The organism is Paenibacillus sp. sgz302148 (assembly GCF_056120465.1).
On the sequence record NZ_JBVYOJ010000019.1, the window covers coordinates 57,672 to 115,342 of the forward strand.

53 protein-coding genes and 1 pseudogene (2 of these 54 cut by a window edge) are annotated in these 57,671 nt (G+C 48.3%); 35 read left to right on the plus strand and 19 right to left on the minus strand.

Annotated features, from left to right (window positions below; translation table 11 throughout):
• A protein-coding gene (locus AC0LWM_RS24790) for a CxxH/CxxC protein (protein WP_474677689.1) crosses the window boundary here: on the plus strand, positions 1-90 show its 3' portion. 78 nt of this gene lie to the left of the window's left edge; 90 of the gene's 168 nt are visible here — the last part of the coding sequence; the start codon falls outside the window, past its left edge; the stop codon is at positions 88-90.
• A gap of 260 nt (positions 91-350) precedes the next feature.
• On the plus strand, positions 351-830 hold the full coding sequence (rlmH, locus tag AC0LWM_RS24795) for a 23S rRNA (pseudouridine(1915)-N(3))-methyltransferase RlmH (protein ID WP_474677690.1): 480 nt from the start codon (positions 351-353) through the stop codon (positions 828-830).
• A 634-nt stretch (positions 831-1,464) separates the two neighbouring features.
• On the opposite strand, the gene AC0LWM_RS24800 is transcribed toward rlmH, so the two are convergent.
• Together AC0LWM_RS24800 and AC0LWM_RS24805 are read right to left on the minus strand one after the other, a co-directional pair.
• Positions 1,465-3,174 carry a copper amine oxidase N-terminal domain-containing protein gene (locus AC0LWM_RS24800; protein ID WP_474677691.1) on the minus strand — a complete coding sequence of 570 codons (1,710 nt, stop codon included), beginning with the start codon at positions 3,172-3,174 and terminating at the stop codon, positions 1,465-1,467.
• 87 nt (positions 3,175-3,261) lie between these two features.
• Positions 3,262-3,417: a hypothetical protein gene (locus AC0LWM_RS24805; protein ID WP_474677692.1), complete on the minus strand. Its 156-nt coding sequence runs from the start codon at positions 3,415-3,417 to the stop codon at positions 3,262-3,264.
• Positions 3,418-3,560: 143 nt separating this feature from the next.
• On the opposite strand from AC0LWM_RS24805, the gene AC0LWM_RS24810 reads away from it, so the two are divergent.
• Complete coding sequence (locus tag AC0LWM_RS24810; protein ID WP_474677693.1) at positions 3,561-4,442, plus strand: phosphotransferase family protein; 882 nt, start codon at positions 3,561-3,563, stop codon at positions 4,440-4,442.
• 80 nt (positions 4,443-4,522) lie between these two features.
• On the opposite strand, the gene AC0LWM_RS24815 is transcribed toward AC0LWM_RS24810, so the two are convergent.
• The 3 genes from AC0LWM_RS24815 to AC0LWM_RS24825 all read right to left on the minus strand — a co-directional run bounded on the left by AC0LWM_RS24815 (position 4,523) and on the right by AC0LWM_RS24825 (position 7,201).
• Entirely contained in the window at positions 4,523-5,146 is a 624-nt protein-coding gene (locus tag AC0LWM_RS24815; protein WP_474677694.1) for a DJ-1/PfpI family protein, read from the minus strand.
• Between the two features lie 21 nt (positions 5,147-5,167).
• Positions 5,168-6,286: an epoxide hydrolase family protein gene (locus AC0LWM_RS24820; protein ID WP_474677695.1), complete on the minus strand. Its 1,119-nt coding sequence runs from the start codon at positions 6,284-6,286 to the stop codon at positions 5,168-5,170.
• Positions 6,287-6,385: 99 nt separating this feature from the next.
• A complete protein-coding gene (locus tag AC0LWM_RS24825) occupies positions 6,386-7,201 on the minus strand; it encodes a DUF6597 domain-containing transcriptional factor (protein ID WP_474677696.1) in 816 nt (271 codons plus the stop codon).
• Positions 7,202-7,398: 197 nt separating this feature from the next.
• On the opposite strand from AC0LWM_RS24825, the gene AC0LWM_RS24830 reads away from it, so the two are divergent.
• Positions 7,399-8,697: a protoporphyrinogen/coproporphyrinogen oxidase gene (locus AC0LWM_RS24830; RefSeq protein ID WP_474677697.1), complete on the plus strand. Its 1,299-nt coding sequence runs from the start codon at positions 7,399-7,401 to the stop codon at positions 8,695-8,697.
• Entirely contained in the window at positions 8,675-9,538 is an 864-nt protein-coding gene (gene sigJ / locus AC0LWM_RS24835; RefSeq protein ID WP_474677698.1) for an RNA polymerase sigma factor SigJ, read from the plus strand. The genes AC0LWM_RS24830 and sigJ overlap by 23 nt, the downstream gene beginning before the upstream one ends.
• Positions 9,539-9,637: 99 nt before the next feature.
• On the opposite strand, the gene AC0LWM_RS24840 is transcribed toward sigJ, so the two are convergent.
• Positions 9,638-10,603: a helix-turn-helix transcriptional regulator gene (locus tag AC0LWM_RS24840; RefSeq protein ID WP_474677699.1), complete on the minus strand. Its 966-nt coding sequence runs from the start codon at positions 10,601-10,603 to the stop codon at positions 9,638-9,640.
• 191 nt (positions 10,604-10,794) lie between these two features.
• Between AC0LWM_RS24840 and AC0LWM_RS24845 the strand changes: the two genes are divergently transcribed.
• The 3 genes from AC0LWM_RS24845 (at position 10,795) to AC0LWM_RS24855 (ending at position 12,394) form a co-directional block, all read left to right on the plus strand.
• On the plus strand, positions 10,795-11,217 hold the full coding sequence (locus AC0LWM_RS24845; protein ID WP_474677700.1) for a DoxX family protein: 423 nt from the start codon (positions 10,795-10,797) through the stop codon (positions 11,215-11,217).
• A 205-nt stretch (positions 11,218-11,422) separates the two neighbouring features.
• The gene (locus AC0LWM_RS24850) at positions 11,423-11,902 is read left to right on the plus strand and encodes a GyrI-like domain-containing protein (RefSeq protein WP_474677701.1); all 480 of its coding nucleotides are present in this window, start codon (positions 11,423-11,425) and stop codon (positions 11,900-11,902) included.
• Positions 11,903-11,926: 24 nt separating this feature from the next.
• Entirely contained in the window at positions 11,927-12,394 is a 468-nt protein-coding gene (locus AC0LWM_RS24855) for a phage tail protein (RefSeq protein ID WP_474677702.1), read from the plus strand.
• A 140-nt stretch (positions 12,395-12,534) separates the two neighbouring features.
• On the opposite strand, the gene AC0LWM_RS24860 is transcribed toward AC0LWM_RS24855, so the two are convergent.
• Positions 12,535-13,485: a DsbA family protein gene (locus AC0LWM_RS24860; RefSeq protein ID WP_474677703.1), complete on the minus strand. Its 951-nt coding sequence runs from the start codon at positions 13,483-13,485 to the stop codon at positions 12,535-12,537.
• A gap of 164 nt (positions 13,486-13,649) precedes the next feature.
• On the opposite strand from AC0LWM_RS24860, the gene AC0LWM_RS24865 reads away from it, so the two are divergent.
• On the plus strand, positions 13,650-14,255 hold the full coding sequence (locus AC0LWM_RS24865; protein ID WP_474677704.1) for a TetR/AcrR family transcriptional regulator: 606 nt from the start codon (positions 13,650-13,652) through the stop codon (positions 14,253-14,255).
• Positions 14,256-14,403: 148 nt separating this feature from the next.
• On the opposite strand, the gene AC0LWM_RS24870 is transcribed toward AC0LWM_RS24865, so the two are convergent.
• The 5 genes from AC0LWM_RS24870 to AC0LWM_RS24890 form a co-directional block, all read right to left on the minus strand.
• A complete protein-coding gene (locus AC0LWM_RS24870; protein ID WP_474677774.1) occupies positions 14,404-15,015 on the minus strand; it encodes a flavin reductase family protein in 612 nt (203 codons plus the stop codon).
• Entirely contained in the window at positions 15,012-15,629 is a 618-nt protein-coding gene (locus AC0LWM_RS24875) for an alpha/beta hydrolase (protein ID WP_474677705.1), read from the minus strand. Before AC0LWM_RS24875 ends, AC0LWM_RS24870 begins: the two co-directional genes overlap by 4 nt.
• Positions 15,626-16,576 (minus strand): ring-cleaving dioxygenase, encoded by a 951-nt coding sequence (locus tag AC0LWM_RS24880; RefSeq protein WP_474677706.1) that lies wholly within the window; start codon positions 16,574-16,576, stop codon positions 15,626-15,628. Before AC0LWM_RS24880 ends, AC0LWM_RS24875 begins: the two co-directional genes overlap by 4 nt.
• 27 nt (positions 16,577-16,603) lie before the next feature.
• Positions 16,604-17,233, minus strand: coding sequence for a nitroreductase family protein (locus tag AC0LWM_RS24885; RefSeq protein ID WP_474677707.1), 630 nt, complete (start codon positions 17,231-17,233; stop codon positions 16,604-16,606).
• An 82-nt stretch (positions 17,234-17,315) separates the two neighbouring features.
• Positions 17,316-17,762: a MarR family winged helix-turn-helix transcriptional regulator gene (locus tag AC0LWM_RS24890; RefSeq protein WP_474677708.1), complete on the minus strand. Its 447-nt coding sequence runs from the start codon at positions 17,760-17,762 to the stop codon at positions 17,316-17,318.
• 266 nt (positions 17,763-18,028) lie between these two features.
• Between AC0LWM_RS24890 and AC0LWM_RS24895 the strand changes: the two genes are divergently transcribed.
• The gene (locus AC0LWM_RS24895) at positions 18,029-19,144 is read left to right on the plus strand and encodes a phosphotransferase enzyme family protein (protein WP_474677709.1); all 1,116 of its coding nucleotides are present in this window, start codon (positions 18,029-18,031) and stop codon (positions 19,142-19,144) included.
• A gap of 501 nt (positions 19,145-19,645) precedes the next feature.
• Positions 19,646-21,556, plus strand: coding sequence for a stalk domain-containing protein (locus AC0LWM_RS24900; RefSeq protein ID WP_474677710.1), 1,911 nt, complete (start codon positions 19,646-19,648; stop codon positions 21,554-21,556).
• 136 nt (positions 21,557-21,692) lie between these two features.
• On the opposite strand, the gene AC0LWM_RS24905 is transcribed toward AC0LWM_RS24900, so the two are convergent.
• Entirely contained in the window at positions 21,693-21,965 is a 273-nt protein-coding gene (locus AC0LWM_RS24905; protein WP_474677711.1) for a GNAT family N-acetyltransferase, read from the minus strand.
• 175 nt (positions 21,966-22,140) lie between these two features.
• Between AC0LWM_RS24905 and AC0LWM_RS24910 the strand changes: the two genes are divergently transcribed.
• The 6 genes and pseudogenes from AC0LWM_RS24910 (at position 22,141) to AC0LWM_RS24935 (ending at position 28,513) form a co-directional block, all read left to right on the plus strand.
• The gene (locus tag AC0LWM_RS24910) at positions 22,141-22,680 is read left to right on the plus strand and encodes a pirin family protein (RefSeq protein ID WP_474677712.1); all 540 of its coding nucleotides are present in this window, start codon (positions 22,141-22,143) and stop codon (positions 22,678-22,680) included.
• Between the two features lie 292 nt (positions 22,681-22,972).
• Positions 22,973-23,122, plus strand: a pseudogene (locus tag AC0LWM_RS24915) (thioredoxin family protein); the annotation flags it as partial.
• A gap of 142 nt (positions 23,123-23,264) precedes the next feature.
• Positions 23,265-24,821, plus strand: a complete 1,557-nt coding sequence (locus AC0LWM_RS24920) for a tetratricopeptide repeat protein (protein WP_474677713.1) — start codon at positions 23,265-23,267, stop codon at positions 24,819-24,821.
• Positions 24,822-25,049: 228 nt separating this feature from the next.
• Entirely contained in the window at positions 25,050-26,621 is a 1,572-nt protein-coding gene (locus tag AC0LWM_RS24925) for an extracellular solute-binding protein (protein WP_474677714.1), read from the plus strand.
• 85 nt (positions 26,622-26,706) lie between these two features.
• The gene (locus AC0LWM_RS24930) at positions 26,707-27,633 is read left to right on the plus strand and encodes an ABC transporter permease (RefSeq protein WP_474677715.1); all 927 of its coding nucleotides are present in this window, start codon (positions 26,707-26,709) and stop codon (positions 27,631-27,633) included.
• Positions 27,634-27,649: 16 nt separating this feature from the next.
• Positions 27,650-28,513, plus strand: a complete 864-nt coding sequence (locus tag AC0LWM_RS24935) for a carbohydrate ABC transporter permease (RefSeq protein WP_474677716.1) — start codon at positions 27,650-27,652, stop codon at positions 28,511-28,513.
• 10 nt (positions 28,514-28,523) lie between these two features.
• On the opposite strand, the gene AC0LWM_RS24940 is transcribed toward AC0LWM_RS24935, so the two are convergent.
• On the minus strand, positions 28,524-30,803 hold the full coding sequence (locus AC0LWM_RS24940; protein WP_474677717.1) for a helix-turn-helix domain-containing protein: 2,280 nt from the start codon (positions 30,801-30,803) through the stop codon (positions 28,524-28,526).
• 178 nt (positions 30,804-30,981) lie between these two features.
• Between AC0LWM_RS24940 and AC0LWM_RS24945 the strand changes: the two genes are divergently transcribed.
• On the plus strand, positions 30,982-31,773 hold the full coding sequence (locus AC0LWM_RS24945; protein ID WP_474677718.1) for a sugar phosphate isomerase/epimerase family protein: 792 nt from the start codon (positions 30,982-30,984) through the stop codon (positions 31,771-31,773).
• Between the two features lie 41 nt (positions 31,774-31,814).
• Positions 31,815-32,915 (plus strand): zinc-binding dehydrogenase, encoded by a 1,101-nt coding sequence (locus tag AC0LWM_RS24950; RefSeq protein WP_474677719.1) that lies wholly within the window; start codon positions 31,815-31,817, stop codon positions 32,913-32,915.
• Positions 32,916-33,045: 130 nt separating this feature from the next.
• Here AC0LWM_RS24950 and AC0LWM_RS24955 read toward each other — a convergent pair whose 3' ends face one another.
• Positions 33,046-36,627, minus strand: a complete 3,582-nt coding sequence (locus AC0LWM_RS24955; protein WP_474677720.1) for a family 10 glycosylhydrolase — start codon at positions 36,625-36,627, stop codon at positions 33,046-33,048.
• A gap of 295 nt (positions 36,628-36,922) precedes the next feature.
• Here AC0LWM_RS24955 and AC0LWM_RS24960 point away from each other — a divergent pair, with 295 nt between their 5' ends.
• The 6 genes from AC0LWM_RS24960 to AC0LWM_RS24985 all read left to right on the plus strand — a co-directional run bounded on the left by AC0LWM_RS24960 (position 36,923) and on the right by AC0LWM_RS24985 (position 42,557).
• Entirely contained in the window at positions 36,923-37,552 is a 630-nt protein-coding gene (locus tag AC0LWM_RS24960; protein WP_474677721.1) for a DUF1796 family putative cysteine peptidase, read from the plus strand.
• Positions 37,553-37,711: 159 nt separating this feature from the next.
• Positions 37,712-38,335 (plus strand): TetR/AcrR family transcriptional regulator, encoded by a 624-nt coding sequence (locus AC0LWM_RS24965; protein WP_474677722.1) that lies wholly within the window; start codon positions 37,712-37,714, stop codon positions 38,333-38,335.
• Positions 38,332-39,225 carry an alpha/beta fold hydrolase gene (locus AC0LWM_RS24970; RefSeq protein WP_474677723.1) on the plus strand — a complete coding sequence of 298 codons (894 nt, stop codon included), beginning with the start codon at positions 38,332-38,334 and terminating at the stop codon, positions 39,223-39,225. The genes AC0LWM_RS24965 and AC0LWM_RS24970 overlap by 4 nt, the downstream gene beginning before the upstream one ends.
• 260 nt (positions 39,226-39,485) lie before the next feature.
• Positions 39,486-41,273 carry an RNA polymerase sigma factor gene (locus AC0LWM_RS24975; protein ID WP_474677724.1) on the plus strand — a complete coding sequence of 596 codons (1,788 nt, stop codon included), beginning with the start codon at positions 39,486-39,488 and terminating at the stop codon, positions 41,271-41,273.
• 161 nt (positions 41,274-41,434) lie between these two features.
• Positions 41,435-42,013 carry a TMEM175 family protein gene (locus AC0LWM_RS24980; protein WP_474677775.1) on the plus strand — a complete coding sequence of 193 codons (579 nt, stop codon included), beginning with the start codon at positions 41,435-41,437 and terminating at the stop codon, positions 42,011-42,013.
• 187 nt (positions 42,014-42,200) lie between these two features.
• On the plus strand, positions 42,201-42,557 hold the full coding sequence (locus AC0LWM_RS24985) for a VOC family protein (RefSeq protein ID WP_474677725.1): 357 nt from the start codon (positions 42,201-42,203) through the stop codon (positions 42,555-42,557).
• A gap of 31 nt (positions 42,558-42,588) precedes the next feature.
• Here AC0LWM_RS24985 and AC0LWM_RS24990 read toward each other — a convergent pair whose 3' ends face one another.
• Positions 42,589-43,794, minus strand: a complete 1,206-nt coding sequence (locus tag AC0LWM_RS24990; protein WP_474677726.1) for a COG4705 family protein — start codon at positions 43,792-43,794, stop codon at positions 42,589-42,591.
• Between the two features lie 175 nt (positions 43,795-43,969).
• Positions 43,970-44,458: an SRPBCC family protein gene (locus AC0LWM_RS24995; RefSeq protein WP_474677727.1), complete on the minus strand. Its 489-nt coding sequence runs from the start codon at positions 44,456-44,458 to the stop codon at positions 43,970-43,972.
• 106 nt (positions 44,459-44,564) lie between these two features.
• Between AC0LWM_RS24995 and AC0LWM_RS25000 the strand changes: the two genes are divergently transcribed.
• Positions 44,565-44,987 (plus strand): winged helix-turn-helix transcriptional regulator, encoded by a 423-nt coding sequence (locus AC0LWM_RS25000; protein ID WP_474677728.1) that lies wholly within the window; start codon positions 44,565-44,567, stop codon positions 44,985-44,987.
• Positions 44,988-45,019: 32 nt separating this feature from the next.
• Here the strand turns inward: AC0LWM_RS25000 and AC0LWM_RS25005 are convergent, their stop codons facing one another.
• Positions 45,020-46,273, minus strand: a complete 1,254-nt coding sequence (locus AC0LWM_RS25005) for an MDR family MFS transporter (protein ID WP_474677729.1) — start codon at positions 46,271-46,273, stop codon at positions 45,020-45,022.
• Positions 46,274-46,662: 389 nt separating this feature from the next.
• Here AC0LWM_RS25005 and AC0LWM_RS25010 point away from each other — a divergent pair, with 389 nt between their 5' ends.
• The 6 genes from AC0LWM_RS25010 (at position 46,663) to AC0LWM_RS25035 (ending at position 53,574) form a co-directional block, all read left to right on the plus strand.
• Positions 46,663-48,048: an amino acid permease gene (locus AC0LWM_RS25010; RefSeq protein WP_474677730.1), complete on the plus strand. Its 1,386-nt coding sequence runs from the start codon at positions 46,663-46,665 to the stop codon at positions 48,046-48,048.
• A gap of 144 nt (positions 48,049-48,192) precedes the next feature.
• Entirely contained in the window at positions 48,193-48,696 is a 504-nt protein-coding gene (locus tag AC0LWM_RS25015; RefSeq protein ID WP_474677731.1) for a MerR family transcriptional regulator, read from the plus strand.
• Entirely contained in the window at positions 48,693-49,136 is a 444-nt protein-coding gene (locus AC0LWM_RS25020; RefSeq protein ID WP_474677732.1) for an SRPBCC family protein, read from the plus strand. The genes AC0LWM_RS25015 and AC0LWM_RS25020 overlap by 4 nt, the downstream gene beginning before the upstream one ends.
• A 2-nt stretch (positions 49,137-49,138) precedes the next feature.
• Complete coding sequence (locus AC0LWM_RS25025; RefSeq protein WP_474677733.1) at positions 49,139-49,582, plus strand: SRPBCC family protein; 444 nt, start codon at positions 49,139-49,141, stop codon at positions 49,580-49,582.
• Positions 49,583-49,786: 204 nt separating this feature from the next.
• The gene (locus AC0LWM_RS25030) at positions 49,787-51,526 is read left to right on the plus strand and encodes an Imm51 family immunity protein (protein WP_474677734.1); all 1,740 of its coding nucleotides are present in this window, start codon (positions 49,787-49,789) and stop codon (positions 51,524-51,526) included.
• 122 nt (positions 51,527-51,648) lie between these two features.
• Positions 51,649-53,574, plus strand: a complete 1,926-nt coding sequence (locus tag AC0LWM_RS25035; protein ID WP_474677735.1) for an ATP-binding protein — start codon at positions 51,649-51,651, stop codon at positions 53,572-53,574.
• Here AC0LWM_RS25035 and AC0LWM_RS25040 read toward each other — a convergent pair.
• The gene (locus AC0LWM_RS25040) at positions 53,569-54,216 is read right to left on the minus strand and encodes a response regulator (protein ID WP_474677736.1); all 648 of its coding nucleotides are present in this window, start codon (positions 54,214-54,216) and stop codon (positions 53,569-53,571) included. The genes AC0LWM_RS25035 and AC0LWM_RS25040 overlap by 6 nt on opposite strands.
• A 208-nt stretch (positions 54,217-54,424) precedes the next feature.
• Between AC0LWM_RS25040 and AC0LWM_RS25045 the strand changes: the two genes are divergently transcribed.
• The 3 genes from AC0LWM_RS25045 to AC0LWM_RS25055 form a co-directional block, all read left to right on the plus strand.
• Entirely contained in the window at positions 54,425-55,549 is a 1,125-nt protein-coding gene (locus tag AC0LWM_RS25045; protein WP_474677737.1) for an acyltransferase family protein, read from the plus strand.
• 255 nt (positions 55,550-55,804) lie between these two features.
• Positions 55,805-57,583 (plus strand): HSP90 family protein, encoded by a 1,779-nt coding sequence (locus tag AC0LWM_RS25050; RefSeq protein WP_474677738.1) that lies wholly within the window; start codon positions 55,805-55,807, stop codon positions 57,581-57,583.
• A protein-coding gene (locus AC0LWM_RS25055; protein ID WP_474677739.1) for a hypothetical protein crosses the window boundary here: on the plus strand, positions 57,580-57,671 show its beginning. Its footprint extends 964 nt past the window's final position; only the first 92 of its 1,056 coding nucleotides appear in the window; it begins with the start codon at positions 57,580-57,582; its stop codon lies off the right edge, out of view. The genes AC0LWM_RS25050 and AC0LWM_RS25055 overlap by 4 nt, the downstream gene beginning before the upstream one ends.

Genomic DNA, 57,671 nt, shown 5'->3' on the forward strand with positions numbered 1-57,671 from the left:
ATCGATCTGGAGGAGGTTCGGTTCTCCGACTGGACGCCGCCGACGCATTGCGACCGGTGCTCGAATCCGGCACGATTTTTGATTGTGTAACGGCGCGGGGGCACTTGGTGGACGAAGGACCGACCGGTGGATGAATTTCTCAATTTGGCGGGCTGAGAAAGTGGCGCCGATATCGACGCATGGAGCATGAAATGGCGGGAGAGCGGGACGTGGCAAGGGGAGCTAGAGTGGATGCTCCTTAGGGCCGCGCTCGTTTTTCCGCTTTTTGTCTATTGGTGTCGGGGTGGGACTTGCCATGAGGGCGAGACAGGCCTGGAAAGTATAAATTTGTTATAAGGGGCGTTTGCAGCATGTTTGTGCAGATTGTAACGGTGGGCAAGCTGAAGGAGAAATATTTGCAGCAAGGAATCGAAGAATATGCGAAGCGGCTGGGCCCGTACTTGAAGCTGCAAATTATCGAGGTGCCCGACGAGAAAGCGCCCGAGACGATGAGTGACGCCGAGGTACAGCAGGTCAAGCGCCGCGAAGGCGATCGCATCCTGAGCCACATCCGCCCGGAAGCGCACGTTATCGCGCTGGCAATCGACGGGCAGATGTGGTCGTCGGAGGAGCTCGCGGCGAATCTCGACAAGCTGGGCACCTACGGCACCAGCAACATCGCTTTCGTCATCGGCGGCTCCAACGGTCTCGCCGACGACGTGCTCCGCCGCGCCCAGCAGAAGCTATCGTTCGGGCGCGTGACGTACCCGCACCAGCTGATGCGGCTGATCCTGGTGGAGCAGGTGTACCGCGCGGTGAAGATTATGCGGGGGGAACCGTATCACAAGTAACGGCAAGTTTTTTGGTGGAGAGCAGGCCAACTCCATGCCTGGCAAGGATTTTCTCATGTTGGGTTAGCACCGCTCTCGGGTTTATTTGCTTCTTTGGTCACAGTATATTTGGAGTTATCCTTAACTTCTTCATCGGAGGGGGCCGAAACGCAAATTTACTTGTGTTTCAGAAGTGTCAGAACTGACAGGGAGCTACTGACGCAACTTAAGGTTCAAAAAGAGCGGGCTGGGGTTGGACGTGCTGTCCGCCAGTTCTCTTTCTCCTCAGTTTTCCGCCGCGCAAGTTGTTCGTACTGGGCTTTCAGTTCGGTCAGGCGTTCAACAAAAAGGTCGTCGTCAACGGTTCCCTGTTTCGAACAGCTTGTAGAATCTCTTGCGCTGGCTCTCTATCACCGCAAGTTCCTTTTGAAGGGGGTCACACTTTTTGCTCTGTTAATCTTCTTGACAATGTCCTCCATTTCGACAGTCGCCTCCTTGTAGTCCCCCTTGTGCCTAATCTCGACCTCTATGCCACAGGATTTTAGATTCGATTTCACCTCACGAATCCGTCGGCTCAAAGCATGGGGAGCTTTTGAAGACAGCGCCCGGAAAACAGAAGAACCCTTGGAAAGTATCCAAGAGTTCTTCTGTTTTGTTATTCGTAGTCGGCCAGTCCAAGGTAGTGCAGCGAGAACAGGTTTTCGAAGCCGCTCGCGGAATACATGCCTTCGAATCCGAATAAGAACCGCGAGGTATTCTTGTTGGCCACGGTCAGGGCCGCGTATGCGGCGTCCGCCTCGAAGAAGCTCTGCAGGCGGGTTTTGCCGCTGCCGATCGCCTCGTAATACTTGTAGACGAAGAAGAGCGGATTATCCCACTCCAGATGCTCCTTGTCCACCGCGACGTAGTCGTTCCAGTCGTCGCCCGTCTCCCCCTCCGGAGTGGGAACGTGGAGCCACAAGAAATTATCGACTCCCCTGCCGAACTGCGGGACGGTATGGGCGATAGGGTTGATCATTTTTCCCTTCGCTAAGCCGTCATGGACGACGCTGTCCGCGTCCAGGCCCGCAGCGGCGTCGAAGTTCCAGAGGAAGGCTGTATAGTAGTTCGCGTTCAGGCCGACGACGCTCTTGCGGTCGAAGAAATACTCCATACTATCTTTTTTCAGGGAAGCCCCACCGCTGTCACCCCGGCTGCCCACCACAAGGTCCATTACTCCGGACTTATTCTCCTTAGCCAAGTTCGCGGCCAGCTCCTTATAGAAGATACGCTGGTCGGTGTTCTTGAAGAGACCAAATTCCTTATCCTCTTTCAGACGTTTCATGAAGAATGCGATGTCGTCCTGGGCAGTGTCCAGCCCTTTTTGAAACTCGACAGGAGCCGAAAGGGCGACGGTCGGAACGGATTTTCCCTTGATCTGCTTGCGGTAGGCGTCGTAATTGCCGATGTACTGGGCGATCTCGCCCTTCGTCAGCGGCAGGCGGGAGACAGGCCATTCCGGAATGACGCTGATCGGAAGCTTCTCCTGAACGATACCGTAGACGGAGACGTCCTTCAGGTACTTGCTGTCGTTCTTGAAGTTGGAATAGAGGAAGTCGGACACGAACTTCACGTTCTTATTTTCCTCGACTCCGTCCCACTCGAAGTTGCCCGGGAAAAACTTCATCTTGTGGACGTAGGTGAAGGAAGGCACATCGCTAGCCAAGCCGAAGATTTGAATCCCGGCGACCTTTCCGCCGAGTTTTTTCTGCTCTACTTTCAGTGCGTCATACAATTCAGGCGCGGTCTTGAACTGCGCCGTATCTAGCAAAACATTATGGGTGCTACTGAACTTGTTCACGAACAACTTAATCGAGGCCAAGTCCTGGGCAGTCACCTTAAGGCTGTTGTAGACGAAGTAGTAGCGACCTTCCGGCGCAGCAGCGCCCGTACTGATGATGACTTGTTTGCGACTTTCATCCCATTTGACATCAGCTCCGAAGCTCTCCGCAACGAACCGGGCCGGGACGAAGGTTCTTCCTTCAATTTGGGTTGCGGCCACATCTAGCGGGACGGTCTTGCCGCCAACTTCAGCCTTTGTGTCATTCAGTCGAAGTGTGACAACAATGTCATTCTTTTTCCCTGTGATCGTCTGGGTGGAACCTTCCCAGCTTACCTCCGCGCCTAGGCTCTCAAAAATGGCTCGGAGCGGAACCATGACACGACCGTTAATCTTTTGTGGGGCGACATCGAAATAGATGGGGCGGCTGTCAACTGTCGCCGTGATTTCGGTGCTTCCTCCGCTGGCGGCGGCAAGGCTACCAAAAGGAAGCAGGGTGCAGATCAGAAATATTAGGAATACAGAAGTCCATTGAAACCTTTTCACGTGGGTCTTACCTCCTAGGTTGGCGTTGTCATGTCCATTTTTTCACAATACCTGATTTTGGTCAATTGCGAATTGTTTAGATGGGAGCTACAGCTTTTTGAACGTGTTGTTGCTGTAGACATACTCGTCGAAAAGACCCTGAGAGCCGAACGGCAACAGAATCCGGCGTACCAGTGCGCCGGAAGTGCCCCAACCCGGCGCAGAATGACAAGGTCCTGCTGTCTCTTGATGATCCTCATTCATACTTCCCTCCTAAAAATGAAAATGACCCTTCGAAAAAGGGGTCTTGGCGCTGGGTCAAGAATATGATATATGGAAGACATCGAATATTATTCGGCTTTCAAAGAAACAAATCGGAAGAATCGCTCCAAAACAGGAGGTTACATATGAGTTCTATTCTAAACGTTATAGAAAAGCTAAAGTTGAACGTCTTGAATGTTGAAGATGTACCAGAGTCATTTAGTTCTGATGTATACAAACTTACTCTTGCCAGTGGAGAAAACGTTTTTGTAAAAATTCCATTTAACAAGGATAAACTATATCGTGAATTTCAGATGCTTGAAACATTAAAGGGTGTAATACCTGCTCCTAAGGTATTGGACATTTGGTACGGGGATGAAAGTACTACTGGAGCATTGCTTCTTTCAGCAATTCAAGGTATGCCTTGTACAGGGGACATCGATGAGAAACTCTCTTTTCAAATTGGCGTGTATCATGCTATGCTCCATGAGGTTAAAACTCCCGGGTACGGTTACCATGTAACCGATGGTTTTAAGTTACTTGACCAAAATAATTGGAGATTACATATCAAAAGTAATTTTGAAAAGTGGAAAGAGCCATGCAAAGAGATTCTCGACTCAAAATTGTACGAAAGATGTATTCTTCACTTTGATGGAGTTTTCTCTGCTCTACCGGATCCTGACGGACCATGCATTGTTCACATGGATTTTAGACCAGGTAATATATTGGTGAATGGTAACGAGGTTGCTGGCATTATTGATTTCGAGAGTGCCCGTGGTGGATCGTCGGAAATAGATTTTACAAAAGTCAATCGATATATCTGGGAAGTCAACCCGAGAACAAAGATACCGTTCATTGAAGGTTATCAATCGATTCGACCTATGTTGGCTCTGGAAAGAGTGCTGCCATTTTATGATATTTACGATGCTTTCAGCGCAGTTGTTTGGTGTATAAACAGAGGAATTGAAAAAAATCAAACGTTCCTTCAGGAAAATATTCTTACTTTAAGGAATTCGGTGGGTTATTGAGTATAGTTGTTAGATTTGATAGGGCAGGCCATCCCACAAAGGATGGCCTTTAAACTTGCCGTTGCAAGTTATGAATCGCCCTATTGCAGCGTCTCCATCATCGCATAAAAATATTTAGGGTCGCCTGTAGTGAAGTAGTTATACCACGCTTCTAACGTATCTTCCGCAAACAGGTCTAGCCGTGCAATAACCTCGCGCGCTAATAGCAGTGCACCCGCTGAGCCGGTTGTGATCAGATTGCCATCGGAAATGATTTTCTCGTCTTTATACCAAGCAGCGCCTTTGTATTTGGGGCTAAAAAACGTCAAATACTCCAGACTATTACTCGTATGCTGACGATCATCCAACAACCCGGCATCCGCAAGCGCGAGTGTCGCTCCGCATATGGCCGCAACATTGCCGCCGGCATTCAGAAGTTGTTTTGCATTTTCGATGATTGGCCCATTCATGGGATCTTTCCAATTATCAGCCCCTGGCAATAGCAATATCGCGGATGTTTCATGCGTAATTTCATCTACTGTCAGATCCGGAACTATTGTTATTCCGCCCTTTGTCGTGATAGGACGGTTGGAAGCTCCGACTGTTCGTACGGGAAGACGACTTCCACGATTTTTGAAATATTGGCCGGAGTTGAGCTCCGCAGTAACAAAGCCAAGCTCCCAGTCCGCCATCGTATCCAGCACATAAACATAAGCGTATTTCATAAGTTCCTCCTTGGTTATTTATTATTCGGAATAATGTACATGGATAAATCGTATCAGTTCATTGGCCAGAAGCTCGGGCTCCTCCAGCGCTGCAAAATGACCGCCGCGGGGCATTTTGTTATAGCTTCGCACATGTAGCGAACGTTCAGCCCAACTTGCGGGGAACTGGATTTCGCGTGGGAAGAGCGCGATACTTGCCGGTACTTTACGTGTCGCTGTGATCGGCGGAGCGCTATCTTCATTCGCTTGATTGGCCATGACAATTAGCCGATACATGCGTGCGGCAGATCCGGCCGTCTCGGTTAGCCAATAGATCATGATATTCGTAAGAAGTTCATCCCTTCCCCCGAATGCATCATCTACGGTCTCGTCGCCAGCCCCCGAAAGGATCATGCTGACGATCCAAGACGCCAAGCCAACCGGCGAATCGTTAAGTGAATAGGCGAGTGTTTGCGGTTTGGTAGCTTGCAGCTTCAGATAGGCCCCCTCTGTCTGAACCCAGGTCTGCGTGTCTAGCATGAACTGCCGATCAGCAGGGGACATTTCCGTCATATCTTCTCTCCCGGTTGGATACCCAGCATCTGTCAACAAGATCGCTTTCACAACGTCGGAGTGATGCGTTGATAACATTGTCACGATTCCAGTGCCGATGTCACCGCCGCAAGCCGCGAAGCTCTCGTATCCGAGTGTTTCTGTCATCATTTTGGCAAACAGGTGGGCGACTTGCTTCGGTGTTGTGGTCTTTCGATCCGAAAATCCAAAACCGGGAATCGAAGGCACGACAAGATCGAAGGAGTCGGATAACAGAGGGATCATCTTGTGAAATCGGTAGAAGCTGTCGGGCCAACCATGAACGAGCAATAGCGGCACCGCTTTTGGATTTTCGCTTTTAACATGCACGAAATGAAGGGTTGTTCCCTCTATAACAGTCTTGTATTGCGGCAAGGCATTTAATCTGACTTCATGAATACGCCAGTCATACTGCGTTCGCCAATAATCGATCAATTCTTTCATATAACCGAGATCTGCACCCATATACCAGCCTTCCCCAGCTGCTTCATCGGGCCACCGCGTATGATCCAGCCGCGTTTTCAAGTCTTCAAGATCTGATTTCGGAACATTGATTTTGAATGGAGTCATGATAGCTGATCTCCCCTTTCAAGCTACAGAATTTGATAGCTGCTTTCTGCATTGTAAGGGGACGACCAAGAGAATGTATTGTATATTTTTTCCCGAGATCTAGCTAGTGAGAGGGATGTGATTGGGGTGCAGGCTTTTTATAACGCGATACTCGGTCGGAGTGAGGCCGGAAAAGGACTGAAATTCTTTAATGAAATGGGACTGATCATAATAATCGCAAGACATGGCAAGATCGGCCCAATCGATATCATGGCTCTGTCTGATTAGACGTACCGCCTTTTGAAAACGCATTAAACGACTAAACTTTTTGGGTGTTAGTCCCACTTCATCCTTGAAAATTTGAATGAATCGTTTGGCGCTCATGTTAACCTGTTCAACCATGTTCGTAATGGATTCGGGGTGTTGCGGCTGCTGAAACGAGGCAATCGCAAACTGAACGGCTGAATGCGATGGCCTTGACCAATCACTTCGTAACAGAAAGTATTTTTCAAGGATACGAAATCGATCTTCTACCGTGTTGGAATAAAGCAGCTCATCGCGCAGATCAGTAGCCGCTATCCCCCATAAATCATCCAACGAGACATGTGTATCTTTTAACGCAATAGAAGGCAACTTTAGAAGCGGACCAGCGCAGCCCGGCTTAATATGTACGCCAATCATGGACCGCTCGCTTGAAGAATCCGTTATATAAAAATCGGAGTGAGGCCCGCTAATAACGGAGGATTCCAGTGTCGTCTCCTTGTCATCTCGATTGCGTATACGGGTTTTATGATCATACAGATCAATGACGAGATTGATCGAGCCGTCGGGTAGGGTGAGTCTTCTGGACCGCGGCGGATTCGTACCGGTAAAGGACCAGAAGTATTCGATGAAGGAAGACAAAGGAGGCCGGGGGAAATAGGTCTGAAACGGCATTGCTGCTCAATCCTTTCTGTCTCATTGTTTCTTCGCTTCCAGTATACCAAATGCCCGGGGTTTTTCGCTTCGCCTTTAATGAAAAGCGGGCTTCCGAATGAGCAAGGCACCCGTTTGGGTGTCTTTTTTTTGCGTATCTGTCACACTTCACATCCCTTCCCCGTCATACAGGTAAAATTTGAAGGGGATGATGAGTGATGCAAAAGGTTGATGTGGTCGTAGTTGGTGGAGGGATTGCGGGTTTAACCGCTGCAATATATGCAGCGAAAGCCGGGAAACAAACGGTGGTCATTGAAAAACAGAATCGCTTAGGCGGCCGAGCCGTTACCAACAAGAAAAAAGGAGCTTACTTCAATCTGGGCGCGCATGCCATGTATCAGGGAGATGCATACGCGACATTCCAGGAATTGGGGCTGACCATGCAAGGAAAGAAACCTTCATCGTTCGCTTATGGCGTTTGGAAAGGGAAATTGAACGCCTTGCCTTCGGATATGAAATCCTTGTTTACGACCCCGCTGCTGTCTTGGAAAGGAAAGATGGAGTTTGCTTCCTGTCTTATGAAAGTTTCAAAAGCGGATACCCGTCAATTTGACCGGATCAGTATCCGCGAATGGGTAGAAGGGAATATGCATGATCCCATGGTGCGCAATATCTTTTATTCGTTATTTCGTGCCGTCAGTTATGTGGTCGGGCCGGATTTGCCAGCCGCGGGTCCTGCATTGAAACAGCTGCAGAATACCCTAAAAGGCGCGTTATACCTGGATCGTGGCTGGGGTGAAATGATCGAGGAATTGCGGCAAAAGGCATCCGACCTTGGAGTGCGGATATTAACAAATACCAAAGTCTCGTCCATCGATTCTCGTGGCGGGATCGTGCGGCAAGTTCTCTTTGAAGACGGAACAAAAATCGATACGCACCACGTTATCCTTGCCACACCGCCTTCTGTCGCAAATGAGTTGGTGCCCTTTGCAGAAAAAACCGCCCTTTATACCTGGAAAGAACAGGCGATTGAGGTCACCGCAGCTTGTTTGGATGTGGCCTTGAAACGACTTCCCAAGCCGAAACAACAATTTGCTTACGGGATTGATCAGACAGTGCTTTTTAGCAATTATTCGCGTGCGGCTTATCTAAGCGACGATGGCGCGCAAGTCATATCGCTCATTAAGTACCAAGGGAAAGAAACGGACCCGGAGAAAGATTTGCACGAACTGGAAGGCGTGCTGGATTTGATGCAGCCGGGATGGCGGGAAGAATTGATTGTCAAGCAATACCTTCCTAAAATGGCGGTTTGTCACGACTTTATGCATATGAAACGTCTTGAGAATCCCGGACCCGCTGTCCCGGAAATACAAGGATTATATGTAGCAGGAGAATGGGCGTCGCACGGGGAAGTATTGGTCAATGCCGCGACGGCAAGCGCCAAAAGAGCCGTACAACACATGCTCTCCCTTGAGGGTAAGGAGAGGAACGCATATGAGCACAGAGGAATTATATAAACGTTATAAAACGGAGCTATTTTCGTTAGCCTATCGAATGCTCGGCAGCGTCATGGATGCGGAAGATATCGTACAAGATGCTTTTTTGAGCTATGACGGGCTGTCTGACATAGGGACAATCCGAAACGAAAGGGCATATTTATACAAAATCGTAACGAATGGTTGTCTTGATCTTTTGCGCTCGTCGGCGAAAAAACGGGAAATGTACGTCGGTCCGTGGCTTCCGGAGCCCCTGATTGGAAAAGGGGCTTCGGACAACGATCCATCCAATGAATATTTGCGGTCGGAGTCGATTTCCACGGCTTATCTTCTGCTTCTACAGCAATTGAGTGCAACGGAAAGGGCGGTTTTTCTTCTTCGAGAGATTTTTCATTATTCGTTTGAAGAGATTGCCGATATAGTCGGGAAAAGTATTGCGAATTGCCGGCAAATATTCCACCGCGCCAAAAAAGGCATCCATTTCGACCCGGACCTACAACCGTCGGTTTCCATTGCGGAGGATAAGATTAAAGAGTTTGTGAATTCGCTGTTGCAAGGAAATACGACAAAGCTTCTTGAGTTGGTTAGTGAGAATGTTGTTCTCTACTCGGATGGCGGAGGCAAAGTAAGCGCGGCACAAGTGCCTGTTGTCGGGTTTGAACAAGTGCTGAAGCTTCATCTAAATATGATCAACAGGCATGCGGGTAAAATTACGTATTCGTTCCTCATGGTGAACGGGCTCCCCGGAATTCACCTTCGTGTGGATGAAGGGATTCAATATGTTTATTCTTTTGCTTATCGAGATCATAAGATCGAAGCGATTTATACTGTCGCAAATCCGGAAAAGTTAAGACATCTATAGAACCACTATTTAAAAGCTCGAAAGGAGCTGCCGAGGCACTCCTTTCTTTTTTTTTCGCCTTAAAACCCGTTAAGGGGAACCGTCAAGCGGTAGTTAAGGTCAATTATTCCCCAGAACATCCACTCTCTCCTGTAATCCTTCTACAACTTCTTTCGGTATTTCCCTGACCTTGATATCTCTGCCTAAGAAAAGTAGCCAATTTGTTATTTCGGCCAATTCATCCGGATGATGAACATGGATGAAAGTCTTTAAAATAGCCGTAGTTTGAAAAGGATTCGTGTATGAAATTGTAATTTTTATTGGATGATACTTTTTGAACTGGGCAATCGCCTTGGGACCAAGTTCGAGGACGAGGTTGATGGCTTCCTCCTGCTTGCTTAGTTGTTCTACAATCTTCTTCTTGCTTATTCTTTTTTTCTCGGGGTATGGTTTGACATCGGTGAGATTGTCGACAGGAATAATCCGCCTCTTTTCCTCCTCTAGGTCGAAGCCTTCAATTTGCCAGGAGCTTTTTTCACGATATAGGTGCATGAGATAGATGGGATAAGACTTTATTTCCCTTCCTTCTTCAACGGAAACCACTAAGTAGCTGTCTACAAGAAGGATTTGGATGAGTTGTTCTAACATCGGATGGGGCAGATCCGATAGATCAAGCAGGTCAGGATTGTGGGGGTTGGTACCTTCGAAGAGCAAGATTTGATTTAACAGAACAAGATCGTCTTGCTGGTTTTCAGAGATGAGGCCAAGCAATTTTTCCGCTAAAGATTGGCGACTCTTGAGATAAGGGAGTTGTAGATTTCGTGTGGCCATGAAGGCGATAAAAAGAGCTTTAATCTCATTATCGGTAAAGCGGACAGTGGGCAGGACGGAGTTGCGCATCACAAAATAACCCCCGTCCCTCCCGACTTCGGCGACTAGAGGCATGCCCATCGCTTCAATTTCCCTGATATCTCTAATCGCCGTCGAACGGGAGATGTTAAACTCTTGCATGATTTCCGAAATGGTAAAATGGGCGCGGTTATTGATGTACCGCATGATGATGTTAATCCGTTCTACTTTTTTCATAAGGCCCTCTAAACAGTATCATATTTTGACATGATTTATCGTTATTATAAACCCATCAAGTAAAAAAACAAATTCAAAAAAAGGAGCTGGGATGATGGCAACGTATACCTTTGAGGAAAAAGACAGCTTTATCGTTCTTGGTATTGGAACGGAACTGAAGAAGTAAACGAAAAACCAAAGGAGGAATGGAAATGAGTACGATTATCGGTAATGAAAATATCGCGAAGGTAGAATCCCGACCTATTGGAAGGTTGGCCGCTTATTGGACCGTCACAATATTTCTCGCATTCTCTATTGCATTAAGCGGTATCGGGCATTTGATGCGATATGGTGGCAATGTCGATTTAGTGACCGATATTGGTTTCCCGTTATATGTCACGAACATTCTCGGAGCTTGGAAATTGCTTGGAATCATTGCGATCGTAATGCCAGGTTTCCCCCGGCTCAAGGAATGGGCTTACAGCGGTATCTTTTTTCTAATGACGGGTGCGGCCTTATCTCATGCTTTCGCTTATGATTACGGTGATTATGGATTCCATATTATTCTTCCGCTTTTCTATGCCGCGCTTGGCATCGCCTCCTGGGCGCTGCGTCCGAAAAACCGCAGACTCTAATGGGGAGTGAAATTAACGCCAGCCCACTCGTGACTCTGATAGACTTCTACTACCTAAAGCACTAATATTAGGTAGGGGGCGCTGTGGGAGAGAACAATCGGTTGACCTCTAAACAGTATCATATTTTGACATGATTTATGGTTATGATAAACCTATCAAGTGAATAAACAAAATAATTGATCCATTCAAAAAAGGAGCTGGGATAATGGCAACGTATACCTTTGAGGAAAAAGACAGCTTTATCGTCCTTGGTATTGGAACGGAGCTGAAAAGCGATTACACGGACTATGCCGGCATGAACAAGGAGAAGGAAAACTTTTGGCGGGCAGTGGAGCAGGATGGAAGGCTTGACGCTTTAAAGGCTGTCGCTGCGAACGACTACATCTTTGCGGTGAACGAAGCGGTAAATCATAAGATGATGTATTATGCCGGCGTCATGACAGATTCATCGATACCGGAAGAACATAGAGTGATCCAATTCCCTAAGGGGCAATACCTCGTCGTTAAAGGCGAAGGGAAGTCGGCTGATGAGTTGAGTAGTATGCTTACCGGCATTGCCTTTGGTCAAGTCTTGCCAGCAGCCGATAAATACGCCTATGTAGGCGGGCCCAATACAACGGTTGAGATGGGGCAGCGAGACGGCTTCGTATATGGCGAAATGTGGATTCCGGTTGTGAGGAAGTAAACGAGATCGGCAGGAGGAATGAGGATGTCCCTTATCGTTGATTTTAAAAATGTGTCTACGGTTGGTCTGGAATCGTCGCCAGTAGCAGAAGCGCTAGCCGGTATGCGTGCGAATGAAGCCCGTTACTTCATGAACAAATACAATCACGAATTTACGGTCGTACCGGCCAGCGAAAGCCAGGAGACGCTTGATTATGTGAGACGAGTTTTGAAAGAAGAACGTGGTATTGAGTTTGCGGCCCAACCTCTAGAAACATCGCGTTTTCAAGTAGAAAATATCAAATGGGCCTTCGTCTTTTATGAGGATGGTCTAGCGGTCAACGTCTTGTATACGGTGGATGATCCTAAGAAGCGGGCCGTTGGATTTAAGCTATCTGAGGGGATGGAAGTACCCAAGGAGTTGGAAGAGAAGAAGTTCAAATTTGCAAGACAGAAGTCCAAACTGGCTGGGACCATTCGAGGTTCGTTCTTCGTCATTAAAGGAGAATATTGAAGCAATCAACGCCCCTTAGAATGGATCGGATTACCTGTAGGGTTAGTCCAATATCTATTCTAAGGGGTGCGATTAACTATGAGTTTATGATTCAGTTTAGAGACTTTTCCGTCGAAAGGAATTCAAGACTTTCTCCATTATTATTTCGTGGTTGTAAAATAGGATTCCCCTAGAAGTTCCTTCACTTGATAACTGCTTGGTGAAAGTTCTTTTTCAACAAAAGCGTTGATTTCCGACTTTTCGATATCATACATAACTTCAATTTCTTTGGAAAATAACAGCTTTTCTTTTTCAAGCAAGTTAGAAAGGGATGGTTGTTGTTTTGGTTGTATTTCTTCCATATTTAGAATTTGCTTCAGGCCTTCAACATAGGACTCAAACGGACGACTACCTACGATTTTCAATCCTTTTTTCTCCTCGTTGATCATAATGATCGTCGGGAAACCTCGAACACCAAGGCTTCTAGCGAGACTAAAATCTTCATTCAGTAAGGATTGGCCGGATTGTCGCTCGGCATCTTGGACAATCGCTATTCCATCAAGTCCAAGCTGGTTAACGATGTCTATCATAACGGATTCCTCCGCGATATTACGATTAAACGCGAATAGAGCTTCTCGTGATCGTCTTAAGTAATTATAGGCTAATGCATCGTTGTCATGTTGTTGAATCACTTTAAATACACGAGAAGGCGGGTAAGAGGATTGAACTGGATCGCTCAGCATCAGTGAACCGTCAATCGGCATGCGCGAATATTCACCAACCTCTCTCCAGTGGCCGAAGACGTCAGCCGGTCCTGATATACCGTTACGTGGGTCGACCGGCTTATCACCCCATTTTTCCAGCAGTCCACCCATTACCGTATGGAAGTTAAAATAATGTCCATACTGCTCCTTAAATCGCCGAAGAACAGGATCAAGCGCCCAGCAGTGAGAGCAGATCGGATCCGTTACATAATAAACTTCAATGGATTTTTGAGGTTGATTAAAATCGATAACCTCCATTTCTTCCTCCCCAGCTACTCCACATACACCTGTTTCTAAATCACAAATCATATTATTTTCGTTCGCCATTCGTTTATCCTCATTTACCATGATTGTTGCCTCCTTGTAGTCATAAACAAGCGTTACTAGAAACTTTGCTTTGTTTACAATCAAATTCTAGCCATAATCAATCGATCGGAACACCAATAGATCATTCGATTTGTCGTTTATGCAACACATTGATACAATTGTTTAAAAAGTCGGAGGGACATGATATGACTCAATCAAAGACAGATCCCCGAATTTTAAGAACTCGTAAGTTAATCATGGACTCTTTTATTGAACTTTCAGGCAAAAAAGAATTCAAGGATATTACCGTTAAAGATATTACAACGGAGGCTAACATTAACCGTGCAACGTTCTATTATCACTTTGAAGATATATATGACTTGCTCGACAAGGTATTATCGGAAGTTTTATTGATTAATTTGAATGCCATAGACTTCGAGAAAAGCGAACTCAATGAGGAATCGATTATGGATATTTTCGCGGCCATAACGGATTTCCAAAAAGCTTTATCCAGTCGGTGTCATAGAGGATACGATGAGACGATAGCCCGTATTATTAGGGAACAACTTGAAATCATTTTCTATGGAATGTTGCGAAAACAACATACAACGAAAGAGGATGAATCTCTAAAAATTACAGCTGTCATGTTAAGTTGGGGAATTTACGGTGCTTCTGTGGAGTGGAGAAGAAATCGTAAGGAATTATCGCCGGAACAATTTATCAAGTCGGCCATTCCTTTTCTGATGTCTGGGATTAAGTGGGCGTTTGATAAAAAGGAATTGCTGGCCTCTGAGACTATGAGTTTCAGTTAGGGTGTTGGTTCGTGTTCTCGTCGAGATGCCGATCCAGCGTCAAGGATCCCGGCCGACGTAGCTTTTGCCGCCGCGCACGCAAAAACCGGTCGGATTCGCCATCCGGCCGGTTTGTCTATTCGCTTGGACATCCTTCTTTATTCTTTGCTTACACGGGCCGCTCGATCGAGAACGTCTCGCCCAGCTTGGCGTACGAGCTGCCTGCCAACCTGGAGACGGGCGCCAGCTTGACGGGATCGATATGGCCGTTCTCATACACGGCCTCGTCCAAGTGGAAGTAGACGACCCGGCCGATCAGCAGGTCGCAGGCCGGCGCACCTTCCTCGCCGCCGAGCGGGATCGATCGTTCCAGCACGCATTCCATGCGGATTTTCGCTTCCGCGACTCCCGGCACTGCGATCTTGGCGCTGGCCGCCGGTGTCAGTCCGGCGAGGGCGACCTCGCTTTCCTCTGGAGGCAGATTCGCGGCCGTTTCGTTGATCTTCGCGATGTAGGATTCGTCGGCGACGTGAACGACGAACTCCCTAGTCTCCATCGCGTTTCTCGAAGTGTCCTTGGGCTCTCCGTTCCTCCGTTGCACGGAGACGGATACCATCGGCGGATTCGAGGAAACAATATTGAAGTAGCTGAACGGAGCGGCGTTCAGAACGCCGTCTTGGGACAGGGTCGTCACGAAGGCGATCGGCCTTGGAACAATGCTTCCGATGAGCAGCTTGTAGCCCTCCCGTTCGCTTAACGCCGCCGAATCCAAGCCGATCATGAGCGGCCTCCGAACCGGTTCGCGAACCAATCGGCAGCCGCCTTCGCTTCGGTCGCCGTCAGCCGGTGCCCGTACCGTTCCCAATGCGTCTCCACCGAAGCGCCGGCGCCGGACAGCAAGGCAACAAGTTCCTTCGTCTCTTCCGGCGTGCAGATCGGATCGTTCTCACCGGCCCCGACGAAGATTGGCACTCCGGTCAAATCCGGCAGCTTAACACCTCGAATGGGCACCATCGGATGATGCAGGATCGCTCCTTTTAGCGAATCCGTATAATGGAACAGAAGACTTCCCGCGATATTGGCGCCGTTAGAATATCCGACCGCCACTACGTTATGGCGGTCGAAGCCGTATTCTGCGGAAGCCGTGTCCAAGAAATCGTTCAGCTCTTTCGTCCGGAAGACGAGATCCTCCAGGTCGAACACGCCTTCGGCTAATCTGCGGAAGAACCTCGGCATCCCGTTCTCCAGTACGTTGCCCCTGACGCTAAGAACCGACGACCGCGGGGACAGCTGCTCGGCCAGAGGCAACAGGTCTTGCTCCGTCCCGCCGGTCCCGTGCAATAGCAGGAGAACCGGCGCTTTCGAATCCGTGCCCGTTTTGAAAATATGCTTCATGCTTTATCCGCCTCCAATACGCGAACTTCGATCGGCGTCAAGCCTTGTTCGATCTCGGCCCGGTGCGGCTCGAACCACGCCGGCAGCATCAGCTTCTCCCCCATCGTCTCAGCAGGTTCGTCTCTCGCGAAGCCCGGAGGATCGGTCGCGATCTCGAATAGGATTCCGCCTTCTTCCCGGAAGTAGATCGCGTTGAAATATTGCCGGTCGATGAATGGCGTCGGATGGAATCCATTCTCCTCGACGACGCTTCTCCAGCGCGCGTGGTCCTCGTCGTCCGCCGCTCTCCAGGCGATGTGGTGCACCGTGCCCGCGCCGCCGACTCCGCGCTCCATCGGAGCGATATTCACGTCGATGACGTTGCCCAGATCCCCCGTCGCCCGGAAGCGGGTATATTCGCCGTCGTTCGCGATTCGGGTTAAGCCCATCACGTTTTCCAGGACGGATGCGGTACGATCGGGAGCCGTGCTGAACAACACCGCGCCCCCGAAGCCTTTAATCGCTTTGTCAGCAGGCACTCCGCCGAAAGTCCATCGGCTGGCAGGACCGGCTTCGCGCTCTACAAGCTCGATCCTCAAGCCGTCCGGATCCTCGAATTGGATCAACGCTTCCCCGAAGCGGCTCGTCTCCGATGTCTCGATTCCGAATTTAGCCAACCGTTCTTTCCAGAACCCCATGCTTCCCGCCGGCACGGCGTACGAAGTAATGCCGACTTGCCCTCCGCCGACGCGGCCTTTGCGCGAAGTCGGCCAAGGGAAGAATGTAATGACCGTCCCCGGGCTGCCCGCTTCGTTGCCGAAATACAAATGGTACACTTCCGGCGCGTCGAAGTTGATCGTTTTTTTCACCAAACGGAGCCCAAGCACGCCCGAATAAAAGTCCACCGTTTGTTGCGCATGCCTCACAAATGCCGTTACGTGATGAATACCTGTCGTTTGTTGTCTCATAGTTAACCTCTCCTTATTTTAATGTTATTATTGAAAACCGTTGTAGCTCACGAATTCGCCGACCACCTTGCGATAACCGCGCGGCCTTTGGCTCGTTGCGTCTTCTTTGCCGATCGTGATCATCATCGCCGGGACGTAATCTTCCGGAACGTTCAGAAGCTCGCGGACCGCGTCCGGATCGAAGCCGATCATCGGACAGGTGTCCCATCCTTTCTCTTTGGCAATCAGCATGAACAGCATCGCGGATAAACTCGCGCTGCGAACGGCTTCCTCCTTCTGAAAGCCTTCGCCTCTCCCCTCGTAGAACGAGAGCACGGATTCGACAGTCATGTCGTACTCTTGCTTGCTCATGACGCCCAGGTTGAGATTTCCTTCGTTCAGAGAACCCACGTCCTTGTAGGCTTTAGTATTACCCAGAACGAGAATGACAGCCGAAGATGTCAACACCTTGTATTGTTTGTTGGCGGCTTCATACATTCGTTGCTTGAGCGCCGGATCCTTCACCACCGCGAAATGCGTGTGCTGCAAGTTAAAGGCGGACGGAGCGAATTTCGTCAAGCCGAACATCTCGTTCAGCTCGCGTTCCGTGATTTCTACGTCCGGAATGAATTTCATGGCCGATCTGCGGCTTTTCACTAATGTCTCGAACTCGCTCATGATGGTACCTCCGACCTATACTTTGAATTATATTATCTTTATTTTAAGATATAAGAGCTGCATTTGGGAGGGCGGGCTTCTTCTATTGGAAGCCTTCCTCCGCAAACTTCCCCAGCTTCTTGAGCAGCCGGCTGGCCGCTTTCTTCTCTTCCTCGTCCAGACCGCCCATCGCTTGGCGGATGACTTCCGCGTGCTGGGGGAACACTTCTTCGATCATCCGTTCTCCGGCTTCGGTCAGATCCGCGTAGATCAGTCTGCGGTCCTCCGTGCAAGCTCTCCGCTGCACGAACCCTTTCTTCTCGAGCTTATCCACCACGTAGGTGATGTTGCCGCTGCTCATCAACACCTTGCTGCCGATCTGCTGAAGCGGCTGGGAGCCTTTATGGTAAAGAAGTTCGATAACGCCGAATTCGGTCCGGTTCATCCCGTATCGCTTAATGTCCCGATCGATGTGCGCGTTCGCCCACTGGGCCGCTCGGTTAAGGGCGATGAATAGATCCAGCGATGCGTCCCTTTCGGTTGTTCCCATCGTAATCGCCTCCTTTCGGTGAGTTTTTATCTCGATTTCAATTATCTTGATTTAAAGATAATACAATTCGGAACAACTGTCAACCCCCCCCCCGAAAAAAGATTTCGCGTCTTTATCGGGATCGGCCTGCTTCAGGAACCCTCGAAACATGGAAAATCCGCTCATAAAGCCTAAAGTTGGAGTTTAGGGAAATTTTCGTATGAGGGAAAAAAGGCAATGTTTCCCAAGTCCGTGGTATGATTGTTGTAAGCGGAGAGCTTTGTTGCGTGGGTTATGGAACCATACAAGTACGAAAAGGAGAGATCGTTATAAATTATAACGAAGTTGTTTCAATCGGAGATACCCATCTACTTACAGTAGCATCGGAGTTGTTCGGATTAGAGGGCTATGACATCCAGCGGATTCCGGCGCATGACAGAGGGCGGAATGTCGTATATACGTGTGAGAAAGAAGGCGCTGACGCCAAAATACTCAGAATCGCTTTTTTACCTGACAGGAGTCGGGAAGATTTTCTGGGCGAAGTTGAGTATATCCGGTATTTATTCGAGCATGGAGGAAGTGTCTCGGATGTTGTCAGCTCCAGGAGGGGGAACCTGCTGGAGGAGATCACTCATCATAATCATACCTTTTTTATCTGCCTGTTTAAGAAGGCCAAAGGAAAAATGCTCGTAGAAAATCATTATCGGTACCGGGAAGGTGCTCCAATTACCGAATATTATTATAATTGCGGCAAAGGTCTGGGGAAACTGCACCAAATATCGAAAGGGTATACTCCCGTCCATCGCCGGTATAGTTTCTTTGATAAATACAATGCCGAATATATCGATAAGCTGATACCCAGCTCGTTATCTCTGCTCAAGGAGAAGATGGTAGAACTCCTTAATACATTAGAAGGATTGGACAGAGGCCGCGAGTCTTTCGGTATGATCCATTTCGATTACAACGATGGGAATTATTCGATCGATTATGATACCGGGCAAATCACTGTATATGATTTCGATAATTCATGCTACTGTTGGTATATGTTTGACTTGGCCGGACTTTGGACATCCGGAGTGGGCTGGATCCAATTCGAACCGGACGCCGGTAAACGCAAAAAGTTTATGGATGAATATTTCGAAACCGTCCTCGCGGGATACAGATCCGAAACCAAGATCGAAGATTCGATGCTGGAGAAGTTGCCCTTATTTATTCAGGTAAGCATTATGGAAAATATCGTTGATGCCTTCGAGGTGATGCAGAATACCGGTGAGCAACCGGAGTGTGACGAGGTACTGTCGTATCTCATCAAATGTTTGGAAGATGATATCCCGTATAAAGGATTTCTCCATGAAATTTACTCGTGTGAAGAACCCTTTGAGTATGAGGAACGAAATATTTAGTCTTTTTGTTGAGGCTTTACCCTTCCACCCTATAACCCTGACCTGTAATAGTCTCACTCGTATACGTGTCGAGCAACACGCTGAAAGTGACGTACAATATGGCATATGATCTAGATCCGACACTAGATCCGGCAAATTATGAGTTAGGAAATGTGGGTAACTTAGCTCTTCCGACGAACTTGACTCGGTTTCTGCCCGCCGGAGGTACCTTGATTGAAAGCCATTTCCGTGGCACCCGACAGTCTCGCCTCTCTGGACGTAAACGTGTGCGTTAGTACAATGAAAGTGCTTATAAACGATCAAGGAGCTGCCGCGGCATGCTCCTTTCGCTTTTTCGCCAATATACCCGTGAAGTCTGTTCACCCTCCCAACGATATTCCCGAAATACCTCTGAAAACTTCCCATTGCACTTAGGATGCGCTACTCTTCAAATCAGGAATACGGGTTTGTTATGTTTATTACAAGAAATCGATATGACATTGAGGGAGGAAAAAAAGTATTATGTCTAATTCACGTAAAAAAATGCACTCCATACTAATAAGTTCGGTGCTGGCTGGAACGTTAGCATTTTCCGGTATCGCATCCGCTTTGGGGGAGACCACACCGGCCGGTGTGACAATCAAGGAGTTCAGCCTATTGGATACGGCTTATGACGTTGTTGGCGCGGCGGACTTTACGCCGGAAGGGAACAAGGACGGCCACTTCAAATTACTGCTAAACCTCGCGCAGAAGACGGTCATCAAGTCGGTTGTACTTCGTTCTACTGATGATAAGGGCAAGGACAATTATCAGGGAGTGTGGAGAACTAACCGTGCAACCACCGGTTGGTTGCTCGGCATTGTCCAAGATAAAACGGTAACAACATCAAGCGGCAACACCCATGAAAGCAAAATCATTAACCCTGGTTTTCGAAAAGATATCAAGGAGCCTGTCGGTGAGTTTAATGGAGAGCTTACATTTGACTTATATGCCAGCAATAATGGAACGATTAAGGAATCACAGTCTTATGTGCTCGAAATCGAAACGCCGCAAGGTACGGTCGTATCCAAGCCGATTAAATACAAGATGCCGATGATTTCGGATGGGACGCGTGCTTCTGATCCGAAGTCAACTCCGTTACCGAGTCCGGCCCCTTCACCGTCGCCAACGCCAGCGCCGACGTCAAGTCCTGCGCCTGCACCTACACCTGCGCCTACACCAGCCCCCGCGCCTGCTCCAAACCCTGCACCTGCGGATGGATCTAAAGATATGGTTATCCAAGTGTTGTTCAAAGGGACTGAGCTTAAATTCGACGATGCTCAGCCTATTGTGAAAGACGGTCGCACGCTTGTCCCGTTTCGCAAACTGTTTGAAACCTTAGGCTTTACGGTGAAATGGGTGGAAGAGGGAGCCGTCCGGAAAGCGATCGGAACGAAGGACGGCCTTACCATCGAATTGACGATCAATAATACGAATGCAATCGTGAACGGAAAAACTGTCACTCTGGACGTACCTGCCCAGACCATTGATGGTCGCACGATGGTACCATTGCGCTTCGTGTCGGAGAGCAGCGGCTTCCATATTGCCTTTTCCAGCAGCGGTAATGTATGGATAATTCGACTCGAGGATGCTTCCTCTGGCACGAGTCCAGATCCGAAGCCGGTTCCAACACCAACACCAACACCAACACCAACACCAACGCCAGCACCAACGCCAACGCCGACACCAACACCGAAGCCAACGCCAGCTCCATCTGTTGAGAAAGTTGAGCCATACGTCGTGAAAGGCTACCTGCGCAACGCGCAAGGCAATCCAATACCTGGAGTTACGATTAATGCGGATAACCAATTGCTTTATGATAGTAACATGCAAAGTGTAACCGATGAGAATGGATACTATCGGATTGAATTGGAACACGTTTCCGCAACCTGGATGATGTCTACGAGTTTCACCCGTGAGTATAACGGCAAGGAGCACAGCTTCTTTCTAAGGTCTGACGTCGATAAACCGTTTGCCGGGAGCACAGGGGCTATTCGTAACTTTACCTTAAAGGATGTGGTAGGGCATATTGAAATCAATCCCGACTTTTGGTCGTTTGATGATAGTTTGCCGGAATTCCAAATGAGCGACCTGGAAGTTACACTCACACCTGTCGGAGCGTTATTTGACGGAAGTACCGGCCAAACCATAACGAAACACGCGGATGTACTCTCAACAGGCGGTCACGGAGTGGAAAAAATACCGCTCGGGCGGTACAAGATAGCTCTTAGATGGATGCCGGAGGGGCACGATCCTATGCCTATGTTGTTACGCATCAAAGGTACAGGTACATTTGTTCAGTCACTTGAATTCGATTTCCATAATCCATTGGGGGCGCCTTCCATCTTTCTAAACGAATTTGAAGCGAAGCTTGGCAGTCCGGCCGGAAATTAAACCCAGATCATGCGGTTGAGGCATAGCTGATTGCTCTAGACATCATGTATTGAAATCTAAATGTGGACGTATGCATAAAAGAAATGGCGGAAGGCAATTGCCTTCCGCCATGCATCGTAGGGGTGAGACGTTCGATTTATGCTAAGACGTCATGGTATTCTTGGTGACGATCAAACTGACTTTTGGCAAACGGGCAAAGAGGCAGGATCTTAAGCTGTTCCTCTCTAGCGTAATCGACGACACGTTTTACAAGCGCATCCCCGACCTTCTGGCCTCGTAGGCTCTCGGAAACGAATGTACGATCCACGATGATTTGGTTATTTCCATTCGGCACAAAGTGAATCTCGGCAGTTTTGTCACTTGCTTCACCGACATAAAAAGAGTTCTCGTCTTTTTTTATCTCCAACATAGTCTATATCTCCTTCGTTCCGTTTTTATGCATCCAACCGAGTATACCCTAAGCTTGACCAATGATTATACAAGCGTAGTTATTGGCGCATACTTAAACCGATTACATTGTAAGTTTAATGATGATTTGTTAAAGTGTCCATAGATCGAGGGAATGTTTTTGGAGGAAGGTGATTGTGTTGACCATTCGGGTTTATTCAGTTGATGAACAAGCTTCAGGGCAATTCGATGAAGGTAAGATCACGGAGCAAAAGCCGATCGGGTTTCCCGGGGAAGGGTCAGCCGTTGATCGAGTGGGAACGCTGTTTTACTGGGCGTGGTTTCGCACAAACGAAGAGGCGAATCTCCCCATGCACCCCCATAATGGATTTGAGATATTGTCCTATTTGTTAGCGGGCTCCGTTCATCATCGGGATACGCTTGGGAACGAGCGAACGATCCAAGCGGGTGGTTTGCAGCTCATGCAAACGGGCACCGGAGTTCAACATGCCGAAAAGTACGAGAAAGAAACCTCCGGGTTTCAAATTTGGTTCGAACCCTTTATGGGTGAGGCAAACTATGCAACGCCAACTTATGCGGATTATGAAGACTGGGATTTTCCTGTTGAAATCCGAAACAAGGTGAGAGTCAAAACGATTCTAGGTACAGGCTCCCCGGTTCGGATGGTAGCCGACGCCCAAATGTGGGATCTTATACTTCCTGGGGCAGACGTTTGAGCATGTAATTCCCGAAGGATATTCCATTGCGGGGCTTGCCGTAGAGGGTGAGTCCACTTGGCAACTTGGGATCGATGCGCAACAAGTATTAGCCAACGAGTTCACAGTCTGCGAAGCGGAAAAAACGCAAACCTTGCATATACAGTCCAAGGAACAGGCGGATTCACGGATCATTCTCTTTCAAGTTCCTAGCATTCTGCCGTATCCTTCCTATAAGGAAGTCAAAATTCGCTTAGAGTCGAAACGTAAGCAACGAAGGGATTGAGCTGTCCCTACAGGCTGCGGTGTTTGTCATGCATTGCTGCCGCAGATGCAGAAATTATTGACGAATTACCCGAAAATCCAATTGGGAACGATCAATGCGCAAGAAGTCCCTGCGGTCGCCGGGAGTTTTTCTGTTTTCGCCGCGCCTATTTTATTGCTTTATGTGGAGGGGAAATAATTTATACGTGAAGCGGGAATTGTGCATCTGGATCTGCTAGACGAAAAAATCCGCAAAATCTACGACTTGGTGATGGGATAGTCCGTAAGGCAATAGGTACTGAATCATTTCGAATAACATTCAGAGAGCAGGATAAGTTGCAATGACGCTTAATAACAAACAACGCTACCGCTTTAGTGAAGCGCCTATATGGAATATTCAGCGGAAGTACTATGAAGAAGCAGGAACAAAGGCTTGGAACAATGACCAAGTTCCACAATATATTACGAGTAATCCGATGATCGCTGCTTCCTATGCGGAAATGATATTCGGGTTTCTTCAAGATCGGGCGAACAAGGAATATCGTTCGGAGCCTGTTATGATTGTGGAGCTTGGAGCAGGGGCGGGACGTCTTGCTTACCATGTGTTGCATGAGCTTTGCCGGTTGAGAGAATATGCGGGGATTTCACTGCCTTCGTTCCGGTATATTATGACGGATTTGGCGATGAACAATGTTTTAGCTTGGCAGGAGCATCCCGCCCTACAATCTTTTATTGCCGAAGGACTGCTGGATTTTGCGCAATTTGATGCGGTTCAGGATACGGTTCTGAACCTTGTTGTATCAGGTACAATGATTCGTGAAGGAGATTTAAAACAACCGTTAATCCTTGTCGCCAACTACTTTTTTGACAGCATTCCACAAGAGTTGATTTATGTTGGTGATGGACAAATTTATGAAGCCGACGTTTTTGTCGAATATCCTGAACCTATGGATTCACTTAATCCATCCCAAATATTGGATCGAATATCTTTGCATTATGAGCATCGACGGGCACCCGAGTACGAACAAGAAGCCTATCCATACCGTGACGTCATTGCACTCTATCAGGAGCAATTAGAAGATTCACATATTTTGTTTCCTGTCGCTGGAATCGCTTGTCTGGAGCGGCTGAATCGGCTGTCTCGGGCGGGATTTCTATTAATAACGGCAGACAAGGGAGATCATTTGCTGGATAACTGGAAATTCGCGGAACCGCCGGAGTTGATCCTGCACGGAAGTTTTTCTTTAACGGCGAACTATCATGCGATTCAGCATGTTTTTGAACAACGAGGGGCCGCGGCGTTATTTCCCCCGCATCATTATAAAGATATAAATGTGGGCTGTATTCTCAATATGGACAAACCGCTGGACTATGCCAATACAAGATTAGCTTACCGTCGATGTATTGAACGTTTTGGCCCGGACGAGTTTTTCAGTATGAAGACATGGGTAGATCGTAATCTAGATAGCATGGGACTACAGCAAATCTTAAGTTTTTGGCGTTTGGGTGGATATGATGCGGAATTTTTCATTCAAAGCACGAAGCAGATCTCGAGTCTGTTGCCGGATGCAAACGATGAAGAAAAGCAGGATATTCTGAGGGGCATACAGCTGATGTGGTCGTCGTACTACGTCATGGAGCAGCGCTACGACTTGGCGCTTGATGCTGGATTGATCCTGTTTGAGATGGCGATGTACGAAGACTCCAAGCGTTTTTTGGAAATATCGGTTCGTCAAGACCCGGATGAGGTTGTATCAACCGTATTTTATTGTTTAGCCATTTGTTGTTTCGAGTTAGAGTTAGAGGAAGATGCTTTGAGATACGTGCGGGAATTATTAAAACGCGAGCCTGATCATGAAGAGGCTTTGGCCTTGTTAAACCATTTTGAGTTGGGTTAATCGAGTTCAATAAATGGCGGCAGTCTAGGACGATAACTTCTCGTCAAAGGTTGCCGCTTTTTTGGTGCAGGTAGTTGCAAACGCATATACCATTTCACATAAAATTGCCGTTTTTTTTGCCGTTAAAATTCGCTGTTAATCTTGAAAAATGTAAATGGAAATCAGTCTCCGGGGGATATAAAGTCATTATTGCAGTCAACCCAAATCGATAGAGGAGAAGATGAATGCATGAGTTACAAATCGGGAATGAGCAAGGTTTTACTTGTACTTGCAATGGTTCTGGCAATTACAGCATGTTCAACGCAAAACAGCAATACTTCTTCGTCTGAAACGAACAACAGCAACAACAACAGCAGCAACAACAGCAGCAACACTAGCAATGCAAAAAGCGAAAACAATTCTACGGTTACATTGGATATGATGGTCTTCCAGCATCCATCCTGGCCGTACAAAGAAGATTGGGCAATCTATAAATACTATGAAGAAAAACTCGGCATTAAATTTAAGGTAACCGCACCTCCAAGTGATTACGATACGGCCTTAAACCTCGCTATTGCAGGGGACACGCCGGATATTATGATTGTTTCAAATCTGGCTCAAGCCAACACATACGGCAGCAGCGGAGCGCTGCTCAACTTCTTCGATCATCTAGATAAGCTGCCGAACTATTCCAAGTTCCTTGCAGATCATCCAGAAGTAAAATCGGCAATACTGTCCGCTGACGGCAAAAACTATTATTTGCCGCATTACGGGCTAGAACAAACATCTCGTCGTTCCTGGACATACCGCGATGATATTTTTAAAAAACATAATTTGAAGGCTCCAACCACTTGGGACGAAATGTACACGGTGGCGAAGGAACTGAAAAAACTGTATCCCGATAGCTATCCAATCGCCATTTATGACAATTTGACAGGACTTACGAATATTGCAGCGGGTTTTGGCACTTGGTATGGGGCATATGTTGATTATGAGAAAGACGAATGGAGATATGGACCAACCGAAGACAGCTTTAAGGAAATGCTTCGATATTTGAACCTTTTCTATAAAGAAGGTTTGATCCCACCGGATTTTATGGCGATGAAGCGTGATCAGTTCAATGATTTGCTCGCGCAAGATAAAGCATTTATCGCAAATGATTACATCGGTGTCATGGATGAGGTTCCTTCAATTATCCAAAGAACAAATGATTTCAGTTTGGACTACATGACGCCAGCAATTGGCGGAGCTCATGGCAAGCCGTATAACGCATATGACGGTTTGCTCAATCGCGGAATGGCTGTAGCAGCGAACACGGATAATCTGGACGAAGTGCTTCGTTATGTTGATTTTCTGTATTCACCGGAAGGCATCGAACTGGCAACTTACGGCCGGGAAGGCGAAACGTATACCGTAAAGGACGGGGCACGTCATTTCAAAGATGAATATGTAAACTTTGCGACGATTCGTAAATTAACCGGCATCGCAACGTATGGTTCACATTTGGTCGTTGATATGAAAGCTTATGCTTATATGAGCTCGGAGAAATTCAATGCGGCGATGGTGAAAATTCAGAATGGCAATGAAGCACCGGTGCAACCTCGACTCGCCTATACGGATGAAGAGAGCAATACATTGACCATGAAAAATGCAGAGATTAACAAATATCGTGACGAGCAAATTGCAAAATTTATTTTGGGTAAAAGCGATTTAGGCACATGGGATCAATATGTCTCGGAAATTCAGAAACTCGGTCTGGCTGAGGTTATGAAAATTCAGGAAGATGCGTATCGACGTGCGCAAACATTCTTGAAAAAGTAATGGGATATAAGTCTTCCTCCGACTTCGACAACATTGAGGAAGGAGGGAGACTTTTCCTTAAAAAATAAGAAGGGATACAGTCAGAATGAGGCGCGATATTTTGAACAAAAAATCCTGGATTGCACGAGTGCGGCAAGATCGATATCTGCTTTTGCTCGTTTTGCCCTGCGTTTTGTATTACCTTATTTTTAAGTACGGACCGATGCTCGGCATTGTCATCGCATTTAAGGATTTCAACTTGCATCGCGGAATATGGGACAGTCCCTGGGTAGGCTTCAAGTGGTTTAGTCACTTCATGAACAGTCGTGATTTTTGGCCGGTTCTCAAAAATACGTTTGTACTCGGGTTTATGAAATTGCTGTTCGGTTTTCCTGCACCCATTATACTTGCTTTGCTGATCAACGAGGTTCGCCATGCGTTTTTCAGACGCTTTGTACAAACGGTCAGTTATTTGCCGCATTTTATTTCAAACGTCATTGTAGCCGGTATTATGGTTATGTTTTTGTCCCCGCGTAACGGGATTATTAATGACTTGATCTCTTTCGTTGGTTTTGATCGTATCAATTTCCTCGTAGAGGAGTCTTGGTTCCGAACGATTTATGTTTCAAGTGAAATTTGGCAGCATCTAGGCTGGAGTACGATCATTTATTTGGCGGCCCTGAGTACGATTGATATTCAGCAGTACGAAGCGGCGCGGCTGGACGGAGCGAATCGCTGGCAAACGACATGGAACATTACACTGCCGGGAATCGCGCCGACGGTGATTATTATCCTTATTTTGGATATTGGTAAAGTTTTGGAAATCGGGTTTGAAAAAGTCTATTTGTTAGCAACACCTGCCGTATATTCAACAGCAGATATTATAAGTACCTATGTTTACCGGGTAGGGCTTTCAGAGGGCAAGTTCAGCTATGCTACTGCGATTGACTTATTCACCGGGATGATCAGCATTGTTTTTATTATCAGCGCGAACTGGGCGAGCCGTAGAATAAACGGCAACAGTTTGTGGTAAACAGGGGACGGAACATATGAATCGAAAAGCGTCTTGGTTTGATTATGTGAATGTATTGATCCTGATGCTCGTCGTTGTGACATGCCTTTATCCGTTTATTTATATGATAGCTGTTAGCATGAGCGGAGGCGGACCCATTGCACAAGGAAAAGTGTGGTTGTACCCTGTTGATTTCAATCTCGATATGTACCGATATGTATTCGAAGATGGGAGGATTTTAACCGGGTATAAAAATACGCTGATCTATGTCACCTTGGGCACGGCATGCAGCTTGCTGGTGACTGTGCTAGGCGCCTACTCGCTATCCAAGAAGCAGATGATTTTCCAGAAGCCGATCATGCTGATGATTGTTCTGACGATGTTTATTAATGGGGGGATGATCCCGACATTTCTGGTCGTTAGAGGGCTGGGCTTCCTGGATTCCATTTGGGCCATGGTGCTTCCAGGGCTGATCTCCACTTGGAATTTGATTATCATGCGAACGTTTTTTCTTGGCATTCCCAAGGAGCTGGAAGAGTCGGCGAAAGTGGATGGTCTATCGGACATTGGCATTTTGTTCAGGATTGTATTACCCGTTTCGCAAGCGGTTATCGCTTCCGTCGGCTTGTTTTATGCTGTAGGGATCTGGAATGGGTTTATGGCGCCATTGTTGTACTTACGGAGTGAAGAGCTGTATCCGCTGCAATTGTTCCTGCGCAATATTGTGCTGTCCAGTGAAATGACAGGCAGCGGAGCACCGGTCAAAGGCAACATTGTTGTTGTAGAGTCTGCGATGAAGTACGCGGCCATTATTGTTTCTACGCTTCCCATTTTATGTGTTTACCCGTTCCTCCAAAAATACTTTGTAAAAGGTGTAATGCTTGGTTCGGTAAAAGGTTAACAGCATCCCCTCAAACAAGAGGGTATGCTGTTTTTTTTCGGAAATCACCCGGTGTAACACCTGTTTCTTTTTTAAACATACGTATAAATGACGTAACATTACGATATCCGACTTTCATGCCGACTCCTTGAATAGACAGGTTGGTGCTTTGAAGCATGTGCTTGGCCTGCTTCAGCCTGATGCCATTCAAATGATCGATAAAATTAACGCCGGTGTTTTCTTTGATATACAAGGATAAATACCCGGCCGACATATTGAGCTTGGAAGCAATGGCATCTAGGGAGATGTCATCCTGATAGTGATTTTCGATGTAAGACAAAACCGTGTTGATGATATCCTGTGCTCCGGCTCTTTTTTCGTTAATCTGCTGCAAAACATCGTCCAGTATAGATAAATTAAGCATTTTGTAGTGTTCAATGGTTACACATTCTTGAAGGTACAGCTTGAAATTGATAAGAGAGTTTGGAAACTCCACCTTTAACTGCTTTAGTGCCCTCTTGTATTTGCGAATGACATAATCCGAAAGTTCGACAAGTTGCGCTGTTGTGGATGTCCATGCGTTCATCTCATCAAAAAGCTTCGAAATGGTTTGCTGGGACAGAGCTATATTACCCATGAGTAAATATTCCGAAATCAGTCGATCTTCTTCATGCCACAAAATCATCGGTTCATCCGTCATCGTCATGTCATGCGTGTCGGACGTATAAAAAATCTGGTGTTCCATGATTGGTTTCGCAAGCTTGGTTCGCTGCAGAAGCTGGTGATAAACCGACTGCAGTTGGGTAGATTCCGTAATGAATGGACTGACTGCAATGGTTAGCAAGGTCGATGATTTCTCGGAATCCATGGCCTGTACGAATTCGTCCAGGAACGAATGAAGCTTTCCATGGAGGCTCTCTGGCACAAAAGAAAGCAGCTGCGTGTCTTCCATTTGAATCGTTGTGATCGATTGACCGAATAGATCCGCTGATATTTGGTGGATGTGATCATAAATTCTCTTCATGCTTTCGTTAACGATATTTTCCTCCAAAATATGTCTAATTCTCGCTTGAACCATAATGATGGAGAAGGTTCCGGTTTGTTTGGGCCAGTTCCAATGGGTATGGAAAGAAATATTTTTCAACCGTGTCATGTAATGATAGTGGGTTAACAAATTTTCATGATTGGCCAGCTTACTTTCAATATCGGAACGATCCAGATGCAATTTTTGAATATGTTCATTGATCATTTGAAATTCCAAAATGGAAGAATGCAATAAGGGTTTGGTTTGTTGAGGTCCACCCTCCAGTGACATTTGCTTTAATAAATTTCGAATGGGAGTATTGATTTGTTTGCTGAACACAATGGACGTAATAATAGCCAGAACTAAAGCCAGGATGAATAATACAAGCGTAATCTGGTTCAGCTTTAACAGCGTTTTGTTCATATCCGACATGGCGATCGCGGTGACATAGATCTGGTGATTTCCATTATTTTTTTTGAAAAAGTAATAATGCTGCTTGTGTAAAGTCCAATCTGTACTCGAATGACCCAAGGAGTTTCTCACTAGAGAGATATCCAAAGGTTGTTTATCATTCGACTGAAATATAATATCGAACGATGAGTTCAGAACAAACTGGTCGGCAGTTATATAGCCAAATTGATCTTTATATAACCGATCGATATCAATAAAAGCTACGATGTTATATTTGCTTTTGGGCAAGTTGATTTGGACGGGCAGCAAGGACTTGGTCTTATTGCCGTTATAGCCTATCCGAAATTCCATATTTGGAAAAATGGAAAGCTCCGACGAGGGGGAAGGAGCAAACATCCATGACTCCAGATTTGAATTCGCCGAATGGTAATATTTTTCCAGAAAACGGTCTTTGTCAATGAGTGCCTGTTTATTGATAATAAAATTTTGCTCTTTGAACACAATGAAAAGATCCTCTAAGTAATAAGACGATTGCGATATCGAGGTTTGGATCGATTTGATGATGTTATCAATCATGATATAGTCTAATGAATATTTGCCTGAAGTGTAGCTTTGTTCCGCGATCTGTTGAATTCGGCTGTCAAACTGATATCCAAGCAAAAGACCGCGCCATACGCGAAACTGTTTGTCAAAAGAATCGACGGTTTGTCGATTTAATGCTTCGTGATAGGTAACAATCTCTTTTTCTATACCGCGGCTGTAATAGGTAAAGGTCAATACAAAGATGATAGTTAGAATACTTAGAACAGTAAGAAAACAAAACAAAATTCTTACAGGCAGCGAATTCAGTTTAAATTTTCGTATCCATTCCAACATATTGGTTCCTCCTGATGTTTATACTCCCATTCCATGCTTTCACTTTCTCCGTTCATTATCATTTTTTTTGAAAATAAACGAAAGATAAGTATTTGTAAAAATGTAAATAGAAAAACGCTTGAATCGAAGAGTACACTTGCCTTGTGAATTCATTCTAAAGCAAAGGCAGGAGATGGCGATGGCTGTATTTTTGAACTTACTCCCTTATATGAAAAGGATTGATGACTCGGCTGAACTGTTTGAACAATGGAGCGGTGGAATCGAAATCCCGATGGACGGACCAAACTGGACGGCCCCGATGAATTGGATTCAGGAGCTGGAACGTTTCGCCCATTTCAAGGGTCCTAAAAGTGTTCATTCTCCGATCTGGGAGTTGAACATCGCTTCGTATCGCTTTCCCATGATCGCCGAGTATTCGTTTGAAGTATATAAAAGCTGCTTGGAATGGACGAAACGGATCGGGGCCGAACAAATGGTGCTGCATCCGAGCTTATACTCCAATATCTTTTTTAATCGAAAAGAAACCCAACTACGTTCCAAAGAAAATTTGAAGCGATTAGGGGATATCGCAATCGGTTTAGGGGTAGATCTAGCGGTTGAAAACGTGGGATTCCATGAATGTGCTCTGTTCGACCAGGAGGAGTTTGTGGCGTTGTTTGAAGAGATCCCTACGATATCCGCTTTGGTGGATATGGGGCATGCTCAAATCAATCAATGGGATATCCCGGCTTTGATTCGAGCGCTTGGACCCCGACTGACAGCTGTACATTTGCATGACAATGACGGCGTTGATGATTTACACGATCCTATTGGGATCGGCACAATCGAGTGGGAACCGATTTGGTCGGCATTGCGTGAACAAAATCATACGTACCGCGCGATCCTGGAATATGGGTTTGAAACGCCCTTGGACACTTTGCTGCGTGATGCAGAAATGGTTCAACAACAGCTGTTTCTTCATCGAACCTAAGCGCAGAACAACGATCCAATGGATTGCAGGGGGACTTTGCAATGATAGTTGAAGCCAGGGAACCGGAGATCCTTCGTTCCCGCCAATTACGGCTCATTTCGCCGTTTCAAGTGGAGGAAAGCGAGTTTGTAGCTCATCTGGAAGAAGGCTTTGTAGTCGTAGAACCAACATTAGCTAGTATATGTCATGCAGATTTACGGTATTTTGGAGGACTGCGCAACCAGGAAGTATTGGCTAAAAAACTGCCGATGGCGCTGATTCATGAGGGAATCGGTAAAATCATAATCAGCAAGAGTGCTGTACTGCCAGTAGGCACGAGAGTGGTGATTGTGCCCAATGTACCGGGTTATGTGCTGAGGCGTACTTCGGCTGAACAATGCTGTCCTGCTTGTCGCGGAGAAATACAGGATAACTATTGCGATCGCGGTTATTTTCTTGGCAGTGGGGAAGACGGGATCGCCCAAAGCAGGCTTATGATTCCAGAGGAATGTATCATCCCGATTCCAGCCGATGTGCCGGATGAGATTGCCGTATTGTCTGAGCTCTGCAGTGTATCTTTTCGGGCAGCGCGCAGTGTATCCCAATTCCTGTCTAACCATGTGGTGGCTGTCTTCGGTGACGGACCGGTTGGTTACATTACGGCAGCTGTTCTTCATTACGCTTTTCGAGTTCCAAAGGAAAGGCTGATTGTTTTCGGGGCAATCCCTGAAAAGCTGAGCGCTTTTACCTTTGCCCAAACTGAATGGGTACAGGACTATGATTTTCTTGCTGCATCCGCTCATGTTGTATTTGAATGCACGGGCGGCAATTTCAGTGAAAGCGCGATTAACCAAAGCATTGATTTGCTTTCACGCGGCGGACATCTGGTGCTGATGGGTGTAAGTGAAGAGAGGGTGCCGATTAATACGAGAGATGTCCTTGAGAAAGGCATTACACTGCATGGCAGCAGCAGAAGCTCACGTATCGATTTTGAAGATATTCTGCAAATGATGAAGTCTTCGGAAGCGATATCGACATTATCCAAGCTATTACCGGAACATTATACCGAAATATCGAATGCCGCGGACTTTACAGCGGCAATGCAGGAAACCTTGCAGCATAAAGGCTGGCAAAAAACGCTGCTTCAATTTAAGTGGTCATAAGCAGAGCAAATGGCGTCCGTGAATAAAGCCAGTCACAAATTCATGCTGCAGCCTCTTCAATAAAGAGTTCTAAGCAGACGACAAGGAGCTGGCTATGGCCAGCTCCCTTGTTCGATAGAAGTTTTTCTTATTATTGTAGTGCACCTGCCAGCTTTATGAGCAGATCGGCATGTTCCGAAGGAATTTTATTTCCTTTTTGCGCCGAAACTTCATGGATGTAAGCTTGGATGTCGCCATGCTCGAGCTTTTTCAATAACGAATTTACGATGCCTTGCGCCCCTGGTCCCGTGACGTACTGGCTCGTAAGGCTGGCTAAACTGTTCGCCGTCACTTGAACAATATACGTTGCTGTTGCTGTGGTGACATGACCCGCTGCATCGGTCGCGGTCGCTGTAACTTCGTGCGTTCCAGGCTCCAGCTGATGGGCCGGCACGTTCACGAGCGGCTCAGCACAGCCGCTGCTTGTAACACCGGAGACGGTATCGGTTGCCGTGCATGTAATCAGCACCGTTTGGTCGACCGAGTACGTCCCCGCTCCGACAATCGTAACGACCGGCGGCGTTTTGTCGATGGAGATGCTCATGGTTTGTGTCGCCTCCATATTGCCTGCCGCATCCGTCGAGCGGAATGCGACTGCATGCACGCCTTCGTCCGCGATCGTCACGGGACCGCTGTATGTCAGCCAATTCGCGCCGCCATCCAAGCTGATCTCCGTATGCTCTACGCCTGTTCCTTCATCGGTAGCCGTTAGTTCAATCGTGACATCCGAAGTGTGCCAACCGTTCGTTCCTTCGGTTCCTGTTTTCACTGCCGTGGTTGTCGGTTGCGTCGAGTCAAGTATGTTGGTTACCGTTATGCCGTTGCTTGCCGCGCTCTCGTTATGCACGCGATCGACAGCCGTGACCGCATACGTGTACGTCTGCCCTTCCACAGCCGTATGGTCAGTGAACGATTGAGCTACGCCTGTGTTTGCCTGCTTTCGTACCGTCGTAACGATGGATGAAGCATTTTCAAGATTGCCGATCGCGTTGCCCTCGAAACGATATACGACATAATACGCCGTGTCCGCATCGCCCGTATTCCACGTAAGCTCCACACCGTTCGCCTTGCGGACCGCCTTGTTCAGAACAGGCTGGCCCGGTGCCGTACTGTCGAGCCATGGCATGGCCGGAACTAGCGCAGGATAGCGGTAGATGTCATTTTGCAGCCGTCCCGTGAAGCTGAGTAGATTGGCCTGCAAGCTTTTTGCGCTGAAGAACATGCTGCCTTTGATTTCGCTGAAGTTGCGGTTGTACGCAATTTGGTTCGGCATTTCGTCCGGATTAAGCCAAGCCGGATCCGCCGCTCCGATCCGATAGGCTGCATGGCCGATATAGAGCTGGGTTTTACGACCCTGCACCTGCGCTCTCCACCAATCGGTCACTTTCTCATAAGCAGCCGGCGAATAGCCGAAATACCAGTACACTTGCGGCGTAATATAGTCGATCCATTCTTCCAGCACCCATTTCCGCGTATCCGCGTTCAATGCGCTATAGCTTTCCAGCCCGTTCGTGTCCGAACCGTTCGGATCGCTCGATTTATTTTTCCAAATACCGAAAGGACTGATGCCGAACTTCACGTACGGCTTCGCCGCTTTGATTTGAACGGACAAATCGTGAATGAACGTGTCGACGTTGTAGCGTCTCCATTCCGACTTGTTCGTGAAACCGGCTCCGTAGGATTCGTATGCCGCGTTGTCCGGGAAGTCTACGCCGGATACCGGATACGGATAGAAATAATCGTCAAAATGTACGCCGTCGATATCGTACCCGTTCACGACCTCCATGACGCTGTTCGTAATGAACTCGCGCGCTGCGGGAACGCCCGGATTATAGTACAGCTTGCCGCCGTAGCTGACAACCCAGTCCGGATGCTGGCGCGCCGGGTGGTTTTCGACAAGCTTGCTTACTTGATCCTGCATGCTGACCCTGTATGGGTTGAACCAAGCATGGAACTCCATGTTGCGCTTATGCACTTCTTCGATCATGAAGGCAAGCGGGTTGTAGCCCGGATCTTGGCCTTGCACGCCCGTCAGCCATTCCGACCATGGGCCGTAGCTCGACGGATAGAACGAATCTGCCGTCGGCTTGATCTGCATGATGACGGCGTTGATACCCGCCTCTTGCAAATCGTCCAGCAGCGCGATGTAATCGGCTTTCTGCTGCTCTGCGTTCGTTACGCCTTTCGCCGGCCAGTCGACGTTATCGACAGTCGCGATCCAGGCCGCTCGCAGCTCGCGCTTAGGCGGGGCCGTCGCGACATTCACCACGACGAGGAAGTCGCTCGACTTGCCGCCGAAAGTCGCCATAATCCGCGCCGTGCCGATCTTATTCGCCGTCACGAGGCCGGCCCCGCTGACCGAAGCGACGTCAGGGCTGCTGCTCGTGAAGGTCACGCCGCTCGTAATCTCAATCGGCTCGTTCATCAGCGTATAGGTACCCATGACTTTCGCTTGTTTCGTATCGCCTACGTTCAAGGCGCTGAGCCCGGTCAGTTCGATTTTTTGGAGAACGGGCACCGGATTGCTGACGGTCAGCTGATATTGGGCGGAGACGCCGGAGTACGATGCCGTGATTGCGGTCGTTCCTGCCTTCACGCCATTGACCGTGCCGGACGCATTGACCGTCGCGATCTCAGGATTGCTGCTTGCAAAGCTGACGCCACTGAGAATTTCAAGCGGAATGGCTATGCCGCTGTATGTAGCATATGTTCTGATCGTATTCGACTGCCCGACCTCCAGCTTGTTCGCCGCCGCCAATTCCAGCTTTTGCGGAAGCTGCGGCTGTACGCTTACCGTCAGCTCGAACGCCGCTTGTGGCGCGCCGGCGACAGCTGCGGTAATGATCGTTGTACCCGGCTGCAGGGCGGTCACCGTACCCGCTGCGTCGACCGAAGCTACGTCAGGCGCGCTGCTTACGAAAGAGATGCCTCCCGATACGAGCACCGGTTCGGTGCTGCCGTCATAAGTCGCATATACCTTCGCTTGCTTCGCGTCGCCTACCTGCATCGGCGTAAGCCCGACGATGTCCAGCGCATAAACGGCCGTGTCGCTGTATATTGCGCTCAAGCGATCGAAATAGATCGTTCCCGCGTTCTTATTGTTATCTTTCGTCTCCACCACATAAAGCTGGTTGACTTTGATCGGCGTCGCCATCCCGCTTGGCATCGTTGCCGTCACATATTTCCACCCCGTCCAGCTCAGTCCGTTGCTCGAGGTGAAGTCGATGGTGAGCTTCGTCCCTGTCGCATCCTGCACTTGACTGCGCAGCCAGTGATTATTGCCGTCGCCGTACACCCAAACCCCGAGCTTTTTCGGTTGGCCGCTAATGGACCTGCCCGCCGTGCCGTTGCTGTCTTTCAAGTTGATATAGGCTGCCGAAGTGCCGAGCTGACCGATAAAATCATAGGACAACCCGACGGCGTGATAGCCATAGCGCACGGGATCGGGTCGACCCGATAGCACAAGCTTCACACTGTTCGCCCTTGCCGAAGACGGCGTCATCACAGCGGCGTCCGTTGACTCAAAATCTTCTACGATCGCTGGCGAGGCGCTAGCTGCCGACTCCGCCGCAAAGGAGGGTAAAGCGCTTACAAAACCAGAAAGAAAAGTACCTAACATAAACATAATAGCGGTGAAAAGCACAGTATTCTTACGCTTTGTTTTCTTTGACACGAATTTCACTCCTTTTAGATATGGTTTGTAGAGGGGATATAGGTATGATTATCCTCTCTATTAAAAGTATAGGTGAAAGTGATAGAAAGGTAAATTAAAATTTCGAAATAAATTTTCTTAATAAAATAATATTTCGAAGCGAACGAAAAAAGAACGTAACCGTGCGGAAAATTGCCCATTAAGGGCGACTGCCGAAAGCCTATACACATCTACCCGACCGTAATAATATCATGCTTCATATAATGCTGGGTAAGATGTCGATCCAATTCCGTAATAAGACCAAGGAGAGGGCCGAATGAAATGGAATGATTGCACGGGCGACTACACGGCATTCATTAGCCTAGGTTCAACGTGTCAAACCGCTTATCAGCTAAAAAGACTGGGTTTACGGAAATTTGCCGGCCCGTTAGATAGGTTTATCTCGTTTGAGGCGCACGATGTAGCGCGTTTGATCCGAAATCGCTTTGACGGATTTATGGAATTGAATCAACTCCGGCTTACCGGTACGGATCTGGATTGTTTCGTCGTTAAAGACGACAAGTATGACATCGTGTCTTATCACGATTTTCCGCTTAGCCTGCCGATTTACCGATGGACGGATGCTTACCCTGCATTTAAACGCATGATCGATCGGCGTATAGACAGGTTTTTTACAGCAGCAAGGAGCAAGCCAATCTGCCTGGTCAGAACCCAAACGTCAAAGCCGGAAGCGGAGAAGCTCCTTGCTTCACTCAACACGGTCATGGCCGATAAATTTCGTCTATTGATTGTGAACAACATGGATTATTTACACGAGCTAAGGCACGAGGATTGGGGATTGCCTGACGTTTGCTCCGTATCGGTACCCAAAGGAATGAATTGGAGAGGTTCTGACCAGGCATGGGATCAAATCATGAAGGGATTCAAGCTGAAAACGAATGTCTGAATGCGGGGCCGCGTAATCATTGGCGCTTGAAGGGGTTGAAAAACGAGAGTGTTCTCTTTATAATAAAAGAGAGAATTCTCGTTTTATATTTCGCGGTAAACGAAGCGCCGATCAAGACTGCGCCAGCCCGTCTATCCGTGAGAGGAGCGGAACCGAATCATGCCCAAAATTACGCAACAGCAAAAAGAAGCCGTTCGCACGGATATATTGAAGGCGGCTCGAGCCGTTTTTATAGATAAAGGATATGAAGCGGCTTCCATGAAGGAAATTGTCGAGTGCTCCGGGAGAAGCTTCGGCGGCGTTTATCTTTATTACCCCAACAAAGAAGATGTCTTTCTTGACTTGCTGCGCCGTCAGTTTGAGGAGATGGCGGCGAGTTTCGCTCCGGATAAACCGGTAAGCGCTTGGGAGGCGTTCGAACGCTTTTTCAGCGAGCAGGAGAGGCGCGCCAGGGAGGCGGAAGGTGGGCTTGCACCCTGTATGTACGAGTATTTTATTGTAGGCCGAAGGGATGAGAAACGCCGTTTATTAATTGAAGAACGCCATCAGGCGGTGTACGGCAGCGTGTTAGCTTTAGTTCAGGACGGGATACAGCGGGGCGAGTTTCATCCTTCCAAGCCTGTGGATACTTTCGTGCACTGGCTCATTTCCTTTTTGGACGGCATGTTTTTGGAAAGCATCATCACCGGATCGGAACGAATCGAGCTGGCAAAGCAATTCGAACTGCTTCAGTCCGTTTGCAGGTCCATTCTTATGCCGCCAAGCCGGGAGGAAATGATATGACAAGCGCAGCACTCGTTGATTTACCCGTTTTCAAAAGCGAAACAGGGTCTCGTGCGTTTATGGAGGCCTATGACCGGCTCATGGAATTATGGCCGACTGCGTATGAAACGATGGAGATCCGGACGGAATTCGGTACGTGCCATGTGATCGCGAGCGGACCCCAGGAGGGGGAGCCCATTGTCATGTTTCACGGCATGACGTGCAATTCCGCGTTATGGTACCCGACCGTCGAAGCGCTCGGCGACTTTCGAATTTATTGCGTAGATGCACCGGGGGACTTCGGCAAAAGTAAAGTCGTCAAAAGGATCCGCACGCCGGAAGAAGCCGTCCGTTGGATGGATCAAGTGTTGGACGCTCTGGGGCTTGCGAAGGCTAACTTCATCGGTCACTCGATGGGCGGCTGGTTTTGTTCGAATTATGCGGTAGCGCGGCCGGAACGGATTCAGCGATTGGCGCTGCTTGCCCCGGTGGCCACTTTTTTGCCGGCGCCATTCGGAAAACTGCTCATCAAAGTGTACCCCGCGATGCTGCTCCCGAAGCCAAGCCGAATCCGCCGGGCATGGAATTGGTTTTGCTCGAAGGGGTATTCGCTCCCGCCGCATGTGATGGATATGATCATTGCCGCATACTCGCATGGACGCTCGCAGCTGCCTGTCGTTCCTCGGGTGATTGACAAAGAAGCTTGGAGCAAACTGTCGGCCCCGGTCCTGTTCCTTGTCGGCGACGAAGAGAAAATTTACGATGTCGAGCAAGTCAAACAACGCGTCCGCCAATCGCTGCCCGGGTCGACGATTTGCACGATCCAAGGGGCGGGACACTGCTTGATTCTGGAGCAAAAAACGGCAGTGAATGAGGTCGTTCGCAAATTTATGCTGGGGAATCAAGCCTAGTTGGCAGACTTAAAAAAGGGCAAGAGTTCTAAGCAATCGCGAGAGAGAGAGCTGGCTGCGGCCGGCTCCTTTGTTTTTCGCCTTGAAAAAGAAAATGACCCCTCAAAAAAGGGGCCTTGGCACGAGGTCACGAATATGGTAATTGTCTGAAAATTGCTTTCGAATTTGGACGAAAAATGATCTTTTCAATTTTGTTAGGTTTCGGCGAGTTGCGATGTCTATGCTTTAGGTTGTTATCGTGTGCGCGATGGAGGGTTATTTTGTTCAGGGACATCGGAGGGCCTCAGGAATATCGGGTCGAAAATTTGACCGATACGGAGTTGATCGCAAAAGCGCAGGACGGCGAACGTGAGGCGTTCGGCGAGCTGTTTCGCAGGCATCATGCAAGAGCTTACGGCGTGGCGAGATCCATTGTGCAGGATACCCATGCCGCCGACGATATCGTACAGGAGGCGTTGATCAAGGCGTTCCTTCATCTCGGTACGCTGATGGATGCCGAGCGGTTCTTGCCATGGCTGCATCGGATCGTGCGGAATCAAGCGTATACCCGACTGAAAACGTCATGGCGGGAGCAGCCATTGACGAGAATGGTCGGCTTGCCTGCAGGCGGAAGAGAGGATGACTCATTTGGCGCCGGCGAAATGGAACGGCTGATTGATCGGCTTCGGCGCAGGGAGTTAGAGCCGTCCCAGGAGACAGACCCGGCTGTCCGGCTGGCGCGCCGCGAATGGTACGAGACGATCCGACTTCTGCTGTTGTGCCTGTCCAAGAGGGAGAGAGCTTTCTTCGAATCCTATTTCTTCGAGCAATTGTCGCCGAAAGAAATTGCCGATCTGTATCGGACGACCACCGGCAACGTGTACATGGTGTTGTCCAGATCGAAGAAGAAGCTGACGGAAGAACGCATCCGCCGCGATATCGACCGGTACATTTCGCGAAGAAGGCTAGGTGGTATAATGGAAAAGATGATTTTAAAAAAGCCGCGGGTGTTGCATTGGAAATCGCCGGTTTCATGGTCGCACGAACCTTGGACAACGGCGGGCTTCAACATGTATGGCCTGCTCGAGACGACCGACAAGCATGGCCTTAGCGTTGCCCAGGTGCTAGGATTGACCGGGCAATCGTTCCGGCTCAATATCGTAAAAGAATCCATTCATACTTCCGGTGCGACCCGGTATGATTGGAACGTCATTTTACCGAAGGCTATGCGCAACCTGGGCTTTCTATGCCGTGTCGTGAGCGGCGGATCCGCTGTGACCATTCAGGGGGCGGAACCGGCCGCACACGCCGCCGAAACGTTGGAGGAAGCGTTCAAGCTGATTCAGGAAACGGTGGATCGAGGGGGATATGCATTATCCTTCGATTTGACGCTGCCGGAGTTCGGAATCATTTATGGATACGATGATCATGCCCGAGAGCTCTATGTCGGCGATGTCAATGTAAGCTTTCACAGCAAGGATGAGCATGCGCGGTTGCCTTACGACCGATTGGGTCGAACGGTGACGGGCTTGTTGTTCGTCATGGCGATCGCGGGAAAGGTTCCGGTGACCAAAGAGGAGGCACTCTTCGGTGCGGTACGACTCATCCTCGACCATGCGAAAGGAAAGGAGCCGGTGCAAGAAGGCTGCGCGAACGGCTTGTCGGCGTATGAAGCTTGGATTGACGCATTTCGTCGTCGAACGATAGACAAGCATGGTAATTCTTACACGACGGAACTAGCGCATGATGCGAGGCGGTATGCGGTTCGGTTTCTAGAGGAGACGGCTTCCGAATGGGCCGGTATTCACAATAACAAGACCAGGGAGCTTCTACTCGAGGCCGCCCGGCATTATGCCCTGTGCGCGGAATCGTTTCAGTCGTTATGCCGGATGTTTCCTTTCGATGGGGGCCAGTCCACGCCGAATGAGCCGGAGACCGCTGCTCGCGCGATAGCGCTTCTTCAGGAAGCATGGGATCACGAGAAGAACGGGATCGCCGTGTTGGAGCGTCTTTCGGATTGGTTGCGACAGCAGCAGACTTCTTCCGCTCGCTGCGGGGATGAAGGTTAGGGATATGGAGCATTTTTCTCATCTAGGGAGTCAGGGTGGAAAAAATAGATTATTATAAAATCGATTGAGTCTTGCTTGACATGATGAGGGGTTTTATGCAAAGTTACTGGTGTTGGATGGCACTATAAACGAGCGCGCGAAGCGAGAAAAGGTGAAACACTCTGAAAGCGAATCGGATGGAAGCGTTCAGCGATGGCGTTTTGGCGATTATCATTACGATCATGGTATTGGAATTTAAAGTGCCGGAAGGCCATGACTGGCATGCGCTGATCGGACTTGGGCCGAAAATTCTTAGCTACATTTTCAGTTTCGTATATGTCGGCATCTATTGGAACAATCATCATCATCTGCTGCACATGGTTCGAACGATGAGCGGGCGGCTGATGTGGCTTAACTTGCTGCTCCTCTTCTGGTTATCCCTCATACCGTTCACGACAGCTTGGATGGGGGAAAGCCATTTTGCATCCACACCAACGGCGCTGTACGGCATTATTCTGCTACTAGCGGCGCTCTCGTACTGGCTGCTTCAGCACGCGATTTTTACCCAGCATTCCGGTGATTCCTCATTTGCCTTGGCGATAGGCAAAAACTGGAAAGGCAAATTATCTCCTTTGCTCTACTTGATCGCGGTCTTGACTGCATATGTGAGTCCTTGGATATCCGGCTTCTTTTTCGTACTCGTTGCCGTAATCTGGTTCGTGCCGGATAAGCGAATCGAGCATGCGCTTCGAGGCCGCTAAGAAAAGCTCTTCGATTCTCGCGCGCAGGCGGGTCTCGAAGAGCTTTTTTTTGGGCTGATGCTTTGGAGTTGAGCGCGCAAAAGGGTGCCGAAGTTGCTCGGAATACCATTGTGTTGGATAAGAAAGACTATAATAAATTATCGCGGAATGTAATGAATAATTCGAGAACAGGAAGTGAAGGTGAAATATGATCAACGCAGCACACATCATTCTCTACAGTACCGACGCGGAGGCCGACCGGATCTTCATCCGAGATGTGCTCGGGCTTGCCGATGTTGACGCCGGTGGCGGCTGGCTGATTTTTAAGTTGCCTCCTGCCGAGATTGCCGTGCATCCTACGGATGGGTTAGGCAAGCACGAGTTTTATTTTATGTGCGATGACATTGAGGAGACCCTTATGCAATTAACCGCAAAGGGCGTCATGATCTCGGAGCCGATCAGCAATCAGCGTTGGGGGCGGCTCGCGTCCATCAAGCTTCCCAGCGGTGCCGATCTTCCGATCTACCAGCCGCTTCATCCCACCGCCTACGACCTAGAGAGCTGAGTCGAAACAATATTCGTTGCCTTTTTCATTCTTATTTATTTGCGCCGTTTAAGATACGAAGCGAATCGTTAAGTGCGGATTTGCACTTGCCGGAATCGGAATTTCCCGAACGAACCGCCGCTAATACCACGTCAATCGTTCCATCGATTTCGGTCCAAGTATTACCGTCAATTTTCCTAAGCTTAGGTTCGGATATGTCCCATTGATGTTCCAAATTATCGGCGCTTTTTGTTGCCGAGGCAAAGTCATTTGAGCCTACATCATTCAATATATCACTTTCAATGTTAACGAAATCCGTTAATTGTCCGGCTAATGTAGTTTGTGAAGAATCGGTTTGCGATGCGATATTATGGTTTAACCCCACATAACCGCCTATACCGACAACGAAGGAAATACACAGTACCACAACGGTTTGCGTCAAAACGTTTGTATTGCTTCCATTCGTCTGCAGTGTTTCTGCGGGTTCGCTTTTCGACGTTGCGTCCAATTTTGTCACAGCAAGAAAAACGATGATCGCCAAAATAGCGGCAAGAAAAATGACGCTGGTAACGGTTGTCCCCAAACCTAACGCGCCGTTACTTTTTGGCTGAGACAGGTAATCCCCCAATGAAGCTCCAAGTGGACGTGTAAGAATATAAACAATCCAAAACGCTAATATCCCATCGAGTTTCAACTTCCATGCAAGGAATACGCAAGCGATTATCATGACGACGGTTATTCCCGTGAGAAGATAACCAAGACCGAGTTGTTCGGAAAATAAATCGCCGACTGCCGTTCCAAGCGCAAACGTGAAAAGAATGGTAAGCCAATAGAAAACTTCTCTTTTTCTTGTATAAATCGAGTGGATCGAGAGCGTTTTTTCACTAAGATACCAAAAAAGGAAAGTGGATCCCAGAAGCACAGCGAAAACGATTGTACTCGTCTCAAGAGGTATTCCGATATTGTCTGTCAAGTTATCGGTTGCCAACGTCCCAAATACGCTAATAAGCACAACGGTAAGCCAATAAACGCCAGGAACATATTTATTTGCTCTGAATAATTGAACATACAATACGATGAAAAACGCGATTCCCATGATGATCGTCGTGTTCGTTAAACCAAATCCAAGGCTGAAATTCAGGTAATCGGCAAATGTTTCGCCGACGGTTGTGCATAAAATCTTAATGATCCAGAAGAAGATCGTAACTTCAGGTACTTTGCTAAGCAAAGATTTCAATTTGTTTTGGTTCGCTTCCATGCACATGTTCCTTTCATAGAAGTGGTTCCCCACAACTTTATTTTAATCAACATTAATATAGTAAGATTAAAATCGCCTGAGAAAGGAATCATGACACCCTATTCTGCTCGACACTTACAGAAGAGGCAGCGCAATTCCTTGGCATAGCCTCGATTGCTAAGCGCCGAGCTTCGTTCTATTGCCTGGCGTTTCTAAGAATTTCTAAGCCGTGTTTGTTTGCAATTCGCTCGCTTTGGTTGGGCTGGCCCTTGCCCTTGGTAATCAAGTCGCGTAGGCTGCCTTTTATGTAGGTGCCCCAGGAGTCCGTACAGACCTCGTAGCACTCATACGCGGGAACGAGGCCTACGTGCGTAAATCGAACTTCTGTTTTGCCGTCCTTCTTGGCGATTTCAAAGACAATGTCGGTATCCTTCCACTCGCTCTTGTCCTCTACGAAGTTAAAGTAGTTGTCTGTAATGTGCCAAACAACCTTTTTACCTGGAACAAGCTCGGTGATTTGGATGGTGCAGCGGTGAATGTCTTGGTAGCGGTGCTTAAATTCACCGAGTTCGTCGGTTTTGCCCTCAACATCTTCCGACCACCACCCGCGGACGTTAGTGATGGCGCCGAAGACTTCTTCGGGGCTCTGATCTACTGTAAAAGAAGTGCTGTAGCTTTGATTCATGCAAGATATCTCCTCTCGATATTGTTGATCTACACACCGAGTATAATGCACGTACTTGCAAAACGCAAGTACAAACTTGCAAATTGCAAGCACGGAGAGTATAATCATGCTCATGAAAAAGCGAATTTCTACAGTTTGTCCGATCGTATATGCGCTCGACATATGGGGAGATCCCTGGAGCCTGGTCATACTTCGGGACGTCCTTATCCATAACAAGCGATATTACCGCGAGTTTCTTGCTTCCCGCGAGCACATCTCAACCAATATTTTAAGCGCGCGGCTCCAATCACTCACTGAAGCGGGTTTGCTCGTCAAGATAGAAGGCGAGTCAAACCGCGCACAAACGATGTACCGACCAACACAAAAGGCACTTGACCTATTTCCGGTCGTATTCGCCATCATGCACTGGGGCCTGAAATATAACCCCAATACCGATATGACGATTCCGATCATGCAGGAGCTAACAACAAACGAAAAAGGGCTGGAGCAGCGCCTTTTGCATAATTTCGACGATATTGCATCCGAATGAAATCGCGTCGCAGATCAGCATTTCAGATTCAATCAACTTGCTGATTCCGACTGCTCCACATGGATTCGAAATAACTGAATGTACAACGCGGCGCTGATCAATGCACAAACCAAAATGATGCTGAATACCCCCATAGGCGGCACCCAATTGGACAGGAAAACGGTCATCGGCGCCAAAAATTTGCCGATCGTATACTGCAGGCTATCGGCTCCCATGTACTGTCCTCTTGCGTGCTCCGGCGCATAACGGCTTATAAAACTTTGCGTTACCGGTGAACGTACCAATTCGCCGAAGGTGAAAATGATCGTCACGAAAAACAAGTACCATATGTTGGTGTTCAGACCAACGAAGAAGGTGCCGAAACCGGCCAATAGCGAAGACAATAGGAATACGTTGCGCTCTTTCCAATTGCGGAGCCATTTCGTAACAGGAAGGACAAACAAGACAAACAAAAGTCCGTTAAATCCGATGAGCCATCCAAATATGTCCGTGCTGGACAGCATAAAGGACTCGCCATTCCATGTAAAAAGAGGCTGAGACGGGACATGATGGATCACGAATACCGGCAAGTAAAGATCCAGTTGCATGATGGCTACCAGGGAAAAGACACCTGCCATAATATAAACGAGGAACACTTTATCGCGGAAAATAACGCCGTATCCCTTCCACTGCTCTTTGATTACGCTGGAAATCGAAGTTGAACTTTTCGCATTCTTCGCCGAATGCGGCAATGTCTCATGAACGATGAAATAAATCGCGATAAAGTAGAGCACCAACACCAACACGCAGGTCCACAACAGCTCTTGCCGATATTGAAAGAAGAAAACGGCTCCGAGTGCAGGTCCGAGCACCGCGCCGATGTTATTGGCCGTCGTAAACGTTGCGAAGATTTGGCGACGGTCTTCGGCCGGAACCAGGTCAGCAACCATCGCTGAGCTTGCAGGTCTATAGATGGCTCCCCCTATCCCAGCGCCGATAAAGGCGGCATAATCGATCCAGGGAGACGGTGACAACGCAAACGCCGCAAACATGACCGCCTGAAACGAAGCGCCCAGCAGCATGACGGGACGCCGACCTAACCGATCCGCTAAAGCTCCCCCGAGCAGACTTCCCATGATGCTGAATATCGGGGGAACGGTCATCAAAATGCCCGCGATATCATTGCCTAATGTCGAGCCGAAATATACCGTTATAAAAGGAAAATACATCCAAAACAACATATTAAACAACGCATCGCCGATTAACCGGACTTTCAAATTGATATCCCAAAATCGAATTTGTACCATACCGTCCTCTTTCCATAAGATGTTCCCGGCCGGGTAAACAAAATATAAGGCATATTCCGGAAAAAATATAGACTTATAATTATCGATAAGTTATACTAATAATATGAAAGCTGAATACGCCCTGTTTTAATTGAATTGCTTCAAAAAACGAACATTTGTTCGAAACGCTAAAGACGCTCTTATCGGGAGCGTCTTTTTTAATGCAATAAAAGCATGATTTTCCAAGCCGACATCATTGTTCTCATCAGAAAAAGATATTACAATATAGAAACGCAAAGACTTTGGAGAGCGCTTACAAAGAAAAATCCGCGCATCCTTCGTCAGTATGAGTTTTTTGCAGCTTGTCTAAAATAACAGCTAAGAGTAGCAGCCAGAAAAAGGAGACTGCAATGGAAAACAAACAATTGAAGAGGGGCCTCGAAGCGCGTCATATTCAGATGATTGCTTTGGGCGGCACGATCGGTGTAGGGCTATTTATGGGTTCCGCAAGCACGATCAGATGGACAGGTCCATCCGTGATGCTCGCGTATGCGATTGTGGGGATTTTTATTTTTTTCATCATGCGGGCAATGGGAGAAATGCAGTACGTAGAGCCAAGCACGGGGTCGTTTGCGACCTTCGGCCATAAGTACATTCATCCTTTGGTAGGGTATATGACAGCTTGGAGCAATTGGTTCCAGTGGGTCGTCGTCGGGATGGCGGAGATCATTGCCGTGGGGACGTACATGAAGTACTGGTTTCCGGATCTGCCCGCTTGGATACCGGGGATTATCGCGATGGTGATTCTTGGTGCGGCCAACCTATTCTCAGTGAAATCATTTGGTGAATTTGAGTTTTGGTTTGCCATGATCAAAATCGTTACCATCGTACTGATGATTGTTGCAGGGTTGGGTCTGATCTTGTTCGGGTTCGGCAACGGCGGGAATGCGATCGGATTTTCTAACCTGTGGCAGCATGGGGGGTTCTTTGCCGGTGGCTGGACGGGCTTTTTCTTTGCTCTCTCGCTGGTGGTTGGGGCTTACCAAGGCGTCGAACTGATCGGGATTACAGCCGGTGAAGCCAAAAACCCGCAAAAAACGTTAACGAGCGCGACGCAAAGTATTATTTGGCGGATTTTGATTTTTTACATTGGCGCGATTTTTGTCATTGTCACCGTTTACCCTTGGAATCAATTGCAGGCCATCGGCAGTCCGTTCGTTGCAACGTTTGCAAAAATCGGCATTACCGCCGCGGCGGGGATCATCAACTTTGTCGTCATCACGTCTGCTATGTCAGGTTGTAATAGCGGCATTTATAGCGCAGGACGCATGCTCTATACATTAGGCGTCAATGGACAGGCACCGAAAATATTTACGAAACTATCCCCTAGCGGCGTGCCCCTGCTGGGAACGATCGGCGTGCTCGTGGGATTGGGCATTGGCGTGATCCTAAGCTATATTGCGCCGGAAAATCTGTTTGTGCATGTGTACAGCGCCAGTGTGCTTCCCGGTATGGTGCCGTGGTTTGTGATTTTAATCAGTCAAATCAATTTCAGAAAAATCAAGGGAGCGGCGCTGGACCATCATCCGTTCAAAATGCCTCTTGCCCCAGTGACCAACTATGTGACGATTGCCTTTTTGCTTATGGTATTGGTTGGGATGTGGATCAATGACGATACGCGCATCTCGCTGATTTCCGGCATTGTTTTCCTAGGTATTGTCGCGATCAGTTATTATGCTTTCGGCGTTAGTAAGGCGGTTCCGGCAAGCGATGCCCCCAAAGAACACACCGAGTGATGATATCGCCAAAAAGAACAAAAACATCCCGTTCCTCAAGCTAATGTGGAATGGGATTTATTTTTATACTTGAACTTTACGTAACGTAAGGATTTATAATAAAGCTACAGGTACGTAGTTAACGCCAAAGAGTGGAGATGGTGAATGAAAGGATATTGGAAAATCGGGGACCTCGCCAAGTTGACGGGACTTACATTACGGACCTTGCGGTTTTATGATCAGATCGGGTTGTTCTCTCCGTCGGAATATACGGAATCCGGCCATAGGCTGTACAGTGAATCGGACTTATCCCGTTTGCATCAGATTTTATCGCTTAAGGAGCTGGGGTTATCGCTTGAGGAGATTAAGTCGGCATTAGTCGGCGGGCAAATCAGTCCGCTTGAAATCGTTAATTTTCAGATCAAACGAATCAAAGATCAGATGAAACTGCAGCAGAAATTATTGGAGCAGCTCGAACATGTATCCAAGCTGATGCAGGGCAAGGCGCAATTAACAGTGGAAGATTTCACGAGCCTTCTGCAAGCGATGAAAAAAACATTCGAGAAGCTGGTTATTGAGCGGCAAACGATTTGGGAGCGAAATTTGGATCTATTAGGGGGCTTTCTTATCGAGGAGAGCGGACCGAAATCAAAGGAGGAAAATGAATGAACGAACGATTTGTCAAACATGCGACCTTCGTCGTCGAACGGACATATGCCGCTTCGCCGGAGCGGGTTTATCGCGCCTGGGCTGACCCGGCTGTCAAAGCAAAGTGGTTTTCGAAGCCGGAGATTTTCGAATTCCGAGCCGGCGGGCGTGAATATAGCCGCGGGGGTCCGCCGGAAGGGCCGATCTTTACCTTCGACGCCAGTTATCAAGAGCTCGTCCCAGACCAGCGCATTGTCTATACGTACACCCTGGACATGGGCGACACGCGCGCCTCCGTCTCGATTACGACGGTCGAGCTGATCCAGGTGGAGGGCGCAACGAAACTGATTTTTACGGAGCAAGGGGCGTTCTTTGACGGACACGATACGCCGGAAGCACGGGAACACGGGACGGGCATTATGTTGGATGCGCTAGGCAAGCTATTCGAAGAGGAGGCATGAGCATGGCCGTCTTGGGCGACAACGAAATTATTTCGTCGCGCGAGTTCGACGTGCCGCGCGAGCTCGTGTTTCGGGCTTGGACAACCCCTGATCTGCTGGCTCGTTGGTGGGGACCGCATGGCTTTACGAATACGTTTCATCAGTGCGATATCAGGCCAGGCGGCGCGTGGCGATTCACGATGCACGGACCGAATGGCGTGGATTACCCGAACCATAGCGTCTTTGTTGAGATCGTGCCGCCTGAGCGGGTCGTGCTTGATCATCTATCCAGCCCCGAATTTCGAATAACGGCTACTTTCGCCGATCTGGGCGGCCGTACCCAAGTTACTTTCCGTCAGACGTTTAAGGTAACAAAGGTGTTCGAACAAATCAAGGCATACTGCGTCGAAGGCAATGAACAGAACCTCGACCGGCTTGGCAAGGTGCTGGCGGAAATGGCTTCGTAGCTGGGCAATATTATATCGGAAGAACATTCGCTTAAAATATGATGGATCTACGTTGTCGTCGTTCACACTCCCTGCAGGAGCTGGACGGCGATTTTTTTGGTCTGGACCATTGGTTTTGGGGTCCATCATTTTCCATGCGTATGATATGATGGATCCTAGGGAGTTGGTTGTAGCTAATATCCTATGAACGAAAAGAGGTAGAGCATGGAAAAAGACCTTTTGGAACAACTAAACCTTTGGCATCAAGACGGCGAATATGCAAAAATCGTCGATCGGATTTCGGATATTCCCGAACAGAACAGAGATTATGATTTGGTCGGTCATTTAGCCAGAGCGATGAATAATCTGGAACGATACGAAGAAGCACTGCAACTGCTATTGACGATTGAGAAACAAGGCGAGAACGACCCGCTTTGGCATTTTCGTCTTGGCTATGCCTACTACTACCTGGAACAATATGAGGACGCAGCTAGAGAATTCGAAATTACGAATAAGCTGGACCCCGCGGATCAGAGTACGTTGACGTTTCTTAAATGGAGCCGACAGGATGCCGACCGAACGAAAAGGAAGAAAAGGCGGCCCGTTGCAGCACAGTCGGAAAGCGAACCGGGCAACGACAACGGGATCGGCAAAGTCCCTTTCGTAAATTTCGACTTCACGAACTTCTGGGATGATAGCGACTACGCTTTAAAAGAATATGTCGACGAGCCGCCTACGGAAGAGCTTATCGCTTCAATAGAAGAAGAACTGGGGTACAAATTGCCGGCATCCTACATTGCCATGATGAAAATACATAACGGCGGTATGCCGATCAACGCTTGTTTCCCAACGGAGGAAGCAACTTCTTGGGCGGAAGACCATATTGCGATTACGGGCATTCTGGGGATTGGACGAGAGAAGAGATATTCGCTCTGCGGAGAATTTGGCAGCAAATTCATGATTGAGGAATGGGGTTATCCCGATATTGGCGTAGTGATTTGCGATTGCCCTTCCGCAGGCCATGACGTCGTGATGCTGGATTACCGCAAATGCGGCAGGAGCGGGGAACCCGAGGTTGTTCATGTCGATCAAGAAGGCGATTATGAAATTACGTTTCTGGCCAAAAACTTTGAGACCTTTATTCGAGGGTTGGTGAACGAGGAAATTTATGATACCTCGGAAGAGGACAAACAGGAGGATTTGCGGAGAGTTGCCGAAGGGGAATTTTCTCTGTTGCTTTCAGAGCTTTGTTCCCAGGTCACCGAGGTGGACAATATCGAGGGTATCATTCGCACGATCTGTACCAAAATCGTGGAGGATAAGGGTTACTTTGCTTTTCACGCCGACGAGCTCTCCACTTTGATGTATGACTTGCAATTTTGGCTGTACACCAAGCTTTACCCTAATCCTAGCCGGGAACAGTATCTGAAGACTTATGAAAAAATTATCGCTTTTGGCGGGACGTTTAGCACGGGAGGGTATGCTCCTGCCTTCATCACGGACTGGATGGACGAGCGTATACGTCAAGGAATGATGATCGAGGAAAACGATACGCTCAGGTTTACGGATGTAGCAACAGAAGAATTGCTTGGAAAGCTGAGCGCATTTGCTGCCATCCCAATGAGTTTTACAGAGGCAATTGAGCCGTTTCAGTTCATCGAGCATCAGCATGGCCGGGTGTCCGTGATTTTGAATGTCGGCGCTTATAAAGATGAAGTTTTTCAAACCCGGGCTGACGAAGGATTTGAAGGTAACGGTTACGATTGGGGCTCATTGGCCGCCGTTTTTGTTGCGGAAAAAATGCCCCAACTGGCAGACATCGTACATTTTGACCCCGAAGCAAGTATGTTCTGCGCATATTCTGACGATCGAGAGGCTCTGCAAAGTTTTGCGGTACAATTTAAAAAAGCTTGCGAGGACGATGCCATCATCCGGGATTTATTTTCGCGCGCTGAATTGGACTGATCAGATCAAAGGAATTTTTTTACGATCGAGTTCCGAATGACTTCGCTTGACCTATATCGCATAACTAACGTATGTTTGTTTTAATGTTTTATATTCCCTGAGTTCATGGAGGGGAACTTAGCTTGAAAGCCGTAAAATCTCCAATATTCGTAATTGCCATGGCCGCCGTCACTTATGCGCTGAATGGATGGATCAATTATAGTCTGGCGAAGCCATTGCCGGGTGCCTCCAAGTCGATGAACCTGCTGCGCTATCATTTGGATGACGGGCTGTTCACACTCTTGTTCTTATTCGCGGGCCTTGGTTTTATCGGGTTCTACACCGTTCTTCGCAAGGAAAAAGGCTATCTATATTTGGCGTGCTTCGCTTTTCTCGCAGCGCTGCTCCAGTTTTCCGAATGGAACGGAAAACCGTATCTGTTCGGGGACTTCCCGGATATTCCATACTTCTCCTTATTGGTCAAGAGCTGCATCGGTTTTCTGAATATGCTGTTCGTCAATCATTTGCTTGCGGCGCAGAACAATATCGTTAACCGGGTGCTTGCGGCGATGGGAGGGGGATTGCTGGTTTGCGTAGCGGCCGCTGCGATCATCCCGTCCGCCGAGAGCTTGTTTCGAATCATGAACATCCTATTTCTAGGTTTGGTCGTGATGTATATGGCTTGGAACGGGGTGCAGTTCATCTCTTTGCTTCGCAAGAACAGGGAGAACCCGGAACTTCAATGGTTAGCCCGCGGCTTCGTATTATTTCTTCTTATTCTGATCCCGGATATCGGCAAGGATGTACTCGAGTATACTGCCGGACGCTATTTCGGCTATCAGTACAATTATTGGGAACAGTGTCTTGAAGATACGTTTCCGTGGGCGTTGCTGGAGCTGATGCTGGTCTTCGGACTCCTGTTTCTTCGGCGCTTCACCCATACGCTACGCCAGAACCGGGAAGTGACGGAACAAATAAAGTCCAAAAATAAAGTGTTGGAACAGGAAGTAGCGACGAGACAGAGCCTGGATCAGCTGCTGACGGAATTAACGAAAGCTTACCGCGTGGAAGATCTGGAACAGAGCATGCTGCGGGAAGGGAATCGTTATTTCAAGCCTTACGCTTTCCGATGGGTCCGAACCGGCGAGGGACCATTACCCGCGCAGATAGCCGAGACATTGCAGAAGATGGCCGCTGCGTCTGTTCCTCCAATCATCGAACCCGGCGCGATGCTGGAATCCCCTGCTATGGCTGCGAGCTTCGCGGGGAGGCATAAAGAAGATACGATTTTCCTCGCGGTGACAACGGAGGAGGGAACGAGTCTTCAGCTTCATGACCGGGAGAGGTTCGCGCTGCAGCTGATGGGGAAATATGTTTCGGTTTTTTTGGAATATTTTCATATCCTGGAGGCGCGAATGGCCGATTGGGAGGCCCGAAATCCGGGGGACTGGATGTCCAAGCTGTTCATGCAAATTACGGAGAAGGAGCGGAAGCGTTTGGCTTCCGATTTGCATGATGAGGTGCTGCAGGAGCTGCTCCATCTTCGCCGGCAATTGGAGCAATGGGAATCCGCGGAATCCGGCGGCAAGAGCTTGGAGAAGCTCAGGATCGGTTTGGAAAATGCGGAATTTATGATTCGGGAGACTTGCAGAGAGCTTATGCCATCCTTTTTGTCGGACCGCGGGGTCGTTCATGCCATCCATCAACTGGTCGAAAAAACGAGGCTCCGGGCCGATTTCCACCTGATGTATGTTCCCAAGCCCATTCAGGCGCAGCTTACGGACGATCAAATGATAACGGTATACCGCGTGGTCCAGGAGCTGATTAACAACGCATGCAAGCATTCGGAAGCCGATGTCGTGACATTGGAAGTCGCGGAGAGGGAAAACCAAATCTGCATTCGCTATTCCGACGACGGCAAGGGGATGGCACTCCATCGGTTAGAGGAAGCTCCGGAACAATTAGGACTTCGGGGCATCACCGAGCGGGTCCGCATGCTCGGAGGAACCGTCCGGTTCGACTCCAAACCGGGCGAGGGAATGAAAGCGGAATGCGTATTTTCCCTATAACGTGCCGGAATCCAGCTTCAGCCAGTTGAGCTCAATTCCTTTCAAGACGGCATCTTGCCGTGAGTTCACATTTAATTTCGTAAATAAATGGGAGATCGCATATTCGACATTGCGCTGGCTCATGAAGAGCCGGTCCGCAATGTCTTTATTTTTGCAGCCTTGGGCAATGAGCTTCAGAACGCCAAGCTCCTTCTCGGTCAGCGTAGACCCGGAAGCGGACATGGCGGGGGCCTGCTGGAACGATCCGGTGCGAAGTTTTCTGGCTAAAGCCAAAGGAAGCACGATCAGCCCGTTCATGGCCAGCTTCAGGCTTGCAATGAATTCATGTTCTCCGATCGATTTCTCCAAAATTCCCGCCACGCCAAGGTCGATCAGCCGATCATAATGCTCCTCGATCTCTTCTCCTGTCAGAATGACAATCATCGCCTCCGGCTTGATCTTAAGGGCCTGCTCCGTTAGTTCAAATCCGTTCATGCCGGGAAGCTTCAAATCAAAAAGATATAAATCGTAATCGGTATGCCGCATCAGCTCTATGGCTTCTTGCCCGCCGCTGACCGGCGTGACTGAGAACCCGTGTTTCTCCAAAATCATGCCGGTTCCCGCGAGAAATGTTCGATGATCATCAACCAATAATATCCGCATGGTCAAGATTCCTTTCCAGGGGGTCTTATCCTCTACTATAGCATAATCGAGGGAAGGGGCCACCGAAGGATGTTCGCGCGGGACCGAAAAGAAAACATGGTCTCACCGCAAAAAGTTTGCGGGGGAAGCATCAACATTCTTCGGTGATGACGTTGGTTATGTTGTGATACCTTGAGAACAGATGAAATAAGGGAGGAAGGACTGTTACATGAATTCACAACGATTGATCTATCTCGACCGGTTAAAAGTCTGGCTAACCGTCCTTGTCGTGCTGCATCATACCGCCATCACTTACGGAGGCGAGGGAGGCTGGTATTATTACGAGCACCGAAGCAATATGCTGACGGAGGCGGTATTAACGCTGTTCACGGCTGTGAATCAATCTTTCTTTATGGGTTTGTTTTTCTTTATTTCAGGTTACGTAACACCCGCTTCTTACGACCGCAAAGGCGGCTTCTTATTTCTTAAGGATCGCATAGTCCGTTACGGGGTGCCCATTCTCGGATTTATGCTGATCGCGGACCCGCTGTTATCCTATATCTCGACGGGGTATGGGGGCAGCTTCTCCGCTTACTTGAAGGATCAAGTGTGGGCCGAACCATTCAGAGGCGTGACCGAATTCGAACCCGGTCCGTTATGGTTTTTGTTTGCGCTGCTGCTGTTCTCCATCGGGTATGTCGTATTTCGTATTTTGAACAAGAACCGAAAAGCTTCGGCTGTTCCCAAATGGACAAATCGCAAGCTTGTCATCTATCTTCTGCTGACCGGGGCAGCCAATTTTCTGATCCGTCTATGGCTTCCCATCGGGGAGACGGTGCTTTCCCTTCAGCTTGCTTACTTTCCGGCTTATATCGGGTTATATATCGGGGGTATCGCTGCTTATCGGGGGCAATGGCTGCAGCAATTTAAGGCCCAAACGGCCCGCAAATGGATTTGGGTGATGGTCGTTGTCATCATTGCACTGCCGGTCGTCATGATTCTAGGAGGAGCCTTGGACGGGAATATCGATGCTTTTAAAGGTGGGGCTACTTGGCAGTCCGCTTTCTATTCCTTCAGCGATCCGCTGTTGGGACTTAGCATATCGTACGTACTGCTGGTCAAATTCCGGGACCGGATGAACCGGGATTCCAAAACATCTTCATGGTTATCCGCCCAAGCGTATGCGGCATACATCCTCCATCCGTTAGTTGCGGTATATTTCGCGTACTGGCTGCAAGGCCTCGACTTGTTTCCTTTGCTGAAATTCATGCTGATCGGCGGCTTAGTCGTTCCTGCGGTGTTTGTACTTGCCTCATGTATTCGGAAAATGCCGGGGGCGGGTAGAATCCTATGAGGCACGTCCGTAGCCGAAAAACGGGGGGGCATCTATGACGCGTGCCGAAGTGACAGCCTTGATCGCAAACCAAGACAACCGATCTTATCGACAAGTAAACAAATTACCCTAACAACCATTGCCGACTTCATGTCGGCGATGGTTGTTTTTTGTAAGGTAAGGGGCGATTTTTTGTATATGCCAATATTTACACCCTTTTCCGCTTTGGTATAATGAATCTTACAAGCAACTCTATTAATGGTTATGAGGGATCCAATGAAAAATTTGAATTTTCAAGTTAATTTGCAGGGCGTCATCGATTTATTATCCAACCACCTCTACTCGGACCCCGGTGTGTTCATACGCGAGTTGCTTCAGAATGGCGTGGACGCCATCACTGCCAGGAGACGGCTTGGGCATACTTTTGAAGAAGCTGTCAAAGTGGAAGTGTTCTCGTCCAACACGTTATCTTTCTCCGACAAAGGATGCGGGCTGACGGAGTCGGAAATCGAGCTGTTTCTCGCAAGGATCGGCAGTTCAACGAAAAGAGACCAACAGGATGCTGCGGACGATTTTATAGGCCAGTTTGGCGTCGGGCTGTTGTCTTGTTTCGTGGTGAGCGAAGAAATCGTGCTGATTACCCGTTCCGCGCTCGAAGGCGAACCGTTAGAGTGGCGGGGAAGGCCGGACGGGACGTACTCGATAAATAAAATCAAGCGGGAAGTCCCGATCGGGACGACGGTTTACCTGAGAGCGAAGCCGGATTATGAGGAGTACTTCGAGTTTTATCGCGTCAACGAATTGTTGGCGAAATACGGCGAATATTTGCCGTACCCCATCTTGTTGACCGAGGACAAATACGAACGGAAAATCAACATGACGAACCCGCCATGGAGTTTGGACAAGCAAGAGGCGCTGGCTTACGTCGAAAACGTCATTTACTCCAAGCCTATGGATATCATACCGCTAACCTCCACGATCGGGGGCGTGACGGGTATCGCTTACATTCTTCCTTATGCGGTTAGTTTGCAGGACGAGAAGAAGCACCGTGTTTATTTGAAAAACATGCTGCTGTCCGACAAAATGAACAACATCTTGCCGCCGTGGGCGTTTTTCGTTAACGGCATCATTAACACGGACAGCTTGCGGCCAACGGCATCCAGGGAGGCTTTCCAAGAAAACGATTTATTTTTCGCGGTTCGGGACGAGCTGGGGGAATGCATCAAGCGGTATTTGATCGGACTTTCCGAGAGTAATCCGGATCTGTTCCAGCGAATCGTACTCGTTCACTACGCGTCGATTAAGGCCATGGCGGTTGAGGACGATGAATTATATGCGCTTTTCATCCGCCATTTGAGCTTCGAAACGTCTTACGGCGATATGAAAATGGCGGACATTCTACGCGATCACGCGTCCATTCTGGTTACGGTGTCACTCGACGAATTCAGGCAAGTCGCCCGTGTCGCCAAGGCACAGAACCTGTTGGTCATCAACGGCGGATACGTCCATGATCTTGATTTGGTGCGGAGGGTGCCGTCGGTGACGGACAACGTTACCGTCGGCATCCTTAACATCCTCGAGTTCGCCAATCGCTTCGAAGAGCTGAGTCTTGAAGAGAAGCGGGCCGTTCAGCCATTTGTGGATCATTCGGATCGATTGCTGGAAAACTTCCAATGCCGTTCGTTGGTCAGATGGTTTGAGCCGGCGGACATTCCGGTATTGTACAATACGAATCAGGAAGCGAATTTTTTCAAGGTGGCGGATGAAAGCGAGAAGGAAGCAAACCCGCTTTTCGCGGAAGTTGTTCGCATCATCAAAAACGAGATGTACGAACCGGTGTATGCGCGGCTTTGTTACAATTTCAATAACCCAATGGTCCGCAAAGCGATGGAATCCCGCGATCCGGAGCTGCGGAAGGCTAGCATCGAATTGTTTTACACGCAGGCCCTGCTTCTGGGCAACCATCCGATGGACCAGGCGGAATTAAGGATGATGAACGAATCGTTGCTTCAGTTCATGAACAGGGGCCTCGACGGGGCAGAGGTAAGCCGATGAAGCACCGTTTCAACGAATTAAGGCGCGGAAGCTGGAATATGCCGGATGGAAAGCAGAAGCTGGCCGTCCTGGAGGAAATGATTGTACT

Bases quoted from the DNA above. Each gene is read 5' to 3' on its own strand.
- rlmH (WP_474677690.1), top strand. From the start codon at position 351: ATGTTTGTGCAGATTGTAACGGTGGGCAAGCTGAAGGAGAAATATTTG.
- AC0LWM_RS24805 (WP_474677692.1), bottom strand. From the start codon at position 3,417: ATGAATGAGGATCATCAAGAGACAGCAGGACCTTGTCATTCTGCGCCG.
- AC0LWM_RS24810 (WP_474677693.1), top strand. From the start codon at position 3,561: ATGAGTTCTATTCTAAACGTTATAGAAAAGCTAAAGTTGAACGTCTTG.
- AC0LWM_RS24815 (WP_474677694.1), bottom strand. From the start codon at position 5,146: ATGAAATACGCTTATGTTTATGTGCTGGATACGATGGCGGACTGGGAG.
- AC0LWM_RS24820 (WP_474677695.1), bottom strand. From the start codon at position 6,286: ATGACTCCATTCAAAATCAATGTTCCGAAATCAGATCTTGAAGACTTG.
- AC0LWM_RS24825 (WP_474677696.1), bottom strand. From the start codon at position 7,201: ATGCCGTTTCAGACCTATTTCCCCCGGCCTCCTTTGTCTTCCTTCATC.
- AC0LWM_RS24830 (WP_474677697.1), top strand. From the start codon at position 7,399: ATGCAAAAGGTTGATGTGGTCGTAGTTGGTGGAGGGATTGCGGGTTTA.
- sigJ (WP_474677698.1), top strand. From the start codon at position 8,675: ATGAGCACAGAGGAATTATATAAACGTTATAAAACGGAGCTATTTTCG.
- AC0LWM_RS24840 (WP_474677699.1), bottom strand. From the start codon at position 10,603: ATGAAAAAAGTAGAACGGATTAACATCATCATGCGGTACATCAATAAC.
- AC0LWM_RS24845 (WP_474677700.1), top strand. From the start codon at position 10,795: ATGAGTACGATTATCGGTAATGAAAATATCGCGAAGGTAGAATCCCGA.
- AC0LWM_RS24850 (WP_474677701.1), top strand. From the start codon at position 11,423: ATGGCAACGTATACCTTTGAGGAAAAAGACAGCTTTATCGTCCTTGGT.
- AC0LWM_RS24855 (WP_474677702.1), top strand. From the start codon at position 11,927: ATGTCCCTTATCGTTGATTTTAAAAATGTGTCTACGGTTGGTCTGGAA.
- AC0LWM_RS24860 (WP_474677703.1), bottom strand. From the start codon at position 13,485: ATGGTAAATGAGGATAAACGAATGGCGAACGAAAATAATATGATTTGT.
- AC0LWM_RS24865 (WP_474677704.1), top strand. From the start codon at position 13,650: ATGACTCAATCAAAGACAGATCCCCGAATTTTAAGAACTCGTAAGTTA.
- AC0LWM_RS24870 (WP_474677774.1), bottom strand. From the start codon at position 15,015: ATGATCGGCTTGGATTCGGCGGCGTTAAGCGAACGGGAGGGCTACAAG.
- AC0LWM_RS24875 (WP_474677705.1), bottom strand. From the start codon at position 15,629: ATGAAGCATATTTTCAAAACGGGCACGGATTCGAAAGCGCCGGTTCTC.
- AC0LWM_RS24880 (WP_474677706.1), bottom strand. From the start codon at position 16,576: ATGAGACAACAAACGACAGGTATTCATCACGTAACGGCATTTGTGAGG.
- AC0LWM_RS24885 (WP_474677707.1), bottom strand. From the start codon at position 17,233: ATGAGCGAGTTCGAGACATTAGTGAAAAGCCGCAGATCGGCCATGAAA.
- AC0LWM_RS24890 (WP_474677708.1), bottom strand. From the start codon at position 17,762: ATGGGAACAACCGAAAGGGACGCATCGCTGGATCTATTCATCGCCCTT.
- AC0LWM_RS24900 (WP_474677710.1), top strand. From the start codon at position 19,646: ATGTCTAATTCACGTAAAAAAATGCACTCCATACTAATAAGTTCGGTG.
- AC0LWM_RS24905 (WP_474677711.1), bottom strand. From the start codon at position 21,965: ATGTTGGAGATAAAAAAAGACGAGAACTCTTTTTATGTCGGTGAAGCA.
- AC0LWM_RS24920 (WP_474677713.1), top strand. From the start codon at position 23,265: ATGACGCTTAATAACAAACAACGCTACCGCTTTAGTGAAGCGCCTATA.
- AC0LWM_RS24925 (WP_474677714.1), top strand. From the start codon at position 25,050: ATGAGTTACAAATCGGGAATGAGCAAGGTTTTACTTGTACTTGCAATG.
- AC0LWM_RS24930 (WP_474677715.1), top strand. From the start codon at position 26,707: ATGAGGCGCGATATTTTGAACAAAAAATCCTGGATTGCACGAGTGCGG.
- AC0LWM_RS24935 (WP_474677716.1), top strand. From the start codon at position 27,650: ATGAATCGAAAAGCGTCTTGGTTTGATTATGTGAATGTATTGATCCTG.
- AC0LWM_RS24940 (WP_474677717.1), bottom strand. From the start codon at position 30,803: ATGTTGGAATGGATACGAAAATTTAAACTGAATTCGCTGCCTGTAAGA.
- AC0LWM_RS24945 (WP_474677718.1), top strand. From the start codon at position 30,982: ATGGCTGTATTTTTGAACTTACTCCCTTATATGAAAAGGATTGATGAC.
- AC0LWM_RS24950 (WP_474677719.1), top strand. From the start codon at position 31,815: ATGATAGTTGAAGCCAGGGAACCGGAGATCCTTCGTTCCCGCCAATTA.
- AC0LWM_RS24960 (WP_474677721.1), top strand. From the start codon at position 36,923: ATGAAATGGAATGATTGCACGGGCGACTACACGGCATTCATTAGCCTA.
- AC0LWM_RS24965 (WP_474677722.1), top strand. From the start codon at position 37,712: ATGCCCAAAATTACGCAACAGCAAAAAGAAGCCGTTCGCACGGATATA.
- AC0LWM_RS24970 (WP_474677723.1), top strand. From the start codon at position 38,332: ATGACAAGCGCAGCACTCGTTGATTTACCCGTTTTCAAAAGCGAAACA.
- AC0LWM_RS24985 (WP_474677725.1), top strand. From the start codon at position 42,201: ATGATCAACGCAGCACACATCATTCTCTACAGTACCGACGCGGAGGCC.
- AC0LWM_RS24990 (WP_474677726.1), bottom strand. From the start codon at position 43,794: ATGGAAGCGAACCAAAACAAATTGAAATCTTTGCTTAGCAAAGTACCT.
- AC0LWM_RS24995 (WP_474677727.1), bottom strand. From the start codon at position 44,458: ATGAATCAAAGCTACAGCACTTCTTTTACAGTAGATCAGAGCCCCGAA.
- AC0LWM_RS25000 (WP_474677728.1), top strand. From the start codon at position 44,565: ATGCTCATGAAAAAGCGAATTTCTACAGTTTGTCCGATCGTATATGCG.
- AC0LWM_RS25005 (WP_474677729.1), bottom strand. From the start codon at position 46,273: ATGGTACAAATTCGATTTTGGGATATCAATTTGAAAGTCCGGTTAATC.
- AC0LWM_RS25010 (WP_474677730.1), top strand. From the start codon at position 46,663: ATGGAAAACAAACAATTGAAGAGGGGCCTCGAAGCGCGTCATATTCAG.
- AC0LWM_RS25015 (WP_474677731.1), top strand. From the start codon at position 48,193: ATGAAAGGATATTGGAAAATCGGGGACCTCGCCAAGTTGACGGGACTT.
- AC0LWM_RS25020 (WP_474677732.1), top strand. From the start codon at position 48,693: ATGAACGAACGATTTGTCAAACATGCGACCTTCGTCGTCGAACGGACA.
- AC0LWM_RS25025 (WP_474677733.1), top strand. From the start codon at position 49,139: ATGGCCGTCTTGGGCGACAACGAAATTATTTCGTCGCGCGAGTTCGAC.
- AC0LWM_RS25030 (WP_474677734.1), top strand. From the start codon at position 49,787: ATGGAAAAAGACCTTTTGGAACAACTAAACCTTTGGCATCAAGACGGC.
- AC0LWM_RS25040 (WP_474677736.1), bottom strand. From the start codon at position 54,216: ATGCGGATATTATTGGTTGATGATCATCGAACATTTCTCGCGGGAACC.
- AC0LWM_RS25045 (WP_474677737.1), top strand. From the start codon at position 54,425: ATGAATTCACAACGATTGATCTATCTCGACCGGTTAAAAGTCTGGCTA.
- AC0LWM_RS25050 (WP_474677738.1), top strand. From the start codon at position 55,805: ATGAAAAATTTGAATTTTCAAGTTAATTTGCAGGGCGTCATCGATTTA.